63 protein-coding genes (2 of these 63 cut by a window edge) are annotated in these 57,671 nt (G+C 35.6%); 18 read left to right on the forward strand and 45 right to left on the reverse strand.

Annotated elements, in window-relative coordinates:
* Positions 1-313, reverse strand: partial view of a SepM family pheromone-processing serine protease gene (locus PY093_RS01085; protein ID WP_275644001.1) — the beginning only. 716 nt of this gene lie to the left of the window's left edge; the window shows 313 of its 1,029 coding nt (coding positions 1-313); its start codon is at positions 311-313; its stop codon lies beyond the left edge, outside the window.
* Entirely contained in the window at positions 300-1,097 is a 798-nt protein-coding gene (locus PY093_RS01090) for a patatin-like phospholipase family protein (RefSeq protein ID WP_275644002.1), read from the reverse strand. The genes PY093_RS01085 and PY093_RS01090 overlap by 14 nt, the downstream gene beginning before the upstream one ends.
* Before the next feature lie 214 nt (positions 1,098-1,311).
* Here PY093_RS01090 and ylbJ point away from each other — a divergent pair, with 214 nt between their 5' ends.
* On the forward strand, positions 1,312-2,523 hold the full coding sequence (gene ylbJ / locus PY093_RS01095) for a sporulation integral membrane protein YlbJ (protein ID WP_275644003.1): 1,212 nt from the start codon (positions 1,312-1,314) through the stop codon (positions 2,521-2,523).
* A 233-nt stretch (positions 2,524-2,756) separates the two neighbouring features.
* Here ylbJ and coaD read toward each other — a convergent pair whose 3' ends face one another.
* Positions 2,757-3,245, reverse strand: coding sequence for a pantetheine-phosphate adenylyltransferase (gene coaD, locus PY093_RS01100; RefSeq protein ID WP_275644004.1), 489 nt, complete (start codon positions 3,243-3,245; stop codon positions 2,757-2,759).
* Positions 3,245-3,817, reverse strand: a complete 573-nt coding sequence (gene rsmD / locus PY093_RS01105) for a 16S rRNA (guanine(966)-N(2))-methyltransferase RsmD (protein WP_275644005.1) — start codon at positions 3,815-3,817, stop codon at positions 3,245-3,247. Before rsmD ends, coaD begins: the two co-directional genes overlap by 1 nt.
* A 714-nt stretch (positions 3,818-4,531) precedes the next feature.
* Here rsmD and PY093_RS01110 point away from each other — a divergent pair.
* Positions 4,532-4,921 (forward strand): DUF7147 family protein, encoded by a 390-nt coding sequence (locus PY093_RS01110; RefSeq protein ID WP_275644006.1) that lies wholly within the window; start codon positions 4,532-4,534, stop codon positions 4,919-4,921.
* Positions 4,922-5,055: 134 nt separating this feature from the next.
* Here PY093_RS01110 and PY093_RS01115 read toward each other — a convergent pair whose 3' ends face one another.
* The 5 genes from PY093_RS01115 to ylbD all read right to left on the reverse strand — a co-directional run bounded on the left by PY093_RS01115 (position 5,056) and on the right by ylbD (position 7,260).
* On the reverse strand, positions 5,056-5,331 hold the full coding sequence (locus PY093_RS01115) for a YlbG family protein (RefSeq protein WP_275644007.1): 276 nt from the start codon (positions 5,329-5,331) through the stop codon (positions 5,056-5,058).
* Positions 5,332-5,531: 200 nt separating this feature from the next.
* Entirely contained in the window at positions 5,532-5,972 is a 441-nt protein-coding gene (locus PY093_RS01120; RefSeq protein ID WP_275644008.1) for a YlbF/YmcA family competence regulator, read from the reverse strand.
* An 81-nt stretch (positions 5,973-6,053) separates the two neighbouring features.
* Complete coding sequence (locus PY093_RS01125; protein WP_275644009.1) at positions 6,054-6,497, reverse strand: hypothetical protein; 444 nt, start codon at positions 6,495-6,497, stop codon at positions 6,054-6,056.
* A gap of 80 nt (positions 6,498-6,577) precedes the next feature.
* Complete coding sequence (locus tag PY093_RS01130; protein ID WP_275644010.1) at positions 6,578-6,817, reverse strand: YlbE-like family protein; 240 nt, start codon at positions 6,815-6,817, stop codon at positions 6,578-6,580.
* Between the two features lie 41 nt (positions 6,818-6,858).
* Positions 6,859-7,260 carry a YlbD family protein gene (gene ylbD, locus PY093_RS01135; protein WP_275644011.1) on the reverse strand — a complete coding sequence of 134 codons (402 nt, stop codon included), beginning with the start codon at positions 7,258-7,260 and terminating at the stop codon, positions 6,859-6,861.
* A gap of 154 nt (positions 7,261-7,414) precedes the next feature.
* Here ylbD and PY093_RS01140 point away from each other — a divergent pair, with 154 nt between their 5' ends.
* Both PY093_RS01140 and PY093_RS01145 read left to right on the forward strand, forming a co-directional pair.
* The gene (locus tag PY093_RS01140) at positions 7,415-7,903 is read left to right on the forward strand and encodes a PaaI family thioesterase (RefSeq protein ID WP_275644012.1); all 489 of its coding nucleotides are present in this window, start codon (positions 7,415-7,417) and stop codon (positions 7,901-7,903) included.
* Between the two features lie 29 nt (positions 7,904-7,932).
* Positions 7,933-8,283 carry a hypothetical protein gene (locus PY093_RS01145; protein WP_275644013.1) on the forward strand — a complete coding sequence of 117 codons (351 nt, stop codon included), beginning with the start codon at positions 7,933-7,935 and terminating at the stop codon, positions 8,281-8,283.
* 267 nt (positions 8,284-8,550) lie between these two features.
* Here PY093_RS01145 and PY093_RS01150 read toward each other — a convergent pair whose 3' ends face one another.
* Positions 8,551-9,417 (reverse strand): CAP domain-containing protein, encoded by an 867-nt coding sequence (locus PY093_RS01150; RefSeq protein ID WP_275644014.1) that lies wholly within the window; start codon positions 9,415-9,417, stop codon positions 8,551-8,553.
* 506 nt (positions 9,418-9,923) lie between these two features.
* Positions 9,924-10,352, reverse strand: a complete 429-nt coding sequence (locus tag PY093_RS01155) for a CBS domain-containing protein (protein ID WP_275644015.1) — start codon at positions 10,350-10,352, stop codon at positions 9,924-9,926.
* A 289-nt stretch (positions 10,353-10,641) separates the two neighbouring features.
* Here PY093_RS01155 and PY093_RS01160 point away from each other — a divergent pair, with 289 nt between their 5' ends.
* Complete coding sequence (locus PY093_RS01160; protein WP_275644016.1) at positions 10,642-11,001, forward strand: YugN family protein; 360 nt, start codon at positions 10,642-10,644, stop codon at positions 10,999-11,001.
* A gap of 42 nt (positions 11,002-11,043) precedes the next feature.
* Here PY093_RS01160 and PY093_RS01165 read toward each other — a convergent pair whose 3' ends face one another.
* Positions 11,044-11,394 carry an Asp23/Gls24 family envelope stress response protein gene (locus PY093_RS01165; RefSeq protein ID WP_275644017.1) on the reverse strand — a complete coding sequence of 117 codons (351 nt, stop codon included), beginning with the start codon at positions 11,392-11,394 and terminating at the stop codon, positions 11,044-11,046.
* 215 nt (positions 11,395-11,609) lie between these two features.
* On the opposite strand from PY093_RS01165, the gene ytvI reads away from it, so the two are divergent.
* Positions 11,610-12,668 (forward strand): sporulation integral membrane protein YtvI, encoded by a 1,059-nt coding sequence (gene ytvI / locus PY093_RS01170; protein WP_275644018.1) that lies wholly within the window; start codon positions 11,610-11,612, stop codon positions 12,666-12,668.
* Positions 12,669-12,858: 190 nt separating this feature from the next.
* Here the strand turns inward: ytvI and PY093_RS01175 are convergent, their stop codons facing one another.
* The 8 genes from PY093_RS01175 to cyoE all read right to left on the reverse strand — a co-directional run bounded on the left by PY093_RS01175 (position 12,859) and on the right by cyoE (position 20,974).
* The gene (locus PY093_RS01175) at positions 12,859-13,368 is read right to left on the reverse strand and encodes a GNAT family N-acetyltransferase (protein ID WP_275644019.1); all 510 of its coding nucleotides are present in this window, start codon (positions 13,366-13,368) and stop codon (positions 12,859-12,861) included.
* 768 nt (positions 13,369-14,136) lie between these two features.
* Positions 14,137-14,604: a DUF420 domain-containing protein gene (locus PY093_RS01180; protein WP_275644020.1), complete on the reverse strand. Its 468-nt coding sequence runs from the start codon at positions 14,602-14,604 to the stop codon at positions 14,137-14,139.
* Positions 14,605-14,701: 97 nt separating this feature from the next.
* Positions 14,702-15,607, reverse strand: a complete 906-nt coding sequence (ctaG, locus tag PY093_RS01185) for a cytochrome c oxidase assembly factor CtaG (RefSeq protein WP_275644021.1) — start codon at positions 15,605-15,607, stop codon at positions 14,702-14,704.
* Positions 15,608-15,848: 241 nt separating this feature from the next.
* A complete protein-coding gene (gene ctaF, locus PY093_RS01190) occupies positions 15,849-16,181 on the reverse strand; it encodes a cytochrome c oxidase subunit IVB (protein ID WP_275644022.1) in 333 nt (110 codons plus the stop codon).
* A 4-nt stretch (positions 16,182-16,185) separates the two neighbouring features.
* Entirely contained in the window at positions 16,186-16,806 is a 621-nt protein-coding gene (ctaE, locus tag PY093_RS01195; RefSeq protein WP_275644023.1) for a cytochrome c oxidase subunit III, read from the reverse strand.
* Positions 16,806-18,680, reverse strand: a complete 1,875-nt coding sequence (gene ctaD, locus PY093_RS01200) for a cytochrome c oxidase subunit I (RefSeq protein ID WP_275644024.1) — start codon at positions 18,678-18,680, stop codon at positions 16,806-16,808. The genes ctaE and ctaD overlap by 1 nt, the downstream gene beginning before the upstream one ends.
* A 32-nt stretch (positions 18,681-18,712) precedes the next feature.
* Positions 18,713-19,774: a cytochrome c oxidase subunit II gene (gene coxB, locus PY093_RS01205; protein WP_275644025.1), complete on the reverse strand. Its 1,062-nt coding sequence runs from the start codon at positions 19,772-19,774 to the stop codon at positions 18,713-18,715.
* Positions 19,775-20,041: 267 nt separating this feature from the next.
* Complete coding sequence (gene cyoE, locus PY093_RS01210) at positions 20,042-20,974, reverse strand: heme o synthase (RefSeq protein ID WP_275644026.1); 933 nt, start codon at positions 20,972-20,974, stop codon at positions 20,042-20,044.
* 728 nt (positions 20,975-21,702) lie between these two features.
* Between cyoE and PY093_RS01215 the strand changes: the two genes are divergently transcribed.
* Complete coding sequence (locus PY093_RS01215; protein ID WP_275644027.1) at positions 21,703-22,650, forward strand: COX15/CtaA family protein; 948 nt, start codon at positions 21,703-21,705, stop codon at positions 22,648-22,650.
* A 195-nt stretch (positions 22,651-22,845) separates the two neighbouring features.
* Here PY093_RS01215 and pyc read toward each other — a convergent pair whose 3' ends face one another.
* The 3 genes from pyc to PY093_RS01230 form a co-directional block, all read right to left on the reverse strand.
* Positions 22,846-26,286, reverse strand: coding sequence for a pyruvate carboxylase (pyc, locus tag PY093_RS01220; RefSeq protein WP_275644028.1), 3,441 nt, complete (start codon positions 26,284-26,286; stop codon positions 22,846-22,848).
* An 82-nt stretch (positions 26,287-26,368) separates the two neighbouring features.
* A complete protein-coding gene (locus PY093_RS01225) occupies positions 26,369-27,574 on the reverse strand; it encodes an FtsW/RodA/SpoVE family cell cycle protein (RefSeq protein ID WP_275644029.1) in 1,206 nt (401 codons plus the stop codon).
* 282 nt (positions 27,575-27,856) lie between these two features.
* Positions 27,857-28,138 carry an Fpa/YlaN family protein gene (locus tag PY093_RS01230; protein WP_275644030.1) on the reverse strand — a complete coding sequence of 94 codons (282 nt, stop codon included), beginning with the start codon at positions 28,136-28,138 and terminating at the stop codon, positions 27,857-27,859.
* Positions 28,139-28,551: 413 nt separating this feature from the next.
* Here PY093_RS01230 and PY093_RS01235 point away from each other — a divergent pair, with 413 nt between their 5' ends.
* Positions 28,552-29,049, forward strand: coding sequence for a peptidyl-prolyl cis-trans isomerase (locus PY093_RS01235; protein WP_275644031.1), 498 nt, complete (start codon positions 28,552-28,554; stop codon positions 29,047-29,049).
* A gap of 176 nt (positions 29,050-29,225) precedes the next feature.
* Here PY093_RS01235 and PY093_RS01240 read toward each other — a convergent pair whose 3' ends face one another.
* Positions 29,226-30,554, reverse strand: coding sequence for a PhoH family protein (locus tag PY093_RS01240; protein WP_275644032.1), 1,329 nt, complete (start codon positions 30,552-30,554; stop codon positions 29,226-29,228).
* 404 nt (positions 30,555-30,958) lie between these two features.
* On the opposite strand from PY093_RS01240, the gene PY093_RS01245 reads away from it, so the two are divergent.
* Complete coding sequence (locus PY093_RS01245; RefSeq protein WP_275644033.1) at positions 30,959-31,555, forward strand: YhcN/YlaJ family sporulation lipoprotein; 597 nt, start codon at positions 30,959-30,961, stop codon at positions 31,553-31,555.
* Positions 31,556-31,737: 182 nt separating this feature from the next.
* Here the strand turns inward: PY093_RS01245 and PY093_RS01250 are convergent, their stop codons facing one another.
* Positions 31,738-32,193 carry a pyridoxamine 5'-phosphate oxidase family protein gene (locus PY093_RS01250; RefSeq protein ID WP_275644034.1) on the reverse strand — a complete coding sequence of 152 codons (456 nt, stop codon included), beginning with the start codon at positions 32,191-32,193 and terminating at the stop codon, positions 31,738-31,740.
* A 136-nt stretch (positions 32,194-32,329) separates the two neighbouring features.
* Between PY093_RS01250 and PY093_RS01255 the strand changes: the two genes are divergently transcribed.
* Positions 32,330-32,533 carry a YlaI family protein gene (locus PY093_RS01255; RefSeq protein WP_275644035.1) on the forward strand — a complete coding sequence of 68 codons (204 nt, stop codon included), beginning with the start codon at positions 32,330-32,332 and terminating at the stop codon, positions 32,531-32,533.
* A gap of 271 nt (positions 32,534-32,804) precedes the next feature.
* Here the strand turns inward: PY093_RS01255 and PY093_RS01260 are convergent, their stop codons facing one another.
* From PY093_RS01260 to typA, 3 genes are all read right to left on the reverse strand, one after another.
* Positions 32,805-33,092 carry a hypothetical protein gene (locus PY093_RS01260; RefSeq protein WP_275644036.1) on the reverse strand — a complete coding sequence of 96 codons (288 nt, stop codon included), beginning with the start codon at positions 33,090-33,092 and terminating at the stop codon, positions 32,805-32,807.
* Between the two features lie 10 nt (positions 33,093-33,102).
* Positions 33,103-33,417 carry a YlaH-like family protein gene (locus PY093_RS01265; RefSeq protein ID WP_275644037.1) on the reverse strand — a complete coding sequence of 105 codons (315 nt, stop codon included), beginning with the start codon at positions 33,415-33,417 and terminating at the stop codon, positions 33,103-33,105.
* A 142-nt stretch (positions 33,418-33,559) separates the two neighbouring features.
* The gene (gene typA, locus PY093_RS01270; protein WP_275644038.1) at positions 33,560-35,401 is read right to left on the reverse strand and encodes a translational GTPase TypA; all 1,842 of its coding nucleotides are present in this window, start codon (positions 35,399-35,401) and stop codon (positions 33,560-33,562) included.
* 165 nt (positions 35,402-35,566) lie between these two features.
* Between typA and PY093_RS01275 the strand changes: the two genes are divergently transcribed.
* A complete protein-coding gene (locus PY093_RS01275) occupies positions 35,567-35,752 on the forward strand; it encodes a DUF5325 family protein (protein WP_275644039.1) in 186 nt (61 codons plus the stop codon).
* Between the two features lie 201 nt (positions 35,753-35,953).
* Here PY093_RS01275 and PY093_RS01280 read toward each other — a convergent pair whose 3' ends face one another.
* Positions 35,954-36,745: an inositol monophosphatase family protein gene (locus PY093_RS01280; protein ID WP_275644040.1), complete on the reverse strand. Its 792-nt coding sequence runs from the start codon at positions 36,743-36,745 to the stop codon at positions 35,954-35,956.
* A 304-nt stretch (positions 36,746-37,049) separates the two neighbouring features.
* Entirely contained in the window at positions 37,050-37,229 is a 180-nt protein-coding gene (locus PY093_RS01285; RefSeq protein WP_275644041.1) for a hypothetical protein, read from the reverse strand.
* Between the two features lie 224 nt (positions 37,230-37,453).
* On the opposite strand from PY093_RS01285, the gene PY093_RS01290 reads away from it, so the two are divergent.
* Entirely contained in the window at positions 37,454-38,098 is a 645-nt protein-coding gene (locus PY093_RS01290; RefSeq protein ID WP_275644042.1) for a YktB family protein, read from the forward strand.
* 111 nt (positions 38,099-38,209) lie between these two features.
* Here the strand turns inward: PY093_RS01290 and PY093_RS01295 are convergent, their stop codons facing one another.
* Positions 38,210-38,479 carry a UPF0223 family protein gene (locus tag PY093_RS01295; RefSeq protein WP_275644043.1) on the reverse strand — a complete coding sequence of 90 codons (270 nt, stop codon included), beginning with the start codon at positions 38,477-38,479 and terminating at the stop codon, positions 38,210-38,212.
* Positions 38,480-38,526: 47 nt separating this feature from the next.
* Positions 38,527-39,486: an NAD(P)H-dependent flavin oxidoreductase gene (locus PY093_RS01300; protein WP_275644044.1), complete on the reverse strand. Its 960-nt coding sequence runs from the start codon at positions 39,484-39,486 to the stop codon at positions 38,527-38,529.
* Positions 39,487-39,760: 274 nt separating this feature from the next.
* Here PY093_RS01300 and PY093_RS01305 point away from each other — a divergent pair, with 274 nt between their 5' ends.
* Positions 39,761-41,233: an aminotransferase class I/II-fold pyridoxal phosphate-dependent enzyme gene (locus tag PY093_RS01305; RefSeq protein ID WP_275644045.1), complete on the forward strand. Its 1,473-nt coding sequence runs from the start codon at positions 39,761-39,763 to the stop codon at positions 41,231-41,233.
* Between the two features lie 268 nt (positions 41,234-41,501).
* On the opposite strand, the gene PY093_RS01310 is transcribed toward PY093_RS01305, so the two are convergent.
* From PY093_RS01310 to PY093_RS01320, 3 genes are all read right to left on the reverse strand, one after another.
* Positions 41,502-41,621, reverse strand: a complete 120-nt coding sequence (locus PY093_RS01310) for a GapA-binding peptide SR1P (RefSeq protein WP_275644046.1) — start codon at positions 41,619-41,621, stop codon at positions 41,502-41,504.
* Between the two features lie 612 nt (positions 41,622-42,233).
* On the reverse strand, positions 42,234-42,506 hold the full coding sequence (locus tag PY093_RS01315) for a hypothetical protein (RefSeq protein ID WP_275644047.1): 273 nt from the start codon (positions 42,504-42,506) through the stop codon (positions 42,234-42,236).
* 447 nt (positions 42,507-42,953) lie between these two features.
* Positions 42,954-43,253 carry a DUF3055 domain-containing protein gene (locus PY093_RS01320; protein ID WP_275644048.1) on the reverse strand — a complete coding sequence of 100 codons (300 nt, stop codon included), beginning with the start codon at positions 43,251-43,253 and terminating at the stop codon, positions 42,954-42,956.
* Between the two features lie 154 nt (positions 43,254-43,407).
* On the opposite strand from PY093_RS01320, the gene PY093_RS01325 reads away from it, so the two are divergent.
* Positions 43,408-43,842 carry a DUF1885 family protein gene (locus PY093_RS01325; RefSeq protein ID WP_275644185.1) on the forward strand — a complete coding sequence of 145 codons (435 nt, stop codon included), beginning with the start codon at positions 43,408-43,410 and terminating at the stop codon, positions 43,840-43,842.
* Positions 43,843-43,887: 45 nt separating this feature from the next.
* On the opposite strand, the gene PY093_RS01330 is transcribed toward PY093_RS01325, so the two are convergent.
* The gene (locus PY093_RS01330) at positions 43,888-44,760 is read right to left on the reverse strand and encodes a polysaccharide deacetylase family protein (RefSeq protein WP_275644049.1); all 873 of its coding nucleotides are present in this window, start codon (positions 44,758-44,760) and stop codon (positions 43,888-43,890) included.
* Between the two features lie 51 nt (positions 44,761-44,811).
* Positions 44,812-45,051, reverse strand: coding sequence for a hypothetical protein (locus tag PY093_RS01335; protein WP_275644050.1), 240 nt, complete (start codon positions 45,049-45,051; stop codon positions 44,812-44,814).
* 269 nt (positions 45,052-45,320) lie between these two features.
* On the opposite strand from PY093_RS01335, the gene PY093_RS01340 reads away from it, so the two are divergent.
* The gene (locus tag PY093_RS01340) at positions 45,321-45,689 is read left to right on the forward strand and encodes a thioredoxin domain-containing protein (protein ID WP_275644051.1); all 369 of its coding nucleotides are present in this window, start codon (positions 45,321-45,323) and stop codon (positions 45,687-45,689) included.
* A gap of 53 nt (positions 45,690-45,742) precedes the next feature.
* Here PY093_RS01340 and lpdA read toward each other — a convergent pair whose 3' ends face one another.
* The 5 genes from lpdA to PY093_RS01365 all read right to left on the reverse strand — a co-directional run bounded on the left by lpdA (position 45,743) and on the right by PY093_RS01365 (position 51,889).
* Positions 45,743-47,152 (reverse strand): dihydrolipoyl dehydrogenase, encoded by a 1,410-nt coding sequence (gene lpdA, locus PY093_RS01345; protein ID WP_275644052.1) that lies wholly within the window; start codon positions 47,150-47,152, stop codon positions 45,743-45,745.
* 3 nt (positions 47,153-47,155) lie between these two features.
* Positions 47,156-48,472 (reverse strand): dihydrolipoamide acetyltransferase family protein, encoded by a 1,317-nt coding sequence (locus tag PY093_RS01350; protein WP_275644053.1) that lies wholly within the window; start codon positions 48,470-48,472, stop codon positions 47,156-47,158.
* 95 nt (positions 48,473-48,567) lie between these two features.
* Positions 48,568-49,545 (reverse strand): alpha-ketoacid dehydrogenase subunit beta, encoded by a 978-nt coding sequence (locus tag PY093_RS01355; protein ID WP_275644054.1) that lies wholly within the window; start codon positions 49,543-49,545, stop codon positions 48,568-48,570.
* Between the two features lie 3 nt (positions 49,546-49,548).
* Positions 49,549-50,664, reverse strand: coding sequence for a pyruvate dehydrogenase (acetyl-transferring) E1 component subunit alpha (gene pdhA, locus PY093_RS01360; protein ID WP_275644055.1), 1,116 nt, complete (start codon positions 50,662-50,664; stop codon positions 49,549-49,551).
* A 556-nt stretch (positions 50,665-51,220) separates the two neighbouring features.
* Positions 51,221-51,889, reverse strand: coding sequence for a YkyA family protein (locus tag PY093_RS01365; protein WP_275644056.1), 669 nt, complete (start codon positions 51,887-51,889; stop codon positions 51,221-51,223).
* Between the two features lie 416 nt (positions 51,890-52,305).
* Here PY093_RS01365 and def point away from each other — a divergent pair, with 416 nt between their 5' ends.
* Positions 52,306-52,860, forward strand: coding sequence for a peptide deformylase (def, locus tag PY093_RS01370; protein ID WP_275644057.1), 555 nt, complete (start codon positions 52,306-52,308; stop codon positions 52,858-52,860).
* A gap of 41 nt (positions 52,861-52,901) precedes the next feature.
* Here def and PY093_RS01375 read toward each other — a convergent pair whose 3' ends face one another.
* Positions 52,902-53,678: a Cof-type HAD-IIB family hydrolase gene (locus PY093_RS01375; protein ID WP_275644058.1), complete on the reverse strand. Its 777-nt coding sequence runs from the start codon at positions 53,676-53,678 to the stop codon at positions 52,902-52,904.
* A gap of 593 nt (positions 53,679-54,271) precedes the next feature.
* Here PY093_RS01375 and PY093_RS01380 point away from each other — a divergent pair.
* Both PY093_RS01380 and rnjA read left to right on the forward strand, forming a co-directional pair.
* On the forward strand, positions 54,272-54,481 hold the full coding sequence (locus PY093_RS01380; RefSeq protein WP_275644059.1) for a DNA-dependent RNA polymerase subunit epsilon: 210 nt from the start codon (positions 54,272-54,274) through the stop codon (positions 54,479-54,481).
* Between the two features lie 6 nt (positions 54,482-54,487).
* A complete protein-coding gene (rnjA, locus tag PY093_RS01385) occupies positions 54,488-56,155 on the forward strand; it encodes a ribonuclease J1 (protein ID WP_275644060.1) in 1,668 nt (555 codons plus the stop codon).
* A 166-nt stretch (positions 56,156-56,321) separates the two neighbouring features.
* Here rnjA and PY093_RS01390 read toward each other — a convergent pair whose 3' ends face one another.
* Positions 56,322-56,987: a potassium channel family protein gene (locus PY093_RS01390; RefSeq protein WP_275644061.1), complete on the reverse strand. Its 666-nt coding sequence runs from the start codon at positions 56,985-56,987 to the stop codon at positions 56,322-56,324.
* Positions 56,988-57,080: 93 nt separating this feature from the next.
* Positions 57,081-57,671, reverse strand: the 3' portion of a protein-coding gene (locus PY093_RS01395; RefSeq protein WP_275644062.1) for a DUF4349 domain-containing protein. It continues 330 nt past the right edge of the window; the window shows 591 of its 921 coding nt (coding positions 331-921); the start codon falls outside the window, past its right edge; the stop codon is at positions 57,081-57,083.

Below are 57,671 nucleotides of genomic sequence, written 5' to 3' on the forward strand. Positions count from 1 at the left end.
AGTAAAGCTGACGATATGTATACTCATCATCACTTTCACCTTCATTACGTATTTGTTCCATTGGATAAATCATATTGTATTTGTTTAAATATGCCCAAGCGTACGAGAAGATATTTGCTCTTCCCATCCTAACTGTGGTTAGCATAAAGCTACCTTCTTCATCATCAAAACCACCTTCTACTTCTACAAGCGGCTTAAGTTCAGTTGCTAAACCCGGTTTGGTGACATAGTATGGTAGTTGGATAAAGGAAAGGCCTATAGCGAGAAGTGAGCTTATTACTAGTACTTTTATATAGGTTTTATTTGGTTTCATTATGGTTCTCCTTCCAACCCTCGATTAAAGCTTTTATTTTGGGGATATGAAGTTTCGTTTCTTCTTCTCCAATTCTAATGATATCTTCTATATTTGTAAAAGCCCGAGAACTATATTGTTCTACACGGGGTCGGATCATTACATCTGATGCTATTTCTCTTTCTTTTACAAGCTCATCTTGCATAATATCAATACTTTGAAGGATAACATCGAATATAGAAGTAATTTCATCATTTACTTTCACATGTGAAACATCGACAGCAATAATTAGATCGGCCTTCATATCTCTAACAACCGAAACAGGTACTCTGTCCACAACGCCACCATCAACTAAAAGACGCCCATTAACCTTCTCAGGAACAAAAATACCTGGAATTGAAATACTTGCTCTTACAGCATCAGCAATAGGACCTGATTTAAAAATAACCTTTTCTCCGTTTAATAAGTCTGTCGCTACAATAGCGATTGGAATATCTAATTGTTCAATATTTTTTCCGTGTGTAAAAAGCCGTATAAGCTCTTTGACACGTTTCCCCGAAATAAACCCCATCTTGGGAACTGTAAAATCTAAATAATATTTTCGTTTAAAGGCAACTGCAAATTTATATAAACGTTCAATATCAAGCCCTGCCCCGTAAAAAGATGCAACTAAGGCGCCCATACTACTTCCCGAGATCATATCGATTGGAATATTTTCTTCTTTAAGTACCTTTATAACTCCTAAATGAGCAAATCCCCTCGCTCCACCAGAACCTAATGCAAGGCCAATTTTCGGATGAGACATGCTACCACCTCCACAATCTCTTATGGCTGTTGTCCTAAAACACTAGCAAGTAAATTTGAATCTTGTACAATCTTATGGTCTAAACGGATGACCTATACACGTATATTAAAATATATGGTAGTTGTCCTATTGTTTTTTTAAAATTCACTCTCTTATTCTATCACTCAATGTTAGGCACTGTATAGAAATGCAGACAGACTAGGAGGCACACCCCTTGAACCGTTCGAAATTTAAAACATTTGCATTAGCAACTTTTGTTATTGGAATGGCAATAGCCCTTATTACATACCCTCAAGAATCCTTAGAAGCCTCTAAAATCGGATTAAGCATGTGGTGGGAGGTTGTATTCCCTTCCCTTCTCCCATTTTTTATTGTGTCAGAGATGCTAATTGGTTTTGGAGTAGTTAAATTTATCGGCGTCTTACTCGAGCCACTAATGAGACCTTTATTTAGAGTACCAGGGGTAGGTGGATTTGCATGGGCAATGGGAATGGCATCGGGATTTCCGGCCGGCGCAAAGATTACAGCTAGACTACGCCAAGAAAAACAAATTACCGCAATTGAGGCTGAAAGACTTGTCTCTTTCACAAATGCCTCAAACCCTTTATTTATATTTGGTGCTATTGCTGTCGGCTTTTTTGGCAATCCTAACTTAGGGATTATACTTGCACTATCACATTATTTGGGTAATTTTTGTGTTGGGCTTATTATGAGATTCCATGGACCATATGATAAAAAAAGTATCAAAGAAAACAGCAAAGTACTCCCTTCTTTACCAGAAGCCTTTAAGGCCTTACATCACACACGTTTGAACGATAAAAGACCTATAGGAAAATTACTCGGTGATGCCGTTATTACATCAATCCAAACATTATTAATGATTGGTGGCTTTATTATATTATTTTCAGTCTTTAATAGACTACTGTTACTAATTAATATTACAGATGCAATAGCATTTTTCACGACCTATTTCTTACAATTATTTAATCTCCCAGCTGATCTAAGTATACCTCTTATATCTGGGATATTTGAAATTACTCTAGGTAGCAAGTTAACAAGTCAAGAAACTCAAACACAATTACTACATCAATTAATAATCACAAGTTTTATTCTTGGTTTTAGTGGTTTTTCTATCCATGCACAGGTTGCAAGTATTTTAGCTGATACTGATATCAGGTTTAAGCCCTTTTTTTTCGCACGAATCCTTCAAGGCTTCCTATCTTCAATCATTGCACTTCTACTATGGAAGCCTTTGTATGTTGATTATTTAACTTATAATCAGATCGTACCAGTACTTCAAACAAAGCTTACTGAATCTTGGACTAATACTCTCTGGGATACATTAATCCATTATGGACCGACCATTACTCTATTGTCATTATCGACCTATGTTCTTTTATATGCTGCAAGAATGAAAAAAATATAATAGGAAAGCGGAGCGCGCCCGGTTTCGTTAAGAAGGTGAGTTTCCCTTCTTAAATCAAATGGCTTATACCATAGAACCGATGGGCCCGGACCTAGACACTAAAACTAGGTACAAATTTTTATAGATATTTTTTACAAACAAATCTTTCTTCTAATAAATGCTTACAAAAAAACAGTCGGTGACTTGAACTGACTGTTTTTTCTATATGTATCTACGGGTTTCTAGCAAACTGATTAGCTTAAATTTGCAAATTTCTTTTTAAGTGCATCCTCAACTACTTTAGGAACTAGCTCTGAAATATCCCCTTTATATTTCGCTACCTCTTTGACAATACTTGAGCTTAAAAATGAATATTGGTTATTTGTCATCATAAATAATGTCTCAATATTTTCGTCAAGAACTCGGTTCATTGAGGTAATCTGCATTTCATATTCAAAATCAGAAACTGCCCGTAATCCACGTAGAATAGTATTTGCATTTTTACTCCGTGCATAATCCATTAGTAACCCTTGAAATGAATCGACAATCACATTATCGATCCCTTTAGTCACCTCTTTGATTAATTCACATCGCTCATCCACTGTGAACAAGGGCTTCTTTGAAGAGTTATTTAATACAACAACATATATTGTATCAATTACTTTTGCTCCTCTTCGAATGATATCTAGATGCCCTAGTGTAATCGGATCAAAACTACCAGGACAGACTGCAATACTTCCCATTATTGTCCCCCCTCCACATCTGCCTCAAATTTATATACAGATAATGACGTAACCCCATAATTTTCATGTTTAATTTTTGTATATGTACCAATCGTTTCAGATAGTTGTACTTCTTCGCTGTGTTCAGCAACAATAAAACCGTTAACACTAAGTAATTTATTGTAATGAATTTTTTCGATAAGTTCATTAAGCTGTTGCTTTTTATAAGGGGGGTCTAAAAAGATCAGATTGAATTGCAGGTCACGCTTTATTATCGCTTTTAAAGCACGCTCAGCATCATTTCTATAAATTTCCACTTTATCACTAAATCTACAGGCTTCAACATTTGCACGTATCGTTTGAATGGCCTTTTGGTCTCTATCAACAAAAATCATGTGATCAAGTCCTCTACTAAGCGCCTCGATTCCTAGTCCCCCACTACCGCCAAAAAGGTCAAGACCTGTTCCACCATCAAAATAAGGGCCTACTATATTAAAAATGGCTTCCTTTACTTTATCTGTAGTTGGTCTCGTTGTTACACCTGATACCGCTTTTAAGGGCCTTCCCTTACATGTCCCAGATACTACTCTCATTTTTATCACCACATTCTTTTACAAAATTACAACAACTATCATTATTATCCTATCATAAACAAAAATAAGAGGCTAGATTTCAAGCAACAATACCACTAAGGCAAAGTATGTGCTTAGTGGTAGGAACAAATACTACATTTTTAATTAGGAAACTTTATTTTTTTAAAAAATTAGATTATATGTATACTCAAACAGAGAATGGTCATAATTAGTAGTGACAACATCATTCGAGGATGTTGTTGCCAACCGCGGAGAAGACTTACGTTTCCCCATAAGTTCTTCCTCCGGTTTCTCCTCTCCCTTTGCCTTCTACTATGGAACTGTAAAAAGTTCCATGGAATAGAAGGAACCTGCAGAATGTTCTGCAGGTTTTTTTTATTGTTTAGGAATTTATAAAAATGTAAGGTTGTGTATAACTTCGTGTCTTTGTCTATCTACGTCTAGCTCCAGGCGCCATCGGATCTGAGGTCATAAGCCAATCCGTCCGGAAGGTTAAAAAACAACCTACCAGCCGGCTTGTCTTATGCTTGACATGTACAGGATGTGCTGATGTCGATGTTCGCCACAGGACGTGGCGGGTTTTAATCGATGCGCCGAAAGCCGGGCGCCTTGCGCTTTTGTTATTTTAAAGATATCTAAAGTATTAATTTATTTCATTTTTCCAACAACACATGGTAAAGTATTTAAGGAAAGAAATCGCAGGAGGACTCAATTATGATTCAACGATTTATTGAATTGGGCGAAGGATATTCTGATATTTACGAATTACTGGAACTCTCTAGAGCCAACAAAGAACGGCTTTCAAAGCTATTTGTTTTTAAAACAAAATTTGCAGGACGTGATTTATCTTCATTTGCTATCGCATTACAACCTACAAATCCTGGTAAATTTCAAGCTCTATATATTTGTAGAGAAGGAATTCCGAATAATGAAGAGACACCAAATAAGAGATCTGAGTTATTTAGAGAGCTTGCAGATGAACTAGATAAGAATATCATTTCTCTAGAGGTAAAGCACTCGTCAGTTTTTGGAGAAAAAGAACTATATTTCCAACACCTTATTGGAATATTAAGAATGAACAAATATATTCCACCAATGCAATAAGAAAAGCGCAGGGCGCCCGGAGCTAGACACTAAAACTCTGTTCAAGTTTTTATACTTTCCTATTTTTTAAAAAAAGGGCAGCTTACAAATAATTATAAGCTGCCTCTTTTCATATTTATTTTAGGACATCATTTTTACAGTCCAATTTTATAATCATACTCTTTTGCCTTATCTGGTCTAGCATTTTCGAATTCCATTTTTAAAAAAGGCTTATATGATGGCTCCACCTTTTTAACAAATGAAAATGCTTTCAATTTAGAAATGGTATACTCGAGATCATCTATATTTATGTAAATTACAACATATTTTAATTTTTTTGAAACGTAATGGATGTTACCAAATCGACGTAACATTTTTACTTGTTTCAAAGAGTGTAACCATACGATTATACCTTGACGTTTACCAAACATTGTTTTTCTCCTTTTAACAATTAACCACTTGTTAATAGTCTAGCACACCATTTTATCATTTTACAATATTTATAATTTATTTGTACCTAATTAATAAAAGCACATGGCGCCCGGACCTAGACACAAAAACCAGGTACAAAATTTTAAATACTTTCCTATATTTTAAAATAAACACGAGATAACCCTAAAGTTATCCCGCTTTATTTACATCCGCAGCCTCCACCTGAGCCACAGCCCCCACCGCAACTCATCGAATCAAAGTAAGGATTCCCTGAAGGGACTTTAATATTTTCTGAAATCGCACTACCTAAAAGCACACTAATTTCATCTAATATTGACTGAAGATTTTCTTCAGCTTTTTTAAAAGCATATATAATCTCATTTAAATCCAACGTTCTTTTAAGCTCTCTTATCTCTAAAGTAACTGTTTTATAGTCTGGGTGGTATTTACCAAACCTTTGAACCTCTTCGTATTTTTCTTTCATGATAACGAACTTTGAGATAAGCTGTTGTGCGGTTTGATCTTTTCCTAATTTATATAAACAACGACGATAGTCATCAGCAATATCTGATTGTAAAATCATGTTTGCTAAGTCTTCCGTTTTACCGAGAATTTCTACTCTCTCTAGGGTAGCAAGCATAGTTATACACCTCCAACAACTATCATATCATAAATCCATTAATTTTAGTTAATAAAGTAAATCATATATACATCTCCATTTTTATTTTGCAATTGTAACTTCAAACTCTTTGCTTAAATTATACGTCGTTGAATCATTGTTTACCAATTCCACTCTAATTGTGTGCTTTCCTGTTGGTAATTCTTTTGCTATAAATGCTGCAGTGTAGATCTCATCTACCTTTTTATCGTTTAAATATAGGTCAATATGTCCTTCACCTTCTGAATTTACCTTCTTACCTTTTGTGAATTTGAAATTTGAGACAATACATTCAACATACACATCTCTTGCTTTAACATGATGTTTAACTTCAAATGAACGTTGTTTGTTTTGCGAAGCCATGGCCTCTACTGTTTTTTCATTACTTATATTTGTTACTTCCATTGGAATGATTTCCATAAATGTTTCTGGTTGTGGTTTATCATTTGTACAACCTGATACAACCAATGCAGTTAGTATAAATGGTAGTAGAATTAATTTATGCAAACACTAACACCCCTTTTGTGTTAGTGTTGCACTTCATCTAAGTTTTAATCAAAAAAAAAGGAACAATAATTGTTCCTTTGTTAATCTCCTTCCCCCATGGACTGATACATTTGTAACATCATTGATGCAAGACCGAGTGTATTTGAAAATTTCTCAACTTTATGAGGAATCGTTTGCTGAAAATAATCCTGTGATGAAAGGCGTATTGACTGTAGGTCCCGAGGGTTGCGTGTTAAACTTCTATACCACCTTGGATTTTCACGAATAAACCGCTGAATCTTTTTATCTTTTTTAATATAGTCTGAAATTTCTTTTCTCATTTAAAAAGGTCCCTTCGTAACGATGCGAATAAAATCATGCTTTAATCCTTGCGGAAGGAAAATGGTTGATTCCCTCCTGATGAACCTTGGTTTGTATTTCCAGCCTTATTACCTTGGAATTGATGTATTACACTTTGTATTGTAGAGATTGCATTACCGACATTTGAAATCTGTTGCTGGAACTGATTCATATCTGTTTTTTTAATCGTTGAAAAAATTTGCGACATGAAGTCTTTTTTAGACTTACCTTCACTATTCTCTTTTTCATTGTCCTTTTCTTTATATGGACTCCAACTGTTGTCCTTTTCGCCAAGTAAATACCAATCTTCATATAACTCTTGCCAATTTTTATTACCTTTTCTAACTTCTTGAATTAACTTTGGATGTTCCTTAACAAATTCCTTAAATTCTACTATTGATGGATGGAGACTTCGATTACCCATAGCATTCACCTCATATTGTAATACAATTGCCTAGTATATTTTATCGAAAAAGGATGAAGATAGTTCGCCCAATTTACATTGAAATTGCCAAAAAGATAAAAATGTTGTTACAATGACAATATTGCATTAGAAATTGCCCAGAAAGGATTATGTTATGGACGAAAAAATAACCCAAAAATTTAAGCAACTACTAAAAGAAGCTAGTAAAGCAGACAAACAAGTTATAGAATTATTAATTGAAGGTGTTCTTAGAAAACAATCTAGTCTGAATGGCTCATATTTAGGAGGTATTTTAGGGACTAAAAGTAGACTAACCGACAATAATCAATATGAAATGATTATCCCAAATACTGAATTAATCCAGAACTCATTACAAATTGTTCATGGAGGCATTACAGCGACACTACTCGATTCGGCAATGGGATCGTTAGTCCATTATAATTTACCAGTGGGTGCTGCAGCTGTTACCTCGGAAATGAAAATTAACTACTTAGCACCAGGCAAAGGTTCAGAATTGAAATGTATTGCCTCTATAATCCATCAAGGGTCAAAGATTGTTGTTACAGAAGGAAAGGTTTATAGGGAAGATGGTAAATTAATTGCTCATGCTACTGGAAGCTTCTTCGTAATCAAGAGAAATTAATATATAGAGATTAAATCCGGAGGAACAATATGGTTGCTGCGATTCTCATTCCACTTCTATTTTTGTACTTCTTCATATTAACAAAAAAAGAAAATAAAAAGTACACAGAACAATGGCTTGCGGTGCAATATGTAAAAAAAGAAGCAATACTTTCAGGCATTGTTACAAGCGTAACAGGTGAAAGACAAAGATTTTATTATAATAAATACGTATTTGTAACTGATATAATCATTAAAGACAAGGTCAAATATAGCAAAGCAAGGCACATTATTCCGATTACATCTACATTTTCACCTCCAACAATTGAAACAGGATCTACTATTCATTGTGTTGGTGAGTGGGAACAGGATGTATTCCGTTTTTTTGAATATAAGACTTAAGAAAAGCGCAAGGCGCGCCCGCCTATCGGCGCGTCGATTAAAACCCGCCACGTCCTGTGGCGAACATGGACATCAGCACATCCTGTGCATGTCAAGCATAAGCCAATCCGTCTGGAAGGTTGTTCTTTGACCTTCCAGACGGATTGGCTTATGACCTCAGGTCCGATGGCGCCCGGAGCTAGACACTAAAACTAGGTACAAACTTTTATACTTTCTTATCTTTTTTAAAAAACGAGGAAAACTTTGAATAAGTTCTCCTCGTTTTTTTTAATCTTCCCATGTCTGAATGAAATTTTGAGTATAATATTTTTCATAAACTCCGACACCTAAATGGGTAAACTCATCGTTTAAAAGGGTCTCGCGATGTCCCTGACTATTGAGCCACCCTTCAACAACTGCAACGCCATCTACATATTGCGCTGCAATATTTTCACCAGCTAATTGATATAATACCTCACCCTTTGCCAGACGATCTGCAAGCCCACCTTGGACCGGAGAATCATGTGAAAAAAAATCTTTTTCACTCATTTCACGGCTATGTTTATAGGCAACCTTTGAAGTTTCTTCATGCCAGTTAACAGGATTTAGTTCGTGCCGAAGCCTAATTACATTTGTGATATCAAATATCTGTGCTGAAGCCCCTTTTTCGACAGCTTCCCATTCTTGTTCTGTTAATTCTTTTGCAGATAATAGTTCACCTTTATAAACAAGCTCATATGGTCTCTGTTTGACTAATACTTCTCCATCCATCAACCTAATACTTGAAAGTTTTTTTGTGAATTTATCAAAATAAAGCTGAGCATATACATCTCCAAATGCAACCAATGGTCTTTGCGAAAGTTCATCCTCTGTTAGTTCAAATCGGTATGAATTTTTCTGTGCAGACAATGACAAAGTTTTTTTAATGGTAACAAGCTTATTAATCTCTTCAATAGATTGATTAATATAGAAAGGGGAGATCTCAACATCTTTCCCTATTCCGTATACCGTAACAACCTTTCCATCCTTTATACCTACTTGAATATATTTAGTAGGATCATCATTATAAATCCACCAATCATAATCATATGCGGTCATATCAATTCGATTAGGCTTCCCTATTTCCTCTTCTATTTCTTTACTAGTTCTCCCCATGTATGTAAAGATTCCATCTGTTGGTGCTACATTTCCACTTAGTATTGTTGATACAGCTTCATTTTTCTTTTCTGTATTTTCGAGTTGACTTACACTAGTAGAGCTTTGGTTTTCTCTATTAGTAGAATAGAAATAAATGCTAGTGAGTATCAGTAGAATTACTATAATGTAACTTCTTAAGTTCTTCAGAGGTACCCCTCCCCAATAGTCTTTTCTATCATTATATTTTGAATACTAGATTTATATTCCTCAAAATTTCATATAGCTTACTATTATTACTATAGCTGGTGTTATAGTTTTTGAAATAAGAAAAGCGCAGGGCGCCCGCCTTTCGGCGACAAGCATAAGACAAGCCGGCCGGAAGGTTGTTCTTTACCTTCCGGACGGATTGGCTTATGACCTCGAGCCGATGGCGCCCGGAGCTAGACACTAAAACTAGGTACAAACTTTTATACTTTCTTATCTTTAAAAAAAGACACCCGAATGGTGTCTTTTTTTATTACTATCTAATGATGAAGGTGTTCACTTTCTGATATTTCACTCAAAGCATGTCCGGCTTTTTGATCAGACAATTTATTTATAGCTAGATCTCCAAGGGCAACAATCCCTACTAATTGTCCATTATCGACAACTGGTAAGCGACGTATTTGGTGTTTAGACATTAATTGAGAGGCTTCATAAACAGAAGTTTCAGGACTAACAGTAATTAAATTGTCGCTCATTACATTTGTTACTTGATTTGAACCTGAACGCTTTTCAGCAATACCCCTAACAACTAAGTCTCTGTCAGTTATCATCCCAATCAGCTGATCATTATCGATAATCGGGATTGCTCCAACATCGTTATCCTTCATTTTAACTGCTACTTCATATACATTGTCAAGTGGAGTGCAATACTCAACATCCGTTGTCATGATCTCACGAACTGATTGCATTATGGACCTCCTCATTTTTTACGATGTTCGTCTGCATAAAGCAAAAGGACAAAGCCTACACTTTTTAGTGAGGCCCAGCCTTTCTTTAGTATGTTCGCTAGGTGGTGCAAACTATTCAGATACGAATGAAAAAAGTGATTGCCATGTTTTTAGATTATATATGAGATTAATTTGTGAATGTTTTAGTACATAATGTCTTGTTATATTATCTATAGATTGCAACTTGAGGCTTTTCGTACTATTATTATACAGAGAACACTTCTTAGTTGTATGTTTTAGGAGGGAAACCATGAAATTTGACAATACGGGAATTGAAAATCAAACTGTCGATCTCTCAAGATTAAACTCATTAATGGAAGATTTAGGGTTTGTTTTAGCTGGTCAATGGGATTATGAGCGTGCTACATATGATCGTAAATTTGAAACTAAAGGAGAAGTTTTTTATTTACGGGTTCAGGGATATGCTATTGAAGGTGAAATTGATAGCAACCATGCTGTTGTAAAAATATTAGCACCTCTACTAGGTAAGCACTATTATCCACATGGTGTTGAATATGGAGAAGGAGAAACCTTCCCTAAATCATTGATTGAACAAAGCCAGAAATTAATTGCTCAAATTAAAGAAGGTATTGAACACATCAATCAATAACTTATTGCAGGGACAGACGAGTCTGTCCCTTCGCTCATTTTTTTAAGAAGCTTTAATTATCTGGTCTACTTTAATATTAATATTTTTTATAGAAACACCTGTCATAGCATAAATTTCTTGAGCAACCAAATGCTGTAATTTTTCGCATATTTCGACTACGTTGTTCTCAAAATACACTGAGATTTTAATATTAATTTCTACACCATCTTTGTCATTTTCAATGGATATTCCTTTTTTTGTATAGTTTGGTTTCAGCACTCCAAAAATATCATCTTTTATACCTGAAACAGATTTAGCTATTCCTTCAACATCTTCAATTGCCAAAAGTGTAATAATAGCTAATACTTCTTCCGTTATATGAAGCTTACCATTAGACAATATCTTCTCAATCATATTGAAACACTCCTTTCAATGGTATAGAGCTAACCTAGCTAAAAGGGGTCTTTAAACCTTAAAAAGTTGGTTGTAGTATAGTGTATGTTCGAGGTGGAAAATTGGGCACTTTTTACTTTAAATAATTGTTTAATAAATAGGATATTTTTGTTGGTTTTCTTAGTGTTCTTTAATATAATTTTAAGTAATATGTAAATTTAGAAAGGAGTACCCTATTGTCCTACCTATTCTCAAAAAGAGCAGCTCTTATTATATTAATCATCGTATTTCTGGTTATAATTGGTTATTGGATCCTTCCAGTGTCAATTCCATTAATAATTGCATTTATTACAGCAGTAATGTTAGAACCCGCTGTTAAAGTATTCCAGCGACGTCTAAAAATAAAAAGAAGTATATCCGTTCCAAGTATTTTTATCTTGTTCTTGTTGTTAATAGCAGCAAGTAGCTATTTTATTACAACAAAAGTGATTGGTGAAGCTATTCAGATTATTGAAAGTGCACCTTCTTATATTAATGAAATAAATCGAGTGTTATTAGATCTCGAGCAGAATCTTTATTATAGATCCCAGGATCTTCCACCAGAATTCGTTGCAGCACTAAGCAGACAAGTTGAAGACTTTCTGTTAACCGTACAAACAGACCTTGCTGCATCAGTTAATATTGATAACCTAAAAACAGTCCTTACAGATATACCTAATTATCTAGTAAGCTTTCTAGTTTACTTAATTGCACTTTTTTTATTCATGATTGACTTACCTAACCTTAAAACAAGAATGTATGCACTACTAACTGATAGAACTGCTGACAAAGTTAATTTTATGGCCTCAAGATTATCATATGTTGTTTTTGGCTTCTTTAAGGCACAATTCCTTGTTAGTATAATTATCTTTATTACATCTTTTATTGGGCTTTTATTTATCGCACCTGATGTGGCACTATTAATGGCATTCGTCATTTGGATTATAGATGTTATACCTATCATTGGTTCTATCGTTGTCATGGGCCCATGGTCTTTATTCCATTTTATAACTGGTGATGTTGTTTTAGGTACAAAGCTAGCAATACTAGGTACTGTATTATTAATCATTAGAAGGACTATTGAGCCTAAAGTAATGGGAAGACATATCGGACTATCACCATTATCGACTTTAATTGCCATGTACCTTGGTTTAAAATTAATTGGTATTTTAGGGTTCATTATCGGACCCCTCTTGTTAATTGCCTTTAACTCAGCACGTGAAGCTGGAATTATCAAACTAAACTTCAAAATATAAGAAAAGCGCAGGGCGCCCGCCTATCGGCGACAAGCATAAGACGAGCCCTGACTGAAGGCGTTCTTTGCCTTCTGGAAGGGATTGGCTTATGACCTCGAGCCGATGGCGCCCGGAGCTGGACACTTAAACTAGGTACAAACTTTTATACTTTCTTATCTTTTAAAAAAGAGGGACTTACAGTCCCCCTCTTTTATATCGCTTTTCGTAGTTCCCACATAAGAAATTTTCCATCCTTTTTGGTACATCTCATACCAAGTTTCTCGAATAACTTTATCGATTGTGTGTTACTATCACTGCATTCAGTTATTACCTTCTTTACATCTTTTTGTGTGATCATCCACTCAATTAAAGCATCAATACTTTCGTATGTTAAACTCGTATCATTTAAATCACTAACCATAGTATAGCTTAAATGGACCGTCCCCATTTTATCTGGCTTACTATGAACATATACGTCGCCTATAATACTTTTTTCTGCATAATTAATGACCAACCAAAGTCCCCAACCGTACTCCGAATCATCTTTTTCAAGCTTTTCAATATAAAAAGGGAGCAAACCGGTTACTAAGGGAGCAGGCCAGCCCTTCGGTATTATAATCGGTGACCTATCCTCGAGCTCCTGACGGTGAAATACTATTGACTTAGCAATATCAAGAGAACATGGGACGATTAGCAAACGCTCAGTAAATATTTCAATCATTATCCACATCTCTCCCCTTCCAAAGTGTTAGGAAAATTCTTAACTCGCATAAAGTGAAACTTCAATCAGTTGGAGTTTTCTTCCCCCCTGATTGTTAGTTGAACTTATAACGCAAGGAGCGTACACGCCCTGCCCTGTGCACTACGCCTTACTTGCACTTCCTGTGCGTCGACGGACCTTTAGGGGCAGTTGATCCTTCTTCAAAACTTCCTTGAATTCTCCAAGTTTTGAGATGGGGATCTTACTGCCCCTTAAGCGTGGGATAATGAATGTTATAAAGAACCAAGCAAGATGTTGGATCATAAGGCTAACGACTACAGAAATATTACCTTTTATGAAACTAATTTACTTTATTAATTACTTGAAGTTTCATTTTAACCGTTTTACAGATTATTAAAAATGAAAAGTAAATCTCTATTGACGATAATAATGAATCTGAATCTAAAAAGCTACGTTATTCAACCCTAATAAGAAAAGCGCAGGGCGCCCGCCTTTCGGCGCGTCGATTAAAACCCGCCACGTCCTGTGGCGAACATCGACATCAGCACATCCTGCACATGTCAAGCATAAGACAAGCCGGCTGGAAGGTTGTTCTTTAACCTTCCGGACGGATTGGCTTATGACCTCAGGTCCGATGGCGCCTGGAGCTAGACGTAAATAGACAGAGACACGAAGTTATACAAAACCTTACAATTTTATAAATGCCTAAACAACAAAAAAGTGTTATAGAATAATTATATTCCATAACACCTTATACATATTACAATATTAAAAACCTAAGATCGCTTTTATTACAGAGGTTGTTTTACCACCTTGGTAAAATACATACAATAATAAATAAACAGCTAGCCCTGTTGTTGCTGTAAAGAACCAGATAACACTGGTAATAGGACCAATTTTTCTGTGTTTACTGATACGGTTGTTAAACCCATGTAAAAGTGTAATAATTCCAAAAACAGCCCCGGTGGTAGCTAGAGTAATATGAAAAATTAAGAAAATCGTATAATATATTTTAATGTCATCAGGACCACCAAATTCGGTATTACCAATAAAGATTGTCCTTGAAGCGTATATAATAAAGAATATTAAAGCAAATACTGCAGCAGTAAACATTGCTTTCTTATGTGCCTCAATCTTTCCTTTACTTACTAAATACCAACCGATTGCAACAAAAATGGCGCTTAAGACAATAAAAGTTGTACTAATTGTAGGTAGAATAGGTAAAGTATAGTTCATTATTGTTTCCCCTCTCTTGTTATACAATTCTTTTTCTTTAAAATTAGGTAAAAAACTTAACAAAATAATGCCCAAGAAAAAATTGGGCATTATTTTGTTATTCAGAGGGATATGGGTTCAACAGAAGTGCTTTTTCTTCAAGCTCATCCTGTTCCCTTTCTTTACGAACCCATTGAAAGAATACATAACTTAAAATCGCACCGTAAACGATTTCTTGAATTATTTTCATAATTACTCCACCAGTTCTCTGATCTTCTAAAAGTGGCATTGAGTTAAACATCTGTGGTCCTATTAAATCTAGTGAAGAAAGAGTACCTGCAGGTACACATAATTGTAATGCATTTGCCCAAGCCTGTGGATCTGTATACGTGGCATACAATGGTGTTTCGGCAAATATAATTAAAGCACATGCTGGAGTTAAAAGAATTCCGTTAGCAAATATATACCCGATTTTCTTTATACCAGAAAGTGTTTGCCACTCTTCTAATGGATTAACTAACGGCCACCACATAATGAATGCTGCTAAAAAGATAACAATCGTGGTAAGCGCATGAAGAAACATATCAGTTTTGACTACATCAAAGATTAATGGCATATGGTAAAGGGAGAATAGTCCATTAAAAACAAATATAGCAATTAAAGGTTTTGTAAAAAACTTCATTAACGGTCTAATAATGGGTTGGTTAACTACTAGACGTAACAACCAAGCAGGCGTTCCTAAAATTAATAAAGGCGGAATAACTAAATATACCACTGCCATTTGTGTCATATGGGCACTGAACATTAAATGTCCGAGTAGGTCAAGGGGACCACCTTTAAAAAGATACAACAGGATCATTGAAATCAAAAAAAGTAATTTTTGCTTTAGGGTCGCTGGCTCACTATTTTTAAAGCGATTCCTAAACGGGCCAATAAGTAGAAAATATACTGCTGTAATGACTGAAACAAAAAAGAAAAAGTAAGGACTCCAGAGCGCCTGAAAGCCGAATATACTTATGGACATGGTACTCACCTCATATGTATTGCATAGTACGACAATTTAATTATACAACAACCAGTTAAAGGCTATCAAATGAACGTTTTGTAACATTTCGAGTGTGTAAATAGTGAAAGTATAACATAAGGTCTCGCCTTGACCTTGACACAAAAACTAAGCACGAAATTTTATGTGTACACATATAAATTCTAATATTATAAAAAAGAAAATCGACTATTAGTCGATTTTCTTTTTTTGTAAATTAAGTTTACCACCAGATGATTGTCGTAAACGTAAGAATAGTTATAGCAGCTACCACTACTCCAGAATACAAGAATAAAGAGGGAACTTCATGCCCTTTGTGTGCCATATGCATAAAATAATATAGTTGGAAAAGTAATTGCACAACAGCTAATAGAATAATAAATGGAACAATGAACCATCCTGTAAAATCAAGACCTACTGCTAAAAATGCTAGAAATGTTAAGAATAGTGTAATACCAAATGTAATCAGTTGGTATTTCATATCTTCTGCATTTTTTTTCTTACGATAAGCTACATCAATCTTCGGGTTACCTGAGTTTGAATGAGTTGTCGCCATCAGTTTATCCCACCATTCCCATTAGATATACTACAGTGAAGATGAAGATCCATACTACATCAATAAAATGCCAGTATAGACTAGCAACATAATATTTAGGCGCATTGTGCAGATCTAATCCTCTTCTAGCATTACGAATGATTAACGTCGTAATCCAGCATAGTCCAAATGCAACGTGTGCACCATGTGTACCTACAAGAACATAAAATGCTGAACCGAATGCGCTACTAGTTATCGTATGCCCTTCATGAACATATTCTGTAAATTCATAAATTTCTAGGCCTAGAAATAATGCACCCAGTAATACAGTAATACCTAACCAAAGCTGCATTTTTTTAAATTCAAAGTTCTTCATGTGGTACATTGCATACACACTAGTTAGAGAACTTGTTAATAATATCATAGTTGCAAGAAAAACAAGTGGTAATTGAAAAAGTTCTTGTGATGTTGGACCACCATTTGTTTGTTCCCTTAAAGCTAAAAATGTTGCAAATAAGGCGGCAAATAATACTGTCTCTCCACCCAAGAAGAGCCAAAATCCTAAAAATTTATTCTTCCCTTCGAGGGTTGCTTTCTCAGGCGATGCTGGAAACGTTTCAGCTGTTAATTTTTCTTCAACGTGCATTATGCCTTAACCCCCTTATCATTGTCATCATCATCCAAAAGGTCTTCTTTATGAATATGGTAGCCATGGTCGTCAATAACTGAACGTAAGAACATAGAACCAAATGTTATAAGTGCCCCGACAAACATGACTGCATACGCCCAAGGCTGTTCTGTACGATACATAATTCCAAATGCTGCAATAAATAAACCTAATGAAATTGTAAATGGTAAGAATGACCCATTTGGCATGTGAATATCTCCTAGTGGTTCTGCTGGAGTCATACCTTTTTTACCTGCCATTTTCTCAACCCATAACGCATCCAAACCACGAACTAATGGAAGTTGTTTAAAGTTGTATTCTGGTGGAGGTGAAGATATTGCCCACTCCAATGTACGCCCATCTCCCCAAGCATCAGCTTCTGCTTTAGGACCATTAATAGATGTCTTAACAACATTTACTAATAAAACAAGAGTTGAAACTGCCATGAAGAAAGCCCCTATGGAACTAATTAAATTACCTAATTCTAAACCTTGGCCTGGTAAGAATGTGAATATACGACGTGGCATACCCATTACTCCAAGGAAATGCTGAATAAAGAATGTTAAATGGAAGCCTATTAGGAATAACCAGAACGTAATTTTTCCAAGTGTTTCAGATAGCATTTTACCAAACATTTTTGGCCACCAGTAGTGAATTCCACCAAGTAGACCAAATACTACTCCACCAACGATAACATAATGGAAGTGAGCTACTACGAAATATGTATCGTGATATTGGTAGTCAGCAGGTCCAACTGCTAACATAACACCTGTTACTCCGCCCATTAAAAATGTAGGGATAAACGCAATTGCATAGAGCATTGGAACTGTAAACTGTATATGCCCACCCCACATAGTCAATAACCAGTTGAAGATTTTAATACCCGTTGGTACAGCAATTGCCATAGTAGCAACTGCAAATATAGCGTTTGCAATTGGACCTAATCCAGTTGTAAACATATGGTGAGCCCAAACCATGAACCCTAAGAAACCGATTAGTACGGTTGCAAATACCATTGATGAGTAACCAAATAATCGTTTTTTAGAGAATGTTGAAAAGACTTCAGAGAAAACACCGAATGCTGGTAAGATCAAAATATATACCTCAGGATGACCGAAAATCCAGAATAAGTGCTCCCAAATAATTGTATTACCACCCATAGTGGGGTCAAAGAAACCAGTTCCAAACAAACGGTCAAACATCAAAAGAGCTAGACCGATAGTCAATGGTGGGAATGCGAATAAAATTAACGCTGATGCTACAAATGTAGACCAAGTAAATAATGGCATACGCATATAAGTCATTCCTGGTGCACGCATGTTGATGATGGTAACAAGGAAGTTAATCCCACCAATAAGCGTTCCAATTCCAGAAATCTGTAGTCCTAACGCGTAAAAATCAATCCCGTGTGTCGGTGACGCTAATGATAGTGACGCATAAGATGTCCAACCAGCATCAGGTGCTCCACCTAAAAACCAGCTTAAATTTAGAAAAACTCCACCAAAGAAAAACAACCAGAACCCTAGTGCATTTACAAACGGAAACGCAACGTCACGCGCCCCAATTTGAAGTGGCATGATTGCATTCATTAATGCAAATAACAACGGCATTGCTGCAAGGAATATCATAGTTGTTCCGTGCATTGTTAGGATTTCATTGTACAGCCCTGCGCTAATAAAATCATTGTCAGGTACCGCTAATTGTATTCGAATAAAAAGTGCTTCTACTCCCCCAACAAGGAAGAAGAATCCACCTGCAATAAGATAAAGGATGGCAATTTTCTTATGATCAACTGTTGTTAAGTAATCCCATACAGTTGCGCCAAAGCCTTTTTTTTGAGTTAACGTACTCACAGTTTAACCTCCTTTTTAACATAATGGAATCATTAGTCTTGTACTTTAAGACTCATTAAGTACTCTGTAAGAGCATCAAGCTCCTCTTCTGAAAGATCCCCATAAGTATTCGACATTTTATTTGCTGGTTTGACTGATTCAGGATCTCTTAACCAGTCTTTAAGATTTTCCTCATTAAATTCTAAAATACCAGCAATCATAGTACGATCACCAAAGTTAGTTAAGTTTGGTGCTGTCGGCCTTTTCTCAGAGCTACTAACTGCATGACAGCCAATACAACTCTTGTCATTAAACAATTGCTCACCTTGTCTTGCTAAATCTGTTTGTGGTTCAGCTACTGCTGTTTTCATATCTTGAATCCAATTATCAAATTCTGCTCTTGGTAATGGAACAACTTTAAAGTCCATAAATGCGTGTGAAGGTCCACACAACTCAGCACATTTACCGTAAAACAACCCACCAGCTTTATCAGTAGATGCCTGGTCAAATTCTAACCAGAATTTATTTATGTTTTCGGTATTGGTGTCCATTTTCCCACCGACTGATGGAATCCAGAAAGAGTGCTTTACATCAGATGATTTTAAATTGAAGTATACTCTCTCATCAGTAGGTACAACTAGTTCTTGACCTGTCACTACCCCTAAGTCAGGGTATTCAAATTCCCACCAATAGAGGTTAGCTGTTACATTTACAACAAGTGCATTTTCGTCGCGAGTTTCCTCTTCCATAGGAGAAACGTCAGCTAATTTGAATGTTGAAGTAACTGTAGGTACTGCCAAAATAATTAATAATATAATTGGGATAACAGTCCATATCATTTCTAGTTTGTGATTACCTTCAACTTGTTTAGGTATTTTGTTTTCGTCTCCTTTACGGCGACGGAAACGAATTATAACATAAATGAAGATAACGGAAACTACTACAATTACGATTACCATAATTAAAGTACTCAAAACCATTAATGAGTACTGCTCATCCGCCACTTCACCAGCCGGTTGAAGCGTGGATAAAAATGGTTTACCACAGCCTGCTAACAGTAACGCCATCAGTCCAAATAATGAAAATGCGCGCACATTTGGTAGCCATCTTTTCATAGCTTAATCAAACCCCTCTTTCAAAGATAGTAATAAAAAATAATATCTTTTAAATTAAAAGATATAAGTTACTCCCATAAGCGAGGGTAAAAATAACCTCCGCCTATGATGTAATTCTTCATCAAGTTCTATTTGTCTAAGTGTATCCAAACTTGGATAAACCTAAGATTGGATATTTTCGACAAGAAGAGCTAGATAAATTCTTTTTCAATAAGTTAATTTCTAAGAGAAAGAATTACTAAGAGTAATATATTGAAACTCTCTTAATTAGATTGTAACAACAACCATCGCTACAAACATAATGGTCAAATAATTAAGTGAGTAAACAAACATGTATTTTGCCCATTTTACATCATCTTTCATTTTAATGCCATAAATTCCAATTACTAACCAGCCTAGATTAAGGAGAGTAGCTAATATCATAAATGGCACACCTAATGAAAATAGATAAAAAGGAAGTGGTAATAGACAAGCTACCCATAGAACCATTTGGCGTTTTGTCATAGCAAAACCATGAACCACTGGAAGCATTGGAACTCCTGCTGCCCGGTACTCCTCAACTCGCCTCATTGCAATTGCCAAAAAATGTGGTGGTTGCCATATAAACATGATTAGGAATAAAATCCAAGCAACCATATCTAGCTGCGGGTCAATAGCTGCCCAACCAATTAATGGAGGAACCGCTCCTGAAATACTACCGATAACAGTGTTAATAGTGTAACGTCTTTTAGACCAAATAGTATATAAGAAAACATATGTTACGGCGCCAATTAAGCCAATAATAGCTGCAGTAACTGTTGTTAACAACAATAAAATAGTTCCTACTAGAGTAAATAGTATTCCCATGATTAGAACACGATTGGGCTTAACCTTACCTGTGACTGTAGGACGTGTTTTTGTACGTTCCATTAAATGATCAATATCACGATCTATGTAGTTATTTATGCTGCATGATCCTGCAATTACAAAAGATGAACCTATCAATGCATATAAAACATTGTCTAAGTTACCTAGAAAGCTCATTCCTGTGAAATGAAGTGCTAGCCATAGTCCTGTAAAGGTTGTAATAAAATTGGAGTTCACAATACCAATCTTAATTAATGCAAGGAAATCCTTCCACGCTGTTGTTTCTTCTATATTATGAGAGCTTCTTTGTTTAGGTATATTGACAGCATCATGTATGGCTCTCGTGTTTGCCATTTTTAACTCCTCCTTTTTCATGCGGACATAGCCTAACCTCACATTCCGCTAACCGAATGTGAAGTTTCCATTTATAACAGGTTACAACCTTCAAGAATTGAAAAATATACATACTCATTTAATAATAGAGTAAGTGGCTTTTTATAGTAAAAATAGTTAGTCGTTATTTATGTAAATTTATTTCATCAAAATTCTACAGAATTATTATTGGACACTTTTTATATTATATAAAAAAAAGCCTCTTCTGTATATTAAATCACATTTCGGATTGCTTTTGTGAACATTTTTTGTAAAATTTTTGTCTATTTTGTGACTCCTCCCTCCTTATTTATTATATGCACTCCATTAAGTTATATAATAAGTCATATCCTATTGTAGGTATTGATTTTTCTTCTATTTACACTATCTTAACAGTGTAAATGTTGCAAATAAAAAGAAATTAGTTAGTTTTAAGTTTTCGTAACACACTACAGTACTAGCAAATCATCAGTTTATAATCAACCACTTTTTATAAGAATAATATATTTTTTCACTATAATTATGCAGCATGTTGAAAGTAGATCGTGAAATATCTTTAGGTGTATAATTTATTCCTTTGATTAACATGCGAAAATTGTATATTATTGTAGAAGTGGTTATTCATTATTGTCTTTGAATTAGTATTTTTTATACTCTAGTAAAAAAAAAAGTGGTTTTATCTTTATTTAGAGAGTTGGAAGGTGGAAAATTTGCATCGTTTGCTTAAATGGTTCGCAGTAGCAACAACGGTTGGAATGCTGTTAGTTCTAATTGGAGGAGCACTTGTTACAAAAACAGAATCGGGCGCTGGCTGTGGAGATTCTTGGCCACTTTGTAATGGCGAGTTTGTACCAAATAGTATTACTCCCAAGTTATTAATTGAATTAAGTCACCGTCTTGTATCTGGTACTGTGGGAATAATGGTATTAATTTTATCTATATGGACGTGGAAAGCAATTGGGCATGTACGTGAAACTAAATTTCTTTCAATACTATCTTTTTCCTTTTTAGTCCTTCAAGCACTACTTGGTGCAGCAGCAGTAATGTGGGGGCAATCAAAAACAGTTCTGGCATTACATTTCGGGATTTCCTTGATCTCGTTTACCTCTGTTTTATTACTAACCTTGTTAATATTTGAAGTCGATAAGAAATTTAATGCTGCTACATTAGTTATTGATTCTAAAATGCAATTTCATATTATTGGTGTCATAGTATATAGTTATTTTGTAGTTTATTCAGGCGCCTTTGTCCGTCATAAAGGTGCAAGCTTGGCATGTCCTGATTGGCCTGTTTGTAATTTTAACCAATTAGGTTTACCAACCCAATCTCATGAATGGATTCAAATGGGGCATCGCACTGCTGCAGGCCTAATTTTCGTCTGGATATTCATCGCCATGCTCCGAGCTATTAAATACCATAAGCATCAAAAGGTGATTTATTGGGGCTGGATTGTATCTTTTATTCTTGTAAGCTTACAAGTCATATCAGGTGCTACAATCGTGTTCACAAATCTTAATTTATTTGTAGCTCTTGCTCACGCTCTATTTATAGCTTGTTTATTTGGAGTGTTAAGCTATTTACTGTTATTAGCAACACGTAGTAAACGTAATCAACAGTCGCTTCAACAAGTAAAAGAAGATAGAATCAACATAAATTAAAACTTCAATAAAAAGTGGGATCTCATGCCCCACTTTTTATAATAACGCTAAGAGCGTGCACGACCTGTGCGTCTTGGACTCAGTTTATCCTCCGCCTCAATACTTAATTTTCTCGGAAAGTATTGAGGTGCGGGCCTTATTGTCCCTTAAGCGGTGGGAAAATTAAAAACGAGGGTAAATTACCCTCGTTTTTTGTTATTTAGAAACCTCTATTAATAAGTCACCTGTTTGGATAGCTTCACCATTAGACACATGAATATCTTTAATTATACCCGTGAACGGAGATTGTACAGTTGTCTCCATTTTCATCGCCTCTGTTATCATCAAGTGGTCACCTTTACTAACCTTTTCACCCTTTGATACTAACAATTTAATTACTGTTCCCGGCATTGTTGCACCAATATGCTCTGGGTTATTGTTATCAGCCTTTGACTTTGCTAGTACAGTAGCTTTAATGCTGTCATCTTTTATAACAACTTCTCTGGACTGTCCGTTAAGTTCAAAATAGACAACTCTTGTTCCGTCGGTTTGAGGCTCTCCAATTGACACAAGCTTAACAATTAACGTTTTACCTTGTTCAATTTCCACTTCAATTTCCTCACCTAAGCGCATCCCATATAAGAAAGTTGCTGTGTCAAGGACTGATATATCACCATATGCATCAAAGGTCTTATGGTACTCCATAAATACCTTAGGATATAGTGCATATGAGATAGCCTCAAAGCTCGTAACCTGTCGACCAAGTGTGTGGAATAAATTTTCTTTTACGTTATTAAAATCAACTGGTTCTAATAACTCACCAGGACGAACAGTTATCGCCTCTCGACCTTTCAAGATAATTCTTTGTAATTCCTTAGGGAAGCCACCATGTGCTTGACCTAGATAACCTTCGAATAATTCTACTACCGAATCTGGAAAATCAAGAGTTTCGCCTTTTTCATATACGCCATCTTCAGTTAAATTATTTTGAACCATATATAGTGCCATATCACCAACTACCTTTGATGATGGTGTTACTTTTACAATATCACCAAACATATCGTTGACATTCCGATACATTTCTTTAACCTCATCCCAGCGCTCGCCAAGACCGACAGCCTTTGCCTGCTGTTGAAGGTTACTATATTGTCCACCAGGCATTTCGTGGACGTATACTTCAGTATGTGGAGATTTCATTCCACTTTCAAAGTCTACATAGTATTTTCTTACATCCTCCCAATAATGTGAGAGCTGCTCTAGTGCATTAATATTTATATTTGGTTTTCTATCAGTTCCCTCTAAAGCATAATATAGCGTGTTTATACTAGGTTGAGACGTTAAACCAGCCATTGAGCTTAATGCCACATCAACAATATCAACACCTGCTGTAATGGCTTTTGAATAAGTCATTATTCCATTGCCACTTGTATCATGTGTGTGGAGATGAATTGGAATATCTACTGTTTCTTTCAAGGCAGAGATTAGCGTATATGCAGCCTCCGGTTTTAATAGACCCGCCATATCTTTGATTCCTAGGATATGGGCACCTGAGTTCTCTAATTCTTTAGCAAGTTGAAGATAATATTGTAAATCATATTTAGTTCTCGTTAAGTCAGAAATGTCACCTGTATAGCAAATTGCTGCTTCTGCTATTTTCCCATTACTACGCACTGCCTCTATTGCAGGCACCATTCCTTTGACCCAGTTCAAACTATCAAAAATTCTAAAAACATCAATACCTGCATACGCAGATTTTTCTACAAATTCATTTATCACATTGTCAGGATAATTTTTATATCCAACCGCATTCGATGCTCTCAATAGCATTTGGAATAAAATATTTGGCGCTTGGTTACGCAATGTTAGTAATCGATCCCATGGATCTTCCTTTAGAAAACGATAAGCAACATCGAATGTCGCACCACCCCACATCTCCATAGAGAACAGTTCCGGTAGCAATCTTGCTGTCGGCTCTGCTATTTTACTTAAATCATTGGTCCTAAACCTTGTTGCAAGCAAGGACTGATGAGCATCTCGAAAAGTTGTGTCAGTTAATAGTACTTCCTTCTGTTCTTTTAACCATGATACAACACCATCTGCTCCCTTTTCATCAAGGATTTGTTTAGTCCCATTAATAATCGGCTCTGTGTGCTTAATTGTTGGAATACGTGGTTTTGAAAATACTGGTTTCTTTCTTTTTTCAACCCCGGGGAAGCCATTGACGGTAACAGTACCGATATAAGATAGCATTTTTGTTCCACGGTCTTTACGTTTAGGGAATATAAATAACTCTGGTGATGAATCAATAAAGGATGTGTTATATTCACCATTCATAAAGCTTTCGTGTTTTATTACGTTTTCTAAGAAAGGGATATTCGTTTTAATTCCTCGAATTCGGAACTCTTTTAAATTTCTGACCATTTTGGATGCAGCTTGTTCAAACGTTAAGGCATGTGTGGAAAGTTTGACTAATAACGAATCATAATAAGGTGTTATGACCGCACCTTGGAAACCATTCCCAGCGTCTAATCTGACACCAAATCCGCCACCAGTTCTATATGCCATGATTTTGCCTGTATCAGGCATGAAATTATTTAACGGGTCTTCTGTAGTAACACGTGCTTGTATGGCAAATCCATGAGTCCAAATTTTTTCCTGTACTGGAATACTGACCTCTTTACTATGTAAAGAATGTCCTTCAGCAATTTTTATTTGCGATTGAACAATATCGATACCTGTGATCATTTCAGTAATTGTATGTTCTACTTGAATACGTGGATTTACCTCAATAAAGAAAAATTCTTCTCCGGCTACTAAATACTCCACCGTACCCGCATTAATATATTCTACATTTTTCATCAAAGAAACTGCTGAGTCACAAATTCTACTTCGAAGATCCTCTGAAAGTGATACACTTGGCGCAATTTCCACTACTTTTTGATGGCGACGTTGTACTGAACAATCTCGTTCATACAAATGGATAATATTACCTTCGTTATCACCTAGTATTTGTACTTCAATATGTTTAGGATTTTCAATTAGTTTCTCAACATATACTTCATCACTACCGAACGCAGCTTTTGCTTCAGACTTAGCTCTTTCGTAAGATTCCTTAAGACCTGCCTTACTACGAACAATACGCATTCCACGACCGCCACCACCTAGTGATGCTTTAATAATGATCGGATAGCCTTGCTCTTCTCCAAAACGTACAACATCTTCTAATCTTTTAACTGGTCCATCAGTTCCTGGAATAACAGGAATATTCGCAAGTTGCGCCTGTTCTCTCGCTTTTACTTTATCTCCAAACATATTTAAGTGGCTTGATTTTGGTCCGATAAAGATAATTCCTTCTTCTTCACATCTTTTTGCAAAATTTATATTTTCAGACAAAAAGCCATAGCCTGGGTGTATTGCATCAATTTCATTACTTTTTGCAATATCGATTATTCCTTCAATATCTAAATACGCATCAATCGGTTTTTTTCCTTCTCCAACTAAATAAGCTTCATCTGCTTTATAGCGATGATATGAGCCTGCATCTTCCTTTGAATAGATTGCAACAGTACGAATATTTAATTCTGTACACGCGCGGAAAACTCGGATTGCGATTTCACCACGATTTGCTACTAGCACTTTCTGGATGTTTTTTTTCATGATTCTCCTCCTCGACTTTACTATTAGTATAACACTTTTTTAAATAGTATATCACATTGAGCGATTTTTACATATTAATCTATTAAATTGATACATTACTTTTTCTGAATCCTTGAACATCCGGCTTTGTTTTTTCTATATCTCTTTTATATGTTGCTTCATAATTAACAAACATTGATACATTTACTAATATCCCCATTGAAAATAATAAAAGAATGAGCGAAGAACCTCCGTAGCTTATAAATGGCAATGTTACACCAGTTATAGGTATAAGTCCGGTTAGTCCACCTAAGTTTATAAAAGATTGGATAGCAAGCATGGCTGATATTCCAATGGCTAGCAAGCTCCCAAAGGGATCCGTACATTTTCTAGCTAATAATAGCCCTTTAAGGATAACAAACCCCAGCAAAAGGAGTACAAATAATACTCCAAATAAACCTAATTCTTCAGCAATTACTGCCATTATAAAGTCTGTATGAGCCTCTGGTAGGTAGCCAAATTTTTGGATGCTTTGTCCCAACCCAAGGCCTGTTATACCACCAGACCCCATTGCAACATATGAATTAATCAATTGGTATCCTGCATTGCCTTCATATAAAAACGGATCTAAAAAGCCTTGAAATCTAGAAACTCTTTCAATTGTGAAAATTGATTCACGCTTAAGGAAAATGATTGGAGTCATAATCAACAATAAAGTAAGTCCAAAAAAAATCAACTTAGCTATGTTTTTAATTCCAATACCTGAACAAAGAATAATAACGGAAGCAATTAAGCCAATAATGAAGGCAGTACCTAAATCTGGTTGAATTACAACAAATAAACATATTACAAAGGTGAATAAGATTGGAGGAAGAACAGCTCTATTTAAGTCATTAATATAAGACTGCTTTTTTGCATAAACAGCGGCTAAATAAATAATAACACTTAATTTAGTAAACTCAGATGGCTGAATTCCTCTTGATCCTAACATCAACCAGCTTTGTGCATTGTTTGCAGTATATCCAAATATAAAAACTAAACCTAACATTCCGATTGAACCCATTACAATTGCTGTTAGAATCCTTGAGTTTGCAAATGCCTTGTACGGAAAAATCATTGCGGCTAGAAATGCCACGAAACCAATAATTAATGAGATTTTTTGCCGATTATAGAAAAAATCTGGATTGTTGAATTTAGATGCTGCTAACACCATACTCGAGCTATATACCATGACAAGCCCAAATACACAAAGCATAAATATGGCAATTATTAATGAATAATCATATGATTTAACTATCTTTTTTATCATCAAAGCATCGTCCTCTAAATATAGGTTGCAAACACTTATGGTTTCTTTATACTATACTTTTCTATTTAAATTAAATAAATCCTGCAAAAATTACTAGATTATAAAATAGACACTTATCGATCAATATGTTAGTTGTTGTAAAAAAACTCAAACCATCCTAGAAGAATAGTTTGAGTCTACAACAACCTTGGTAGCTATAAGATTGACCTAACTGTAAGTAATGCTAACTACTTTGTACATTTTTAAAAGTGGTTAGCTTATGTTTTAATAATTTTTATAAAGTTATTTTTTTACAGAGGATTCATGAAGCGTTGATAGTTGACGTTCGAGCGTATCAAGAAGCTCTTTGCCATTGTTTTCTTCAATAAGTCCTAATCTTACAGCGAAATCTATTTCTCGTGACAAGCCAAACATTTGTGTATCTAATACTTCCTCATATAAAGGGCACTGAGGCATTGTTAGATTATCCATTTGGACTTTTATCAGTTTTAATATTTTATCAGCATCGGTCTTAAGCAAAGCGTATGCTTTTTCACGATGATTAACTACAGTTTCAGCCGCCATATCAAACCCCTCCGTTCACGAGCGATTGCATAATCCTATCTATAAATAGTACAGTGAAAATAGCAAAATTGCAAGAGAAATCCAAATCCCCCTAGTATTTTTAAAAAATTTAGGGTGAGACGTTCAATATCTCATTAGCAAGTTCACTGAGATAATTTATATCACGGAACGTTTCCATAAAAGTCTTGTTCTAGCAATACGAAGTGGACTTCCTAGTGCTGAAATAAATTTGCCGCTTCTAAAAGACTTGTGTATTATTTTTTTGCTATCCTGACTAATCCTTGGTGCTCTTCACTAGAGCTACAATTTACAACAATCACCACATACTTTTAAAGTTGGTGATTATGATACCATATTGGTGACAAATAAAAATTAAAACTTTATACTTATACTTAAAAGGCTGGTGTTTTAGATTGGAATCAATAATTATGGTAGAGGGTAGTGTAGAATATAAGATTACGCTAGACCCAAGTGTATGGATATTTGATGATCGAAAAGTTGATTTAACTACATATTTTGTAACAGAGAAGGTACAAAAAGATGAACTTGAGGAATATACAAAAGCAGTCTCAAAGCATTGGGATCGAGAAATCCAGGAGGGTGCAATATATCCACCTACTTTAAAAACAGAAGCAACATATAAAAAAGAACAACTTCTAAAAGGTACTTTCGGAATCCCATTGCGTTATTTTCTCGATAATGCAACACCAAAGAATGAGGCAACAACTGTTATTATTCAGACAGATAGCATAGATCTTGAAATTTCTCTTGAGCAGGCATATCAAGCTATTTTAGGCTTTTCAAAAGATGGTAAACCACTAAAAACAGATGGTCCGGTCCATTTCTATTTCGGAGACGGCTCTAATAGGAACAATCCTGTAACACATGTGACAAAGTTTTTAATTAAATAAGAATAATTGCGTGTGAGCTCTTAGCTACAGGCATTAACCATTTTAAAAACTGAGCCCCTTGTATTGAGGCTCAGTTTTTATAGCTAATCGGAATTTATATCCATAAATTCTAAAACGCATAAGGGCAACTACGCCTCTGTCTTCGCCCTTGGGCTCGCCACTTTGCCTAGTTTTCTTTATAAGATATCTGCTGCTAACTGTGCTAATCCAGAGCGTTCACCTTTTATCAACTTAATATGCCCAGCAATTTTCTGATCTTTGAATTTTTCTAATACATAGGTTAAACCATTATTATATTCGTCTAAATAAGGATGGTCAATTTGTTCTGGGTCCCCCATTAAAACAATCTTACTCTTGTCTCCAACCCTTGTTATAATTGTTTTAACTTCATGTTTGGTTAAATTTTGAGCTTCGTCAATTATAATAAATTGTTCCGGTATGCTTCTTCCACGAATATAAGTTAGTGCTTCAACTTCTATCGAACCCATTCCAGCTAAAATTGCATCTAGTTCTCCTGGTTTTTTCGTATTAAATAAATATTCGAGGTTATCATATATAGGTTGCATCCAAGGTCTGAGCTTTTCCTCTTTTTCACCAGGTAAGAAACCTATATCTTTTCCTACAGGAACAATCGGCCTTGCTACTAATAATTTTTTATAATGACCAAGATCTTCTGTTTGCATTAGCCCCGCAGCAAGAGCCAATAAAGTCTTCCCGGTACCTGCTTTTCCAATCAACGTAACTAAAGGTATATCATCCCGTAATAATAGTTCTAGAGCCATTGTCTGCTGCGCATTCCTCGATTTGATACCCCAAATATGATCATGATTAAACACTAACTTTTTAACTTTCTTACCTGTGTGATCAACAACCCCGATTGCCGAAGATGATGTCCCAAGTGCATCTTTCATAACAATGAATTGGTTAGGGTAAAATGGGTGATTAGTTAACTCTGATAAACTTAGTTCACCTTTTTCATAAAATCGATTAAGTACATCTGTGTTTAAATAAAGATCCAGTAATCCGGTATAGATATGATCAACTTCAACAACTCGATCACTTAAAAAATCCTCTGCCTGTAATCCTAGTGCATCAGCTTTTACCCTTACAAGTGTATCCTTACTAACTAAAATGACAGATCTACCATTTTCCTTGGTTTGTTCTTCTAACGATAGGTTTTTTGCTACTGCTAATATCCTGTTATCATTCGTCTTCTCAACAAATATTTCTTGTAACTGATGAAAGGATCGATGATTCAACTCAATCCTTAATACCCCTCCATTTTCTAGCGGTATTCTTTCATGTAGCTTTCCTATTTCACGTAATCCATCAATTAACTTCGAAATCTGACGGGCATTCCTACCTAACTCATCCATATAACGTTTTTTTGAATCTACTTCTTCTAAGACAACTGCCGGTATTACTACTTCATTTTCTTCAAAGGAAAATATTGAATGCGGATCCTGCAAGAGAACATTTGTATCTAAAACATATATTTTACTCAAATTTCCGCCTCCTACCCCAATATTTTTTTCTTTTTGTCAAGGGAGTGAAACAGGCGTCCGACCACTCGTTAGCAAAATATATAAATATTACTATAGAATTGAATCTACCCTCACAACCTGCTGTTTTAGCAAACCTTTACTAGCATTTGCAAAACGAGGAAAATTTCAAAACCCTATAGTACATCAATATAACAATGCTATTCCTAAATAGTAATTAGATTTTTTGTAGTTTAGACGGACCGTTGATAAAAATATATGAGTTCATGAATAAAGATAGAAGAATAATTAAACAATAAAAATAGAAAAACTTGGTCTAGCCCATAAAAATATTTCAAAATCTCTTTTATAAAAGTATTTTTAAATGCTTTAAACGAGGTTTAAGTTTCTCAAGGAGGGAATATGTTTTGAAAAAATTAATTGCGTTAACAATTCCAATCTTTTTCCTATTAGTTGGTTGTGGTGCAAATCAAAATGCAAACGAAACTAACGATAATAGAATTCAAGTGAAAAATACAACAGATGGAGTAACAGTTGATCGCAAAACAGGACAAGACATCTCAAAGCATTTAGTAGAACTTGCTTCAAGTATACCAAACGTAAACGATGCAACTGCTGTGGTAATTGGCAATTTTGCTGTTGTAGGTATTGATGTCAACGCAAAGTTGGATCGTTCACGTGTAGCATCAATAAAGTACTCTGTTGCGGAAAGTTTAAAAAATGATCGTTACGGGGCAAATGCTGTTGTAGTTGCTGATGCGGATACCGTTGAAAGACTTAGACAAATGGGTAAGGAAATACAAGATGGACGCCCGATTACTGGAGTTTTAGATGAACTAGCACAAATTGTCGGTAGAATAATGCCTGATATACCAAGTGATATCATTGATAATGACAATGCTAATCCTACAGAGCAAAATGACAAACAGCTTAAACAAGGCGAAGAAAAAAGGTTAGAAAAAGAGCAACAAGATCAATCAAAGAACAAGATGAAAGATCAATAAACTTTTAAGAAAAGTCCTTTTGAAAAAAATTTCTAAGGACTTTTCTTATGATATCGAAATTTATAGGTTGCCCCTTTTTTTGTGTAAAATTTTGGATCTAGTTTTGGTTGTCTAGCTCCAGGTGCCACCCGTCTCTATGGTATAATCCGATAAGCGGGCGCCCTCTCGCTTTTGTTCTAACTTTAGGTCAATCTCATCGCATCCATCACTTGTTTATCCAGCTTGTCAGCCGCCACTTCATCATATGTTTTTTCATAATTTGGTTCATTTGAAATCTTCGAACCATAGAACATAACATCGCGCACCTCATTGATAGCTATTTCTACTAGTGCAAGTTTAAGTGGTACTCCGTCCATTTTTTTAACCTTAATATGTGCCTTACCACTGATTGAATAGGTAGATTCATTAGCAATTACATTTAACACAACTAAAGGATTATTATTAATATTCTCGACGATTCGGGATCTGTTATCGATTGAAATATACACTCTATTCTTATCAGGTGCTAGAACCCATGATAACGCACTAACGTTAGGCCCCCCTGTTTCGTAATCAACCGTAGATAATATAGCGTACCTTTCTTTTTGTAAACTCTCAAATAATGATGGGATTAGTTTTGTTTCAACTTGATTTGCCAATTTAAAAACCTCCTACATTGTATATACATATAATACCTTTTTTCTTCCAAAGATTAAACTCTTTTGGTTTTCATGCTATACTATAACAAAATATTCAGTTTTAGGTAATTATATAAGAAACAGTAGGAGTGTTAAAATGAGAGTCAAATGTGTGATATGTGATAAAATAAATCAAATAGAAGATGAAACAGGCCTTGCAAAAAAATTACGAAACCGTCCCATTCATACATATCTTTGTCCTGAATGTAACACAAGGATAGAAAATAGAACAAACGAAAGAAAAGCTACAGGAAAGTTTAAATTATATCGAAAAAAAGCCAAACAAGATGACTTGTGGTAAAAAGCACTTGTTTAGTGTTCTATGAGCGGACTTTTCGTTGACGTTTATAAATGCTTATCTTTCAATAAAATATAATAAAAAAAGCGCAGGGCGCCCGCCTATCGGCGACAAGCATAAGACAAGCCGGCTGGAAGGTTGTTCTTTACCTTCCGGACGGATTGGCTTATACCATAGAGTCGATGGCGCCCGGAGCTAGACACTAAAACTAGGTACAAACTTTTATACTTTCTTATCTTTTAAAAAAGCCGAACATTGTGAATGTTCGGCTTTTTTATATTGGGTAATTATTATACTTTTCAGGTTCTTTCTCTATTTGATCATGCATAATATCAATTAACTCAATAGGAAAACGAGCCTTTTTTGATTCTCCATCTTTTTCATAAAAGACTTCATACATGACATCATCTTTTTTCACGATAATATTTGATAGCTTATGGTCATTTAGTAACATATTATTAAAAAGTTCATAGGTTTCTTGTGCTGCTGTATCATCTGGTCTTGCATCTACAACTACTTTGATTGTCAGCCAATTATAAATTGCATCTTGTAGTGAATTCATAAAGGATCACCTACTCTGTTTTAAAATCTTGCTTTTTAGATTGATGTAACCGAATTTTATAAATAATTAATATAAGTGCAGCTACCACAAGACCTTCAGCAACAGGTAGAAAAATCCCTAGAAATGTTAGAAACGTACCACCCAATGCTAAGAAAAAGTAAATAACTAGTGATTTTAGAATCGGTAGCTTTTTTGCAAAACCAAGTTTATAAACTATAATCGAAAGTCCCACGATCGTTAAATATAATAACCACATTCCTACTGTGGGGTTAGTATCGACTCTAAATAATGCAGCGAAAAAGGATAGTCTTTCAGCTATATCCATTTAATTCTCCCCCTTTGATCTTTCCATCTAAAAGGTAGTTCAAGAGGTCTAAAAAGAGCCACCTGAATCTCGATTCTTTTTAAACCCTTTGAACACATCACCCATTAAAAGTAACAGAAGACAAAGTTCACAATATATGTGTTTATTTTATAGTTTCAGCTAATTTCTTTTTCTTCGTAACTCTTTCACGTTCGCTTTTCTCTAATATCTTTTTACGTAAACGAATTGATTCAGGTGTAATTTCACAATACTCATCATCATTTAAATACTCAAGGGATTCCTCAAGTGACATTAAACGAGGTTTTTTCATTGTTGTTGTTTGGTCTTTGTTAGCAGAACGCATATTTGTCATTTGCTTAACTTTAACCACGTTAACCGTTAAGTCATTTTCACGAGTATGCTCCCCAACAATCATACCTTCATAAACATCCGTTCCTGGTTCAACGAAAATGGTACCACGATCCTCGATTCCCATAATCCCATACTGACTAGTTTTTCCGCTCTCCATCGAAATAAGAACACCTTGTCTGCGCCCACCTACTTGACCTGATGCCATCGGCTGGTAGCTGTCAAACGAATGATTTATAATACCGAAACCTCTAGTTAATGTTAAGAACTCTGTAGTATACCCAATTAGCCCTCGAGCTGGGACCATAAATACTAACCTTACCTGGCCATTACCATTATTAATCATGTCGAGCATCTCACCCTTACGCGCACCAATTGACTCCATAATAGAACCTGTATGCTCTTCAGGAACATCGATTTGAACACGTTCTACAGGTTCAGAGCGAACACCATCAATTATGCGTACAATAACTTCAGGTTTTGATACTTGGAGCTCAAAGCCTTCACGACGCATGTTTTCAATTAAGATTGACAAGTGAAGCTCACCACGTCCTGAAACAATCCACTCATCTGGTGAATCAGTATTTTCAACACGTAAACTAACATCTGTTTCTAATTGTGCACGTAGTCTCTCTTCGATTTTACGAGCGGTTACAAACTTACCTTCTTTTCCAGCAAACGGACTGTTGTTAACAAGGAATGTCATTTGTAATGTTGGCTCATCAATTCTTAGCACTGGTAGGGCGTCTTGATGTGTTACAGGACAGACAGTTTCACCAACGTTAATATCTTCCATTCCAGAAACTGCCACTAGATCTCCAGCTTTCGCTTCTAGAATTTCAATCCGTTTTAGTCCAATAAAACCAAACATCTTTGTAACACGAAATTGTTTGACAGATCCATCAAGCTTCATTAAAGCAACTTGTTCTCCGACTTTCATCGTTCCACGGAATACACGACCTATCCCAATTCGACCTAAGTAATCATTATAGTCTAATAATGCTACTTGGAATTGTAATGGTTCCTCACTATTATCTATCGGCGCTGGAATATTTTCTAAGATAGAATCAAATAATGCTTCCATATTTTCATCTTGTTTCTCTGGATCAACACTTGCCGTTCCATTAATTGCAGAGGCATATACCACTGGAAAATCTAATTGTTCTTCAGTAGCATCTAATTCAATGAATAGATCAATTACTTCATCAACAACCTCTGCGGGACGAGCAAAATCACGGTCAATTTTATTAACTACAACAATTGGCGTCAATTTTTGCTCAAGTGCCTTTTTAAGCACGAAACGGGTTTGTGGCATACAACCTTCATATGCATCCACCACAAGTAATACTCCATCAACCATTTTCATAATACGTTCTACTTCTCCACCAAAATCAGCATGCCCTGGTGTATCCATAATGTTAATTCGTTTATCTTTATAGTTAATCGCAGTATTTTTTGCTAAAATTGTAATACCACGCTCACGTTCGATAGCATTTGAATCCATTGCACGCTCTTCAACCTGTTCGTTTGTTCTAAATGTACCAGATTGATGCAATAATTTATCAACTAAAGTTGTTTTCCCATGGTCAACGTGGGCAATAATCGCGATATTACGTATATCATTGCGAATGTTCAAGTTTTTCATCTCCTAAATTCATCTCTTCTTTTATAACCTTTGATATTATACCATAAACATAGTAATAAAGAAGAATGTTTATTTTTTTAAATCCATTATTAATAAAAACAGGTGTAAAAATCATGTTATAATACACCTGCATCATCAAAAGGGGGACAAACTTTCATGAAATCCATTAATTACCCTATGCTAGGATTTGCTTTTGCTACAGCTTTTTTCATTATGTTGATTGGAGTTGCAATTTCATTTGGAAGCTTATTAGGCATATTATTATCAATTTTAGCTGTTTTTATTGTAATGGGCTTTGGTTTTGTGACTAAGAAGAAAATGCGCGAAAAAGGTGGGAACTAATTCCCTTCTTTTCGCGCATTTTACTTTTATTATAAGGGTCTAAAATTCTATTGATATCAATATAGTACCAATCCACAGCTTTGTAAGTGACTCTTACTAATTATCTCCAATATCACCAGGATAATCTTCATACTTTAAAATGATTTTCTAAAGTATTATCCTTAAGAATAGGATGATCGTATTCATTATTCTTAAAACTTTTTACTTTAATATGTATTCAGCTAGTATTTGTTTGTGCAATTCCCTTTTTGCAACTAAAATAGAATTCTCTCCTAAGTAGTTTAAAGATTTACCCTCTAAGGTTGTTACAACACCACCCACCTCTTCAATCAGAACAGCACCAGCAGCAAAATCCCAAGGAGACAATCGCATCGTAATGTATGCATCAAGGCGTCCAGTTACCACATATGCAAATTCAATGGCTGCAGAGCCATATGATCTAGTTCCTCTGACATGCTTAATCAAAGGTAACAGAACATTTGAATCAATTCGCTTATTATCTGTAACCCAGGTTGCGTTAATTCCTAATATGGCTTCATTTAATACCACTTCTTCTAATTTTTGAATACTAGTACCATTTAAAAATGCACCTTCACCTTTAACAGCATGGTACATTTCATCATGTACGACATCATATATTAACCCTATCTTACCAACACCATTTTCATAAACTGCTACTGAAATAGCAAAGTTACGTTGTTGATGGATAAAGTTCATCGTACCGTCTATAGGATCTATAATCCAAATCACACCGTCTAATGTAGTTACGCGATCTCCCACGCCTTCTTCGCCCAATATTTGATGTTCTGGGTAAGCTTTATTTATCTTGTCAATAAAATATTGCTCTGTATCCTTATCAATATTCGTAACTAAGTCATCAGCATTCGATTTTGTTTGAATCGATAATTTCGTTTTAAAGGAAGCTCGAATTCTTTTACCGGCCTCTTTCGTCCATTCAATTGCTTTTTTATTTATTTCATACCAATCGCTCATTTTTTGATCACCCTCCGGAGTTTAATCATTTGTATGTAATTAGTTACTAGCTTAATGGAAATTTAGAGCCAAACGCAAGTAGTATAAAGTGAAACTTCAATAAGCAGGATTTTTCTTCATCCCTCACTGATTATTAGTTGAACTTATACCGCTAGGAACGCGCACGTCCTGTGTGCTTCGCGGACCTTTAGGAGCAGACAATCCACCACCTAAACCTCTTCGAAATCATAGTGGCATGAGATAATTAAATATGAAAAACGAACCACATTGGTGTGATTCGTTTTTCATATTGTATTAAAACAAACTATTTGAACATTTCCTGTCTAATTTTTTCAAGCTTTTTTATACATTCGTTTTTTTTAGTCTCGTCATTATCTTTCATAGCATCGTAAAGGGTTGCCAATTCATAATCTAACTCAAGACGTAACACAGCTATACGTTTTTCACCGTCAACTCGCTTCAACAGGTTAGTCACTTGCTTCATTCCTTGCACCCCTTTCTTTTTTTTACATAATACTTGGCTTTCGTTGTTATAATTTTCTGATAGTGTATTTTATATATATTATGTCGATTAACAAACATTGCAACAAATTTGTGCTTATACCTATTTTTCTTCTTTCATCGATAAAAGACCTTGAGTATTTCATTACATATTCTCTTTAGGGTTATGTTACTATAATTAAAGCAAGTAATTTGGAGGTAAATAGTATGAATTTTACGGGATTCACCAAAGATGATTTTGAAGTCTTTAAAATTGAAGGGTTAGATAATCGAATGGATCTGCTGAGAAGCACCGTTCGTCCTAAACTTGAAGTCCTTGGACATCACTTTTCTCCGACATTGTCTACCTTAACAGGCGATGAGATGTTCTATCATGTTGCTAAACACGCAAGACGTTCCGTCAATCCTCCTAAAGATACTTGGGTTGCGTATGCAACTAATAAAAGAGGATATAAAATGTTACCACATTTTCAAATAGGGTTATGGGAGTCCCATCTCTTTGTTTGGTTTGCCGTAATATATGAATCACCTGTTAAAGAAGCATTCGGTAAAGTACTCAAAAACCATATAGGAGAGATAAAAAGCAGTATTCCCAACAATTTTGTATGGTCAGTGGATCACACAAAGCCAGATGCACTTAGCCATTTGGAAATAGCGGACGAAGATTTTTGCGCAATGTTCGAACGATTACAAACGATAAAAAAATCAGAAATATTGTGTGGTATTAACATATTGAGAAATCAGATAGAAGAAATGAGCCCCTTGCAACAATTAGATATGGTAGAAGATACATTCAGGAAGTTAATTCCATTATATCAGCTATCACAGAATATTTCAAAAGAGATGATTTAAGGACAGAGGTTACCCCTGTCCTTTTTAAAGGGTAAAAAAGTATTAAAGTTTTTTACCTTGTTTTTTGTGTTGGGGCTATCTGCTCTATTGATTTTCTTATTGAGAATATATTTAGCCTTTAATTTTTTGAATGGCCTCTGATTCCATTGCTTTTTTAATTATTTTGTATGAAGAATACCCAGTTGTTTCCTCAAATTCACCGCAAATTTTCTTTTCTTCTGATTTACTTGGTACAATTTCTTTAAATCTTTTATAGGCATTTATTAGTGAATTTCGTTCAACTCCACCTTCATATGCTTTTTCAACACATCCGAAAAATTTTATTACATCTACGATTTCATCTATTTTCCAATCATGAGAGATTGGGTATTGATAACTCACTTACCATACACCTCTTTATTTTTGTTAGGATCACACACTCTTTGGAATTAGTTTTTCCATTTTGTACGTATTCCTTCCGCCTCGGATATCATTCTTTTAAATAATTCTTCAACCGATGGTATATCATGTATTAACCCCATTACCTGTCCTGCCCATGCAAAGCCTTCATCGACCTTGCCTTCGTGTATATATCTTTTGTTAGCAATGCCACTTATATATTCTTTAAGGACTTCATACCCCTCATCTTTCTTTTCTAGCTCACATATCTTTGTTGTCCACGTATTTGCAATTACACGTGCAGGCATACCGATTGAACGTTTAATAACAACTGTATCATTTTCCGTTCCATTTACAAGTGCTTCCTTATAGACCATATTAGCATGAACGCATTCCTTTGTTGCAATAAACCTTGTACCCATTTCAATTCCTTCAGCTCCAAGACTTAAAGCAGCCATTAATCCTCGACCATCACCAATCCCACCTGAAGCTATGACAGGTATACTTACGCTATCAACAACTTGAGGAATTAATACAAACGTTCCTGTATCATCCTTACCTAAATGACCACCACCTTCTTGCCCAACTACCATAACAGCATCTGCACCCAGTTCTTCTGCTTTTTCAGCTTGACGTCTGGCTGCTACTAACACTAATTTTTTTATCTCAGTCCCTTTAAGCTGGTCAAATAATGGAGTAGGATTTCCACCAGTCATTGAAACTACAGGAACATTTTCTTCAATCGCAACCTCTAGCATATGGGAAAATGGGCGCCCGTGTTGACCAATTGCAAAGTTTACTCCAAATGGCTTAGTCGTTTGGTTTCGTACCTTTCTTATTTCTTCACGAAGCTCCTCAGGTGATTCTAAAGACATGGCCGTTATTTGACCTAGGCCTCCTGCATTTGATACAGCTGCTGCTAAATCTGAGTAAGCTAAATAAGCGAGCCCACCCTGTATAATTGGATACTGAATGCCAAATGTTTTCGTTACTCTCGTTTCCCAATTCAACTTAGTACTCCTCCTCTTTAACCTTCTACTTTACTTACTTTTCATTCTCTATAACGATATGAGAATCCTTTTTATTTTTGAAAAACATGTTTATTCCTTTACCCTATGAGAAAACTTAAGTAAGAATACGTTTTTTTCTATGCAAAAGAATCGTTTAATGCTATAATTCATTTGTTTTATCACATTTGGAATTGCCTATAAAGAAAGAAATCTCCAATAGACGGCACACGATTGCCAAAAAATATTTGTTAATTTAAAGAGGTGCAAAGCAAAATTGTCACAATTAGAAACACCGCTATTTAGTGGAATAGTTAACCATTCAAAAAAAAATCCTGTTCAGTTCCATATTCCAGGTCACAAAAAAGGCACTGGGATTGATCCAGAGTTTCGTGAATTCATTGGAGATAATGCCCTGTCCATTGATTTAATCAATATTGGCCCATTAGATGATTTACACCAACCAAAAGGGATGATTAAACAAGCACAAGATCTAGCTGCAAAAGCATTCGGAGCAGATCATACATTTTTCTCGGTTCAAGGAACGAGTGGAGCCATTATGACAATGGTAATGGCTGTTTGTGGGCCTGGGGATAAGATAATCGTTCCTAGAAATGTTCACAAATCAGTTATGTCTGCAATTGTGTTTTCTGGGGCTGTTCCTATTTTTATACATCCAGAAATAGATAATGATCTAGGCATTTCACATGGTATTACTACAGACTCGGTTAAAAGAGCCCTTGAACAACATCCCGACGCCAAGGGTGTACTCGTGATTAATCCAACCTATTTTGGAATTGCTGCAGACTTAAAACAAATTGTTACTATAGCTCATTCATATGAGGTACCTGTCCTAGTAGATGAAGCACATGGTGTTCATATCCATTTTCATGACGAACTACCGTTATCAGCTATGCAGGCTGGTGCTGATATGGCTGCTACAAGTGTACATAAACTAGGTGGTTCCATGACACAGAGTTCAATCCTTAATGTTCGAGAAGGCCTTGTCTCAGTTCAACGAATTCAGTCGATATTAAGTATGCTAACTACAACATCGACATCCTATTTGTTACTTGCATCCTTAGATGTTGCTAGAAGAAGATTAGCGACTGAAGGTCATGATCTTATTGAAAAAACGATTCGACTTGCAGAAAAGACACGTAAGGCGATTAATGAAATAGATAGTTTATATTGCATTGGCAGAGAAATAGTAGGCTCAAAAGCTACCTTTGATTATGATCCTACAAAGTTAATCATCTCAATAAAGGAAATAGGCTTAACAGGCTACGATGTTGAAGGCTGGTTAAGAGAAAAATACAATATCGAAGTTGAACTATCAGATTTGTATAATATTTTATGTATTATTACACCTGGAGATACCGAGAAGGAAACGGAGCTATTGGTTAAGGCACTAGCAGAGTTGGCAAGTGAATATAGACATCAAGAGGATCTTAACCATAAACCTGATGTTTTACTGCCAAATATACCATTACTTGCATTAACGCCTAGAGATGCTTTCTATTCTGAAACTGAAATCGTTCCCTTCGATCAATCAGCAGGACGAATCATAGCAGAATTTATCATGGTTTATCCTCCAGGAATTCCGATATTTATACCTGGTGAAATTATTACTGAAGAAAATTTAGCTTATATTCAAATGAATCTCGAAGTAGGGCTACCGGTCCAAGGACCAGAAGACCATGAATTAAAATCACTTCGGGTAATTAAAGAACATAAAGCAATAAGATAATAAAAGCGCAGGGCGCCCGCCTACCTGAGCGTCGATTAAAACCCGCCACGTCCTGTGGCGAACATCGACATCAGCACATCCTGTGCAAGTCAAGCATAAGACAAGCCGGCTGGAAGGTTGTTTCTTTACCTCCCGCACGGATTTGCTTATGACCTCAGGTCGGATGGCGTCTGGAGCTACCAAAACTAGGTGAAAATTTTATACTTTCTTACCTCATAAGAAAATAGCATGCAGTAACTGCATGCTTTTATTTATATTTTAAAATTGTCTATTCTTTATCTGTTTTGTTACAGTGGCACTCTTCACATTTAGCGTAGAGTGTAGTTACTTTTTCATCTTCAAAATGGTCAATAGTATTATTACAGATTTGACATATGATTGTTCCCATTTTCAAAATACCCCTCTCCAAGCCTCGTATTTATTCTGTATTAAAGCATCCATATTAAGCTATAATCCCAAGATTGAAAGCGCTTAATGTTATGTTACTTTTATAATAATATGGCATATATATTAAGTCAAGAACTAATTGTATGACACAATTAGTTCTCCCCTTGGCAAAACTGCTAAAATTTTCTATTAGTTTCATTTAAGAAAAGCGCAGGGCAGTTGCTCCTGAGGAACGTGATTTAAACCCGCCACGTCCTGTGGCAATTTCGACACTTGCACATCGTGTGCTTCGAGGACTCTGATGAAAGACGCTTTCTTTGCTTCTGCAGGAGGAGTTGAAGTTACCGTTTTTTATTTTTTATGCAATTTCGGGCATCAGATTGCCCTTTTGGTTACCGTTTTTTATTTTTTATGCGATTTCGGGCATCAGATTGCCCTTTTGGTTACCGTTTTCTATTTTTTATGCGATTTCGGGCATCAGATTGCCCTTTTGGTTACCGTTTTCTATTTTTTATGCGATTTCGGGCATCAGATTGCCCTTTTGGTTACCGTTTTCTATTTTTTGCTCGATTTCGGGCATCAGATTGCCCTTTTGGTTACCGTTTTTTATTTTTTATGCGATTTCGGGCATCAGATTGCCCTTTTGGTTACCGTTTTCTATTTTTCGCACAATTTCGGGCATCAGATTGCCCTTTTGGTTACCGTTTTCTATTTTTCGCACAATTTCGGGCATCAGATTGCTACTTTGGTTACCGTTTTCAATTTTTTGCTCGATTTCGGGCATCAGATTGCTACTTTGGTTACCGTTTTCAATTTTTTGCTCGATTTCGGGCATCAGATTGCTACTTTGGTTACCGTTTTCAATTTTTTGCTCGATTTCGGGCATCAGATTGCCCTTTTGGTTACCGTTTTCTATTTTTTATGCGATTTCGGGCATCAGATCGCTCTTTTGATTACTGTTTTCGATTTTTTGGAGTTACATTTTGGTTTGAAAGCCGACTCCTATTAGAAATCACTGATACAAGGTACTTTAGATACTGATGCCCAGATTGTTGATCTTTATGCTGTTTCCAAAACAAAAAGGGTGGCCTATAAATTCTGATACTATAAAAAAGTGCAGGGCGGCTGCTCATGAGGAACGTCGATTAAAACCCGCCACGTCCTGTCGCGAACATCGTCATCAGCACATCCTGTGTAAGCCAAGCGTAGGACCAGTCGGCTGCAAGGTTGGTCTTTAACCTTCCCGGAGCTAGACCACTTAACTAGTTAAATTTTTATTCTTTCTTCCCTTTGAAAAAAATCAGACCACAATATGGTCTGATTTTTTTCATTACTATTCATATTGGGTTTCAAAAGGAGTCTGTGGTAATGATGTCTTAAAAAATTCGGCGAGATCTGCTGCTTCTGCTTGGGTTTCGATGCGGAAAATACGTTGTAGGTAATCTAGATCCTCAATATCTTTTGGATCAAGGAGAGTAGAACGGCCTGTTTGCATACATATGACTAATGGTTTTCCAAAAAACATGTTAGTATAAATTATCCCGAAATCATAGCGGACATTCTCTGTTGTAAATCCAACAAAGCGTACCTTAACATTTTCTTGATCATCATAAAGTTTGTCAAATAGATTCATAGAATGCCTCCTCATTTTTTATTATCAGAATATTATTATAACTTAATTATACTTAAATGACAAGGTCATTTTCTGTTTATCAGTTGTCAACAACTTTTAATAAATGCTAGAATAAATAAGATGATATATTTAAAAGCTAATTTAGGAGTGAACGATCTTGGCAAACGCATACATAAAACTTGTTCCAGCCTCCACTAAACAAGAAATGACACTTGATGAGGTGAAAGAGCTTTTTTTCTACTATAAAGAGATAACTAGTAAAACAGGAAATCAATTGAGCTGGGAATATTCTGAGGTAGCCTTCCCTTACGACCTTAAAGCCAGTAATGATGGAAACCCTGACTGGTTTTATCTTAAATCAGATGACAGTCGTTATAATCTTATTCTTCTTGGTGTAGGTAAGGAGCTAATTGAAGAAGACGACGATAGTAAACGAGAACAGTATTATATTCAAGTAACACTACCTCAAGCTTCTACACACGGCGATAAAGGAAAAGCTAATGAATTCTGCAAATTCTTAGGAAAAAAATTAGAAGGTGAATTACAATTATTTAACGGTAGAACAATGTACTATTACAAAAGGAAGTAATATGTAAAGAGCAGAGAGATCCGCTTTCGAACTCAAACAACACGGTTAATTCACCGTGTTGTTGTTTGGTGTTTGAATACGATTTGGATCAACCATATCAAAACCTTTTGATTGTAAACCTTGAACGATATCATGCAATGCTTCATTCGTCCAAGCCCTATCATGCATTAAAAGGTTTGCCCCATTCTTAAGTAATGGTGTATTTACCATAATATCCACTAACGCATCCTTCGTTAAATATTCCTTTTCCCAATCATATCCGTAAGTCCAATTCATAACTTGCATTCCCTCTTCTAGAGCTAACGCTTTACTATAATCTGTATTAACACCATAAGGAGCTCGGAAAAATGTTGGTCGTTCTCCAGTTACTTCTTCAACTAAGTCATTCAAATTAATGATTTCTTTTCTTTGTTCTTCCTTTGTAAGGTTACTAAGATTAGCGTGAGTCATTGTGTGATTTCCAATTACGAAGCCCATGTCATAAATTTTTTTCAAATTTTCTTTTTCTGCTTCAGTATTAATAAAATGACCATTAACAAAAAAGATAGCGTTAACCCCTAGGTCTTTTAATGTCTGTGCCATTTCTAGAGAGTATTTTTCTGGTGCATCATCTATTGTTAATAGTACAATCTCATCATTTACATCACCAATCGGATCAATACCCCAGTTTTTACTGTTAACTTCATAGTCTGATAGAATAACTTCCTGTCCTTCAACAGCATCAGTATCTTCTGGTTCATTTAGTTTAGTATCATCATATCCCTTTTGTATTTGTTCGTTTTTGGTATCTTCTGGTTGAACGGCTACTTCTTCTATTTGAGGAACTGTGTTTACACCTTCTTTCCCATCCTGAGTATTTTGTTGACCACAACTGCCTAGTATGATTGAAAAGATGATAAACGCTGTAATTTTTTTCAAGCTGCTACCTCCCGTTAAGGATACTATTAATTATATTACAAGACTCGATGTTTATATAGTTATCCAAAACAATTGACGACTTGTAAAGAAGATTGCCAAAGAAATAATGGTTGCAAATGATGCATTTCGCTTTGATAAGCCCATTGAAGTTGCGACCCAATAGGCTAGATAACTAAATACAATAAATAGGATTAATTTTGACTTTATTCCGTCCTGTTTAGATACCCATAACGCAACCGTGTAACTACTCCAAATAAGAAATTGAATTAACAAAATCATATAAACTCTCATAGCTGAAAGCCCCTTCGTTTGAGAACGTTTTATCCCGCGTTAACGGGCAGTATAACCCCCACTTCAAACCTTAGAGAATTCGAAGAAGTTTTAGTGGGGATGAAAAAAACCCACTGAGGGAAGTTCCTTTATGTTATATATATGTTCAAAAGACGTGCACTATTTTTCATTTTTATAACAATTAGATGACAAGCAATAGAATTTTTTAATTACATGATAAAATAGATTTGAAATTTGTCGATTAATATAGAAAGAAGTGGACAATCGTTATGAGAAGCTTATCCGTTTTAATGTTTTCTGTACTTCTGCTCTCATCTTGTCAAATGGTTAATCCTTCACCATCCACAATACTCACAAATAGCACTGAAAAACAACTTATGTTTTTCTCAGATGAAAACAACTTGCAAAAAGAAGGTAATTACTATGATGCTTTATTAGAGATTAAGAAAAAATATCCTAATCAAGTAACTCAAATGAAAGTAATCCCTTCTAGTGAAAAGGTTCGCTATGCTAACTTCGAGGTTTCTACATACCCAACACTGCTGGTTATCAAAGAAAATGTAGTGATTACTCAAATTGAAGGAGAGTTAAGTAAAGAAGAAATAATAAAGCCACTTGAAATAGCCTTGTCTAATTAAAAAATCGCCCTCTAGTCGTATAGAGAGCGATTTTTGTTTATGCATGCTATAAGTTATTTAATTATATGGATAGGACTTCCTATTGCTACTTCCGCAGCTTCCATTGTAATTTCTCCAAGCGTTGGATGTGCATGAATTGTCATTGCAATATCTTCCGCAGTCATCCCCGCTTCAATCGCAAGTCCAAGCTCAGCAATCATGTCAGATGCACTAGGGCCTGCAATTTGAGCACCTATTACTAGCCCATCTTCTTTACGAGTAATTAACTTCAAAAAGCCCTCTGCATTGTTAAGCGCTAATGCACGGCCATTTGCAGCAAATGGGAACTTAGAAGCAACGATATCTAGCCCTTCATCTTTTGCTTCTTTTTCTGAGTAGCCAACAGTAGCAAGCTCAGGATCTGAGAATACAACTGCAGGTATTGCGTGATAGTCAATTTCAGCTCGATGGCCTGCAATTGCTTCTGCAGCAATTTTACCTTCGTAAGAAGCTTTGTGTGCTAATGGAGGTCCTTCAACAATATCACCAATTGCGAAGATATTACTTACACTTGAGCGACATTGCTTATCAATTTTAATTAATCCACGGTCAGTTAATTCAATACCTACCTGTTCAAGACCTAATTCGTCAGTGTTTGGACGACGACCAACAGTCACAAGAACATAATCAGCTTCTACTGTTTGTGTTTCACCTTTCACTTCAAATGTTACAGTAGCGCTATTTTCATTTTGTTCCACACTTTTAGCTAATGCTTTAGTGTGGATTTCAACACCTTTTTTCTTAAGCTTTCTTTTAACAAGAGAACTCATTTGCTTTTCAAAGCCTGATAAAATTTCATCAGCACCTTCTAAAATAACTACTTCAGTTCCAAAATTTGCATAGGCCGTACCTAGCTCTGTACCAATATAACCACCACCGATAACGACCATTCTCTTAGGAATTTCCGAAAGGTTAAGTGCACCAGTAGATTCAATTACACGGCCACCATATTTAAATGCTGGAAGCTCAATTGGACGTGAGCCAGTTGCAATAATAGCATTCTTGAACGTATACGTCTGTGCTGAGTTTTCATCCATTACTCTTATTGTATTATTATCAACAAAATAAGCTTCACCACTAACGACATCTACTTTATTTCCTTTTAGTAAACCTGCGACACCGCCAGTTAGTTTATTTACAACACCTGATTTCCATTCTTGTACTTTTGAAAAATCAACTGTCACATTCTCTGCCTTAATACCCATGTCTTCTGAGTGTTTAGCATGATCATAACGATGTCCGGCTGAAATTAAAGCCTTGGACGGGATACAGCCAACATTTAGACAAACCCCGCCTAATGTACCTTTTTCAACAATCGTTACTTTTTGTCCTAGTTGTGCTGCTCGAATAGCTGCAACATATCCCCCAGGACCAGCACCAATGACAAGAGTATCGGTTTCTATCGGAAAATCTCCTACTACCATTGATTACGCCTCCATTAATAATAGTTGTGGGTCGTTTAATAAGCGTTTGATATGATTTAATGCATTTTGGGCAGTCGCACCATCGATCATTCGATGATCAAAACTTAGAGATAATGCTAGCACTGGTGCAACCACGATTTCACCATTTAGTACTACTGGTTTTTCTGCAATGCGACCAATCCCTAGAATTGCAACCTCAGGATGATTGATGACAGGTGTAAACCATTGACCACCCGCTGAACCAATGTTTGAAATTGTGCAAGATGCACCTTTCATCTCATCTGGAGAAAGCTTGCCATCGCGTGCTTTACCAGCTAATTCATTAATTTCATTAGAAATTGAGAAAATTGATTTACGATCAGTGTCTTTAACAACAGGAACTAATAGACCTCTTTCAGTATCCGCTGCTATACCAATGTTATAGTAATGTTTGTGAATAATCTCATCTGTTGCATCATCAAGTGACGTATTTAATGCAGGGAATTCACGTAGGGCTGAAGTTAAAGCTTTCACAACATATGGTAAATATGTTAATTTAATGCCTTTATCAGCTGCAACCCCTTTAAATTGCTTACGGTTGGCTACAAGCTTTGTAACATCTACTTCGTCCATTAATGTTACATGTGGTGCAGTATGTTTCGAATTAACCATAGCTTTAGCAATCATTTTACGAATTCCACTCATTTTTTCGCGCGTTTCTGGATATTGCCCCGCAGGAATAGGTTGTTTTACTGGAGCTGCTTTTTCTTCAGTCTTAACAGTCGTTGTTTCTTCTTGTACCTGTTGCTGTTCACCTTGAGCTGCGACTACAGGTGCTCCACCTTGAAGGAATGAATCAATATCCTCTTTAGAAACTCGTCCGTTTTTACCAGAACCCTGTACTTTACGGATATCTGCGCCTTTTTCACGTGCATATTTTCGAACGGAAGGCATAGCAATTACTCGACGGTTTGGATCAACTTCCACTTCATTTACAGATGATTGCGCCAAAGCAACTTCCTGATCTTGGTTCGTTTGAGGGGCTTCCTCTTGTTTAGGCGCTTTATCTTCATCGTCACCTTTAAACACCAAATCTTCGTATCCTGGAGCATCAAATTTAATTAATGTGTCTCCAACTACTGCAACAGTGCCTTCTTCTACTAAAACCTCTAATACTTTACCTTTTACAGGGGAGGGAATTTCTACAACTGCTTTGTCATTTTGAACTTCACAAAGTACGTCATCTTCATTTATTTCATCACCAGGTTTAACAAACCATTTTACGATTTCACCTTCATGGATACCTTCACCGATATCAGGCAGTTTAAATTCGAATGCCAAGGTTTTCGCCTCCTATTATGGATAAGTGTCATTTAATTATTCACCTAAAAGAAATTAGCACACGTGGTCTGATTTCTTACAATTGATTTTAGAAACTAAAAATTGATAACTTTTTTCGCAGTTTCAATAACATCTTTAAAGTTTGGAAGCCATACTGATTCAGCAGCAGAGAAAGCAAAAACCGTATCAGGTGCCGTCACACGTAAGACCGGAGCCTCAAGACTTAAAATAGCACGGTCATTAATTTCAGCAACTACATGCGCGCCAATTCCAGCTTGTTTTTGAGCTTCTTGAACTACAATAGCTCGTCCTGTTTTTTCAACAGAAGAGATAATTGTTGGGATATCTAAAGGGCTCACCGTACGTAAGTCTACAACTTCAGCCGAAATCCCTTCTTTTTCTAGTTCCTCAGCAGCCTTTAAGCACTCATGAACCATTGCTCCGTAAGTTACCATAGTTATATCAGTACCTTCACGTTTGATATCTGCTTTTCCAAGCTCAATTGTATATTCTTCCTCAGGCACATCTTGACGGAATGAACGGTAAAGTTTCATATGTTCTAAAAATACAACAGGATCATTGTCACGTATTGCTGAAATGAGAAGTCCTTTTGCATCATATGGTGTTGATGGAATCACAACTTTAAGTCCAGGTTGTTGTGCAACAAGTCCTTCAAGACTATCTGCATGTAGTTCTGGTGTATGTACGCCTCCTCCAAAAGGTGAACGAATTGTTACCGGGGCATTATATCTTCCACCGGAACGATAGCGCATACGGGCCATCTGACCGTTGATTGAATCTATTACTTCATAAACGAAACCAAAAAATTGAATCTCTGGTACAGGACGGAAACCTTGTAAGCTAAGTCCAATCGCTAGACCACCAATTCCTGATTCAGCGAGCGGTGTATCAAACACACGTTCTTCACCGAATTCGGCTTGTAAACCTTCTGTTGCACGGAATACGCCACCGTTTAACCCAACGTCTTCTCCAAATACTAAGACATTTGGGTCATTTTTTAATTCTGTGCGTAACGCATCAGTGATTGCTTGAATCATAGTCATTTGCGCCATGGCTTACTTCGACTCCTTTTCTTTATATATTTCCATTTGCTCTTCTAGGTTTAGTGGTAGATTTTCATACATGATCGAAATCAAATCAGTAACTTTCTGTTTTGGTGTATCATCGGCTTTTTTAATGGCATTTTTAATATCTTCTTTCGCTTCTTCAATTACTTGATTTTCTTGTTCTTCACTCCATAGACCTTTTGCTTCAAGGAATTTCCGGAAACGTACGAGTGGATCTTTCTTTTCCCATTCATCATCTAACTCTGATGAACGATAACGTGTTGGATCATCTCCAGCCATTGTGTGTGGACCATAACGATATGTTAACGTCTCAATTAAAGTTGGTCCTTCTCCATTTATCGCTCTTTGACGCGCATCAGCAACCGCTGCGTAAACTGCTAATGGATCCATTCCGTCTACTTGTATACCAGGAATACCTGCTGCAATTGCCTTTTGGGCAATTGTTTTTGCAGCTGATTGCTTTTCAACAGGGGTTGAAATTGCAAATCTATTGTTTTGAACAACAAATATAGCTGGTGCCTTATATGCACCTGCAAAGTTAATTCCTTCGTAAAAATCACCTTGTGAAGCACCACCATCACCTGTATACGTGATAGCAACAGATTTAGCTCCGCGTTTTTTCATACCTAAAGCTACACCAGCACACTGTATGTATTGAGCCCCGATTATAATTTGGGGAGAAATTACGTTTACACCTTCTGGCATCTGATTTCCTTTAAAATGCCCACGTGAGAATAAAAACGCTTGATAAAGTGGTAAGCCATGCCAAACAATTTGTGGCACATCACGGTAACCTGGTAAGATAAAGTCTTCCTTTTCTAAAGCAAATTGAGAAGCAATTTGTGATGCTTCTTGACCTGCAGTAGGCGCATAGAAGCCTAAACGTCCTTGACGATTTAATGAGATTGAACGCTGATCAAGGATACGAGTATATACCATTCTACGCATTAACTCCTTTAATCGATCATCACTTAAATCTGGCATTGCCGCATCACTTACAACCTGACCCTCTTCATTTAGAATTTGTAATGTTGGGAAATGTTCAGCAACCTTTTCAAGTTGTTGTTGGCTATCAAATAGAACTTGATTTGTTTTTGCAGCCATCTAAGTCACCTCTTCCTTTCTTTTAACCGTTTCGTTTTAGTGTGGATAAATGAATTATTCATACAGCTTTAGGTTACCCAAAAACAAATTTTACAAGACATTTTTCGACCTATTCTACAATTGCTATTTATTCTATAGTTTTCCACAAAACCTTATACAAAAAACAATTGAGACAAGGTTATTTAATAAAACATCCAGAACTCTCTTAGAAAGTTACTGTATTAATTTGTTTCAATCAATGATTAATACAATTATTGTTTACAGATTCAAGTTTACAACAAGACGTTTTAGCTAGTCAATCTCTTTACCCCTCCTTTTTACAACTTATTTATAGTATTTATTTTTTACCATAATATTCTAGCATTATAGCTCTGTACTATTACAACGGATTAAGCTGTATTATAATCTACCTCTCGGGTACACCATAAGACAATCTAACATCACAGTGATTAAAGAGCAAAGGTTAGAAACATACAATCCATAGCCATTTTGTGAGTAGAGGGTAAATTCGCTAATAGAAAAAGAGACTGTCCTAAGACAGTCCCTTTTGAAAAAATTATTCTTCGTTATAGACTACTTCTAGCCCTGCATTTTTATAGAAAGCTAACTTAGCCTTATTATATTCTTCAGTAAATGTATTAAACTCCTCATTCGCACTGATCACTTTTTCATAACTCTCGTTTATTTTCTTGATTTGTTCCTCTAATGCCTCTAGCGTTAACTCTTCATTCTGAAACATTTCGTATAGTTCTCTATCATAGCTAATTGCTTCTATATAGTTAGAATAAAGTTTTTCATAACTAGTATATCTGTTTTCCATGATGGTTACTAAGTTATCTGCATCTTCTTTTAAATTACTGTCTTTTAAAGTGCCAATGGTTTCTTTCACTGAGTTAAATTCTTGCTTTGATAATTCGATACTTGAGTATTCTTCTTTAAGACGAGATTTACGTTCTTCAACAATTGTTATTGCCTCTTTTGATAAAGAGACTATTTTATCAAATTCTTTCATTCCTAATGAAATGATTTCATCATAAAGTGCTTTCTCTTCTTGTTCAAGCTCTACTAAAGGGTTTTGCTGTTCTTTAAAAGAAGTTTCTAAAGCAACAACCTCTTCAAGTGTCTCATATATCTCTTCCTCAGGTGTGGGACCCCCCATACAAGCGGTTAATGTCGCTAAAACAAACCCAAGTATCAATAAAACTACTTTCTTTTTTGCATCCACTAAAAAATCCCCCTTACTATGTAACATATTATACTATAAGGTTATCTCCCTTTTTTGACAACAAATGTGGAATGTTATTTTCATGGTCTATCCCTCAAAGTTCCTACACTTTTTTTAATGAACTTTACCACTTTACCTTCTTTTAAAAAATTAAGTTATTACACCATTTATCTAACTTTATGTGCTTGTCCGATAATTTAGAACTGATTTTTGATTAAGTAGATGATTTTTACAAACCTAAACTTCTACGATAAAATATATTTCATCCTCTAATTTCGTATACTTAGTGAGGGTGATTTTTTGCAAAACCTTTCACTCAGCAAAAATGATTTAAAAAAATGATATCGTTTGATAAACTAAATACATAGTATATATGGTCTGTACATAAAGTTAACCACACAAAGGAGTGGAAGTATTTGATTACAATGGCAGATGTTATTACAGAAGGTCATCCTACTTTAAGAAAAAATGCAGAAGAAGTGACCATGCCTCCGTCTCAAGAAGATAAGGATATACTGCAGAAAATGATGGAATTCGTAAAAAACAGTCAAGATCCCGTTATATCTGAAAAATATGAATTACGCCCAGGTATTGGAATTGCTGCACCACAAATAAATATTTCAAAGAGAATGATTGCCATACATGTTACTGATGAAAACGATCGATTATATAGCTACGCCCTTTTTAATCCCAAAATTATTAGTCACTCCGTAGAAAAAAGCTACTTGACTAGTGGAGAAGGTTGCCTATCAGTAAATCGTGAAGTGCCTGGATATGTTCCACGTTACGCAAGGATAAAAGTAAAGGCGACAACACTTGAGGGCGAAGAAGTTAATCTTCGTTTAAGAGGATTACCTGCAGTTGTTTTCCAACATGAAATTGATCATCTTAACGGTGTAATGTTTTATGATCATATTAATAAAGAAGATCCACACGCTATCCCTCAAAACGCAATAGCGATAGATCGGTAAGGAACTCAAAAAGATAATAGATAGAGCTTTGTCAGCTCTATCTATTTTAATAAACCTACTAGTCTAAGACCATGTAAAATCCCATCGTTGTCTACATCTTTCGTAACGATGTCTGCACGCTTTTTAATTTCATCAAGTGCATTACCCATCGCTATTCCTGTTCCGACAAAATCGAGCATCTCAGCGTCATTTAACCCATCGCCAAAGGCATATACATTTTCTCTATCAATCGCGATTGACTCCATCATCTTCTTAATACCTTCTGCTTTAGAGCCTCCCAAAGGAATAATGTCAGTAGAATAATCGTGCCAACGAATGAAGTGAAAGGCAGGATATTTTGATACATAGGTTTCTTCTTCTTCTTTCGTACAAAAAAGTAAGGCTTGGAAAATTTCTCGATTAGTATAAAAATTCGGGTCATAGGCAGGATGTTCGAATTTTAAGCTACCCATACTTTCATGTATATATTGATGACTTTCTACACTTGATCTCATAACACTTTCATTCATAAATACAATTGGATGGTTACTTTCATTTGCATGTTCTTTTAGCTTTGGAAGTAGTTTTGAGTCTAAAGGATTCTTATATATAACTTCACCTTCGTAAACTACATATTGGCCATTAAAACTAATATATGAAGTGATACCAAGCTCACGCCGTAATTCTTGGAACATAAATGGCGCTCTTCCAGTTGCAATCGCTACATTTACTCCTACTTCTTGGAGGTTTTTTATAGCAAGTTTTGTACTCAATGGAAGGTTTTTATCATGATCTAGTAATGTTCCATCTATATCAAAGAAAACTAATTTTTTCTTCATTTTTAGCATCCACCTCGTCCAATAGCCAAAAGTAGCCACAGTTTATTATTTATATATTTCTAACCTGTATGGAGGCATACAGCTTAGCCCATATGCTAATTTATGGTTCAAAAAAAGTCAATAATTAGGTTTTTATAAAAATATATTTAAAATACCATTTATACCCATGAAAATCATTCGGAAATAGTCATATAATAAGGATGGATTAAAAATTTTATGCAGCCAAAAAAATAAAAATAAATAAAATTTTAATTATTATGATACTTGCTATTTACATTGGACAAGGTAGGTTTAAAATAGTAAATTAAGGAGATGATGAAGTCATGCTCAAAAAGTTACGGAAAAAATTGCTAAAACAATGGTCGGATCTTCTTAAAAAGAAAACAATAGCTTAAAATGTGTCTTTATTTAAATATAGTGATGGAGCCCTTTTACCATGATAACATCTAGAAGGGCCTATTTTTTCAATTTTTTCTTTTATATAAAATCCAAAAATATTTTATCAAATGAAGAAAAAACATGAAAAACTTGCTAATTTTTTATATAATAGAAAAAGTGATTCTAACAAACGGAAGTTAAGGAGAGATTTGGCAATGATTTTTAAGGTGTACTATCAAGAACCAGGCAACGAGGTTCCAATTCGTGAAAGAACGAAAACTATGTTTGTTGAAGCTGAGGCGGAAAGATACGTTCGGGAAAAATTAAAAGACCGTAATATTAATATTGAATTGGTACAAAGAATTCAGGGTGCACATCTTGAATATGAACAACAAAATGTAGACTATAAAGTATTGGAGATATGATGATTTATGAAATTTGTAAAAAATGATCAGACTGCTGTATTCGCTTTTGGCGGATTAGGCGAAATCGGTAAAAACACATATGGGGTTCAATTTCAAGATGAAATTATTTTAATTGATGCAGGTATTAAGTTTCCAGAGGATGAGCTTTTAGGTATTGATTACGTTATACCTGATTATAGCTATATTACAAAAAATGCCGAAAAAATTAAGGGTTTATTTGTAACTCATGGTCATGAAGACCACATCGGTGGAATCCCTTATTTATTACGTGAAATAAACATCCCTATCTATGGCGGGAAGCTGGCATTAGGGTTAATTAGAAATAAATTAGAAGAGCATGGACTTTTACGAACTGCCAATCTAATCGAGATTAAAGAAGATGACATTATTAAATTCAGAAAAACATCGGTTACATTCTTTAGAACAACACATAGTATCCCTGATTCATATGGTATTGTCGTAAAAACACCACCAGGTCAAATTGTACATACTGGTGATTTTAAATTTGACTTTACACCAGTTGGAGAACCTGCAAACCTTACAAAGATGGCTGAAATTGGGAAAGAAGGAGTACTATGTTTACTCTCAGATAGCACCAACAGTGAAATACCAAGTTTCACTATGTCAGAACGTCGTGTTGGGGAGAGTATTGATGATATTTTCCGTAAAGTAACTGGAAGAATTATTTTTGCAACATTTGCATCCAACATCCACCGTTTACAGCAAGTAGTTGAGTCTGCAGTTCAACATGGTAGAAAAGTTGCTGTCTTCGGACGAAGCATGGAGGCTGCAATAAATATTGGACAGGACCTAGGATATATAAGATGTCCTAAAGAAACTTTTATTGAAGCATCACAAATTAACAGAATACCAGCTGACCGAGTTACTATTTTATGTACTGGTAGCCAAGGGGAACCTATGGCTGCTCTTTCAAGGATTGCTAATGGAACACACAGACAAATTCAAATAATCCCTGGTGATACGGTCGTATTCTCTTCATCACCAATCCCAGGTAACACAATAAGTGTAAGCCGAACAATTAATATGTTATACCGTGCTGGTGCTGAAGTTGTTCATGGCGCTTTAAGTGATATTCACACTTCAGGTCACGGTGGCCAAGAAGAACAAAAATTAATGTTACGATTAATTAAACCTAAATATTTCATGCCTATTCATGGCGAATACAGAATGCAAAAAATGCATTCCAAGCTTGCAGTAGATTGCGGAGTACCAGAACAGAACTGCTTTATTATGGACAATGGTGAAGTTCTTGCTATTAGTGAAAATGAGGCTTCTGTAGCAGGTAAAATACCTTCTGGTAATGTCTATATTGATGGAAGTGGTATTGGTGACATCGGTAATATTGTGTTACGTGACCGTCGTATTCTTTCAGAGGAAGGTCTTGTTATCGTAGTCGTAAGTATTAACATGAAAGACTTTAAAATCTCAGCAGGCCCAGATCTCATCTCACGTGGATTTGTCTATATGCGTGAATCAGGTGACTTAATAAATGACGCCCAGGCTCTTATTTCTAAACATTTAAATAAAGTAATGGAGCGCCGTACGACGCAGTGGTCAGAAATTAAAAATGAAATTACAGACACACTGGCACCTTTCCTATATGAAAAAACTAAACGTCGTCCAATGATATTACCAATTATTATGGAAGTGTAATAAGAAAAGCGCAGGGCGCCCGCCTTTCGGCGCGTCGATTAAAACCCGCCACGTACTGTGCTACCATCGACATCAGCACATCCTGTGCAAGTCAAGCCGGGTGAGAGTTTTATCCTTTCTATTTTGAAAAAAGAGCCAATCTCGATTTTGAGATTAGCTCTTTTTTCTATTCTTCAACTAAATTTTTCTCAAATCGATCAATGTCAGTGTCCGCACCTATTACAATCAGGATATCACCTTTTTTGATAATTTCAGTTGCTTGTGGGGATACAATTATATCTTTTCCACGTTTGAATGCAACGATATTGATTCCATACTTTGCACGAATATCCAAATCAATTAGTGAATATCCGTCAAGTCTTTGACTAGCAACAATTTCGACGATACTATGCTCATCTGAAAGTTCTAAATAATCAAGAACATTGTTAGAAATGATATTGTGTGCAATCCGTTTACCCATGTCACGCTCTGGATGAACAATTTGATCAGCACCAATTTTATTCAATACTTTTTCATGATAATCATTTTGAGCTTTAACGGTTATATGTTTGACACCTAGTTCTTTTAGAATCAGTGTTGTTAAGATACTAGCTTGGATGTTGTCTCCAATAGCGACAATAACATGATCAAAATTGCGTATTCCTAGGCTTTTAAGGACAGATTCATCAGTAGTATCCCCAACAACTGCGTGTGATGCTATCGAAGCAAATTCATTAACCTTTTCCTCAACTACGTCTATCGCCATTACTTCCATTCCCTCTTCACTTAAAGCTCTACATATACTACCACCAAAACGACCTAGACCAATTACTGCAAATTCTTTTTTTTTCAAGATACATGCCCCCAATGATTGCAAATTGCATTATTATGATTTTACTCATTTTAACATATCGTACTATTTCTTTATATATAAAAAGCCAGGATATTAGTCTCCTGACCTTCCTTGATTGGATGAATTGTTTTGCTGTTTTATTTTTCGAATAAATAGGAACAAGATTACACTTATTACTACTAGTAATATAAGTATTGGTGAATTACCAATTATAAATACAATAAAACCCGAAGCGGCTCCAAGGATAAAGTTTATACTTCCCATAAACTGTTTCTTTGTTTTTTCCCATGTATTTAATTCACCACTATCGATATCCGGAATGACTACTTTATTTTCAAATAAAGTCATTGTAACAGTTGATAAACTTGCTTTGTTTTCCAAATAGGACATCTTCCCTTTAATTTGCTCTATTTCCTCTTGGATGCTAGCTAAGTCAGCGGAAATTTGTAATAAATCTTTCGTTTCTTTTGCTTCTTTCATAAACTGCATTAATCGTTCTTCTACAACAAGTTTTGATTTTAATCTTGACTCTAAATCAACATATTCTTCTGTTACATCCTGACCAGTAACATTGCGAAATCGTACCTTTTCACTCATTTTTTCCACTGTATCAATAAAAGTAGTAAAGTTTTCCTGAGGTATTCTTACCGTTAATCGTCCTTCTATTTGCTGCTCTCCTTGATC

Source organism: Cytobacillus sp. S13-E01, from assembly GCF_029193815.1.
Classification (GTDB): domain Bacteria; phylum Bacillota; class Bacilli; order Bacillales; family Bacillaceae_L; genus Bacillus_BV.

Excerpts from the sequence above, each read along its gene's own strand:
- ctaF (WP_275644022.1), bottom strand. The coding sequence starts at position 16,181 with ATGGCGACAACTCATTCAAACTCAGGTAACCCGAAGATTGATGTAGCT.
- rnjA (WP_275644060.1), top strand. The coding sequence starts at position 54,488 with ATGAAATTTGTAAAAAATGATCAGACTGCTGTATTCGCTTTTGGCGGA.
- coxB (WP_275644025.1), bottom strand. The coding sequence starts at position 19,774 with ATGAAAAGATGGCTACCAAATGTGCGCGCATTTTCATTATTTGGACTG.
- PY093_RS01140 (WP_275644012.1), top strand. The coding sequence starts at position 7,415 with ATGGACGAAAAAATAACCCAAAAATTTAAGCAACTACTAAAAGAAGCT.
- PY093_RS01375 (WP_275644058.1), bottom strand. The coding sequence starts at position 53,678 with ATGAAGAAAAAATTAGTTTTCTTTGATATAGATGGAACATTACTAGAT.
- PY093_RS01355 (WP_275644054.1), bottom strand. The coding sequence starts at position 49,545 with ATGGCGCAAATGACTATGATTCAAGCAATCACTGATGCGTTACGCACA.
- PY093_RS01115 (WP_275644007.1), bottom strand. The coding sequence starts at position 5,331 with ATGTTTGGTAAACGTCAAGGTATAATCGTATGGTTACACTCTTTGAAA.
- PY093_RS01280 (WP_275644040.1), bottom strand. The coding sequence starts at position 36,745 with ATGAGCGATTGGTATGAAATAAATAAAAAAGCAATTGAATGGACGAAA.
- PY093_RS01120 (WP_275644008.1), bottom strand. The coding sequence starts at position 5,972 with ATGCTTGCTACCCTAGAGAGAGTAGAAATTCTCGGTAAAACGGAAGAC.
- PY093_RS01230 (WP_275644030.1), bottom strand. The coding sequence starts at position 28,138 with ATGGCGGCTGAAACTGTAGTTAATCATCGTGAAAAAGCATACGCTTTG.
- PY093_RS01160 (WP_275644016.1), top strand. The coding sequence starts at position 10,642 with ATGAAATTTGACAATACGGGAATTGAAAATCAAACTGTCGATCTCTCA.
- pyc (WP_275644028.1), bottom strand. The coding sequence starts at position 26,286 with ATGAAAAAAAACATCCAGAAAGTGCTAGTAGCAAATCGTGGTGAAATC.
- pdhA (WP_275644055.1), bottom strand. The coding sequence starts at position 50,664 with ATGGCTGCAAAAACAAATCAAGTTCTATTTGATAGCCAACAACAACTT.
- PY093_RS01130 (WP_275644010.1), bottom strand. The coding sequence starts at position 6,817 with ATGAGAAAAGAAATTTCAGACTATATTAAAAAAGATAAAAAGATTCAG.
- PY093_RS01290 (WP_275644042.1), top strand. The coding sequence starts at position 37,454 with ATGAATTTTACGGGATTCACCAAAGATGATTTTGAAGTCTTTAAAATT.
- PY093_RS01145 (WP_275644013.1), top strand. The coding sequence starts at position 7,933 with ATGGTTGCTGCGATTCTCATTCCACTTCTATTTTTGTACTTCTTCATA.
- coaD (WP_275644004.1), bottom strand. The coding sequence starts at position 3,245 with ATGGGAAGTATTGCAGTCTGTCCTGGTAGTTTTGATCCGATTACACTA.
- ylbD (WP_275644011.1), bottom strand. The coding sequence starts at position 7,260 with ATGGGTAATCGAAGTCTCCATCCATCAATAGTAGAATTTAAGGAATTT.
- PY093_RS01340 (WP_275644051.1), top strand. The coding sequence starts at position 45,321 with ATGAGAAGCTTATCCGTTTTAATGTTTTCTGTACTTCTGCTCTCATCT.
- PY093_RS01090 (WP_275644002.1), bottom strand. The coding sequence starts at position 1,097 with ATGTCTCATCCGAAAATTGGCCTTGCATTAGGTTCTGGTGGAGCGAGG.
- PY093_RS01320 (WP_275644048.1), bottom strand. The coding sequence starts at position 43,253 with ATGAATCTATTTGACAAACTTTATGATGATCAAGAAAATGTTAAGGTA.
- PY093_RS01275 (WP_275644039.1), top strand. The coding sequence starts at position 35,567 with ATGAAATCCATTAATTACCCTATGCTAGGATTTGCTTTTGCTACAGCT.
- ctaG (WP_275644021.1), bottom strand. The coding sequence starts at position 15,607 with ATGTCCATAAGTATATTCGGCTTTCAGGCGCTCTGGAGTCCTTACTTT.
- rsmD (WP_275644005.1), bottom strand. The coding sequence starts at position 3,817 with ATGAGAGTAGTATCTGGGACATGTAAGGGAAGGCCCTTAAAAGCGGTA.
- PY093_RS01285 (WP_275644041.1), bottom strand. The coding sequence starts at position 37,229 with ATGAAGCAAGTGACTAACCTGTTGAAGCGAGTTGACGGTGAAAAACGT.
- cyoE (WP_275644026.1), bottom strand. The coding sequence starts at position 20,974 with ATGGCAAACACGAGAGCCATACATGATGCTGTCAATATACCTAAACAA.
- PY093_RS01165 (WP_275644017.1), bottom strand. The coding sequence starts at position 11,394 with ATGATTGAGAAGATATTGTCTAATGGTAAGCTTCATATAACGGAAGAA.
- PY093_RS01110 (WP_275644006.1), top strand. The coding sequence starts at position 4,532 with ATGATTCAACGATTTATTGAATTGGGCGAAGGATATTCTGATATTTAC.
- PY093_RS01265 (WP_275644037.1), bottom strand. The coding sequence starts at position 33,417 with ATGGATATAGCTGAAAGACTATCCTTTTTCGCTGCATTATTTAGAGTC.
- PY093_RS01180 (WP_275644020.1), bottom strand. The coding sequence starts at position 14,604 with ATGAACTATACTTTACCTATTCTACCTACAATTAGTACAACTTTTATT.
- ctaE (WP_275644023.1), bottom strand. The coding sequence starts at position 16,806 with ATGCACGTTGAAGAAAAATTAACAGCTGAAACGTTTCCAGCATCGCCT.
- PY093_RS01310 (WP_275644046.1), bottom strand. The coding sequence starts at position 41,621 with ATGGGAACAATCATATGTCAAATCTGTAATAATACTATTGACCATTTT.
- PY093_RS01175 (WP_275644019.1), bottom strand. The coding sequence starts at position 13,368 with ATGATTGAAATATTTACTGAGCGTTTGCTAATCGTCCCATGTTCTCTT.
- PY093_RS01255 (WP_275644035.1), top strand. The coding sequence starts at position 32,330 with ATGAGAGTCAAATGTGTGATATGTGATAAAATAAATCAAATAGAAGAT.
- PY093_RS01225 (WP_275644029.1), bottom strand. The coding sequence starts at position 27,574 with ATGATAAAAAAGATAGTTAAATCATATGATTATTCATTAATAATTGCC.
- PY093_RS01335 (WP_275644050.1), bottom strand. The coding sequence starts at position 45,051 with ATGAGAGTTTATATGATTTTGTTAATTCAATTTCTTATTTGGAGTAGT.
- lpdA (WP_275644052.1), bottom strand. The coding sequence starts at position 47,152 with ATGGTAGTAGGAGATTTTCCGATAGAAACCGATACTCTTGTCATTGGT.
- PY093_RS01380 (WP_275644059.1), top strand. The coding sequence starts at position 54,272 with ATGATTTTTAAGGTGTACTATCAAGAACCAGGCAACGAGGTTCCAATT.
- PY093_RS01260 (WP_275644036.1), bottom strand. The coding sequence starts at position 33,092 with ATGAATTCACTACAAGATGCAATTTATAATTGGCTGACAATCAAAGTA.
- PY093_RS01150 (WP_275644014.1), bottom strand. The coding sequence starts at position 9,417 with ATGGGGAGAACTAGTAAAGAAATAGAAGAGGAAATAGGGAAGCCTAAT.
- PY093_RS01155 (WP_275644015.1), bottom strand. The coding sequence starts at position 10,352 with ATGCAATCAGTTCGTGAGATCATGACAACGGATGTTGAGTATTGCACT.
- PY093_RS01315 (WP_275644047.1), bottom strand. The coding sequence starts at position 42,506 with ATGCCCGAAATCGAGCAAAAAATTGAAAACGGTAACCAAAGTAGCAAT.